Origin of the sequence: Oceanobacillus caeni, assembly GCF_042678465.1 — a bacterium.
In the GTDB taxonomy this organism is placed as follows: Bacteria; Bacillota; Bacilli; order Bacillales; family Amphibacillaceae; genus Oceanobacillus; species Oceanobacillus caeni.
Map to the genome: position 1 here is coordinate 1 of NZ_JBHTKV010000021.1, position 45,732 is coordinate 45,732.

Sequence of the window (45,732 nt, forward strand, 5' to 3'; positions counted from 1 at the left end):
CCACTTGTTACCCACCCGCATAGCAGGTGGTTTTCTGTTTCGCACGCTGCCGCGTACTCAACGGACTAAAGTCATAATAAAGCAAATAGGCCAGATTCAAACTCTGGCCTATTTTGTATATAAATTAGTCGATTTATTACATCACTATTGGATTTCATTTATTAAGTGCCTGATAGCGGAAAAATGGATTCAAAATTTAGACCCTTAAAGATCCACGGAACCCTCTAGCACCATAGTAAGATTCCGCACCGTTATGATACACGAAGACATGGCCATAGCGATAATCACAAAAAAGAGCACCACCTCGTTCTCTGATATCGGACGGTGTTTGTATCCAACTCGATGTTTTCATATCGAAATTATCAAGCCGTTGCAACGCTCGATATTGTTCTTCCGTTAGAAGTTCAATGCCCATAGCAGTTGCCATATCCATAGCGTTGTTTTCCGGTTTATGTTTTTTCCTTGATTCCAGCGCTTCCCGGTCATAACAAACACTTCTACGACCTTTAGGACTTTCTTTTGAACAATCATAAAAAATGTATTCGCCTCTTGCTTCATCGTAACCAACAACGTCCAGTTCACCGCCAGTCCTTTCCATTTCATGGAGTGACCACAGTTTCTCCGTATTTGCATCTAGCTTTGCTTGGATATCAGACCATTCAAGGCCTTCATGGCGGTTCATATTTTTCTCAAAACGAGCTTTCAACACTTGGAGTAATTCTTCACGTTGTTCTAGTGACAACTCTTTTTTATTTTCCTTTGTCATATAAGTTTCTCCCTTACTTTTATTAATTGTAATGATTTAAGTATATATAATTTTTGGATTGAAACAAATTTAAACTAGTTGAAAAACGCCCACCTATCTTCTTTGTTTTCCCCAGAAGCTTGAGATAAGAGTATTACTTCTCGATTAGGTGGGATAAATATTACAAAATATTAAAAACTTATTGAGTAAATCAGTTGTACTAATAACTTTTCTTTGTTATTATAACCCTTTAGTTCATATAACGACGGATAAATAACTATTAGATACACTGTCGTATAATTATATTTTTTAACAAAGGAGAGGCTCTTAATGAACGTATTAGTTATAAAAGCAAATAATCGCCCAGCTTCACAGGGAATTTCTAGTAAAATGTACGAAACTTTCTTAGCTGAATTGGAAGGTAAAGACGTAAACGTAACCATTTACGATGTTTTTGAAGAAGATATGCCTTATTTCGGCCAAGAATTATTCGATGCTTTCGGTAAAGTACAAAACAATAAGGAATTAACAGATTATGAATCACGTCTTTTGGCGGCTAAACAAAAAGCAATGGATGTTCTATCCGCTGCAGACGTTGTAGTATTTGCATTCCCGTTATGGAATTTAACAATCCCTGCTAAGTTACACACTTTCATAGATTATGTTTATTCTTCAGGATTTGCATTTAAATATGATGCGGAAGGTAATATGATTCAACTTATGACAGATAAAAAGGCAATCTTCCTAAACGCCCGTGGAGGTGTTTATTCAACACCAGAAACTGCTACAATGGACATGTCTGTTAACTATATGCGTAATGTATTCAGCGGTATTTTTGGTATGGATATCATCGATGAAGTAATTATTGAAGGCCATAATGCGATGCCGGATAAAGCGCAAGAAATCATTACTACAGGTATGGAAGAAGTAAAAGCTTGCGCACAGCGTTTAGTAGGGTTAACTCAGAAAGTGTAAATAAAATATAAATTTCCTCTGAAAGTTTATATGGAATGATATATTAACGTGCTATAGGTGAATCGCCTGTAGCCTTTTTTATTTTCTTCATTTTTGTGGTTAAAATGTATTAACTCTCGAATAATCTACAGAATGTCATGGTGGCTATTCTGCTGTCATTTACTCAAAAAAATAACCACCCAATGAGCCTGTTAGTAGTTATTTCTCTAATTATCGTGAGTCGCCCCCTTGAAGGGCTTTTGCACTATTTAGACTGGATGGTGTTACAGCACCATTCAGTCCTTATTATTTTATTGCTTTGCTCTTTTTTAAATCCTTATGTGTTTTGTTTTCCTTTTCGATTAATTCTACCCTATCACTTACTCCTAATGCTTAAAAACCGCATCTTGGATTGGTATAATCGTATATTATTCATTTGGCTGAAGGTCTTCAATGGAATTAATATCCATATAGGCTGGAACAACAAGCCCAATCTTTGCACCGTTTAAATTTTCACCTAAGTCATCGATTTCATCCTTATATTTTTCGTAAAAATCATTATGTGTTAATGGTAACCAGGCTGCAAGTGTTGCATCACCATCTCCATTGGCAATCGATTCGAACATGATAGCAACATCAACTGGTGTTACGGTTACATCATAGCCAAGTTGCTCCAATACAGCTTTTACCACTCCGGATGATGCGCGTTCGGAATCCCACGGTGTTGATATCAATTCGATTGATTTACCGTCTACTTCTTTTACACCTTCTTTCCACTTATCCACTTTGTCTTGGTTTTCTTTCACCCATTTTTCGGCAATCGTTTCTATTTCTTCTCCGCTTTCTTGTGCTTCATTCATAATGCTTTCCATATCTTCTACTTCCCAATGAAATTGATCCAGTAGTTTGTAGGCATTCGGCATATCATCTTTAAGACCCTTTCTTGCAAGCGTCTTAATCTTTTCTGTTTCACCATATACACCTTTAGGATCTTCTAAATATTTCAAATCTGGATATTTCGCAAACATCCAATGCGGATTCCACCCGGTAATGATAATTGGTTCTTCATTTTCTATTGCTGTGTCCAGTTCTGAAATTAATCCCGCTGTCGATGAAAACATCACATTCCAGCCTTTTAATGAATCATATTCTTCTAACGCCTTTTCCGTTGATACACTAATTCCAGCACCTGGTTCAATACCTGTGATGGTGTAATCAACTGCTTCACTATAATTCATATCTTCCGTTGCATTTGATTCATTCTTGCTAGTATCTGATCCATCATCACTACTTGTTTCATTTTCTGAACCGCAACCTGCAACTATTAGTAGTGTTAATAATCCGAAAACTAAAAATATCATTTTTCCTTTTATTTTATTCATTTTTTCTCTCCCTTTTGTTTTTTCTTAACTTATATTGATTAGCAAACCTTTTTGCTACGTAATTATAATAAACCTTTAACAAAGACAAACCAAACCGTATAATTACTTAATTCCGTTTAAATTAAGTATACAGTTTATACTGTATAGGGAATGCGCTCTTATACATAGAATTCCTTAAGATTATTTAAAATTACTTCATTTCCTTCCTTTTTCGAAAACAAAAAACGGGAGAGCTATTCCTCGCTATCCCGCTATGATTATATTTCTTTTATTTTTTCATCCATTAATCTAGAAAAGTCTAACAGCAATTTATTATACGTTTTTGTAATTTTTTCATATATTAATCTTGCTTCTTCTTCGTCGTGAATATGTGAGGTTTTATTTCGATCTATCAACATATCAATCCAACTTTCCCCATCCTTTATTAATCCATAGGAGAAAGCTTCACGAATTGCTCCCCTTGGGCTTCTTATATCGCTTATTCCAGTATATTCAAGGAATATCTTCATTAATTTCCAGCTTAATTCAAAGGTGAATTCAAAACGTTGAATAACGCCATCTACAATAATATCATTTTCAGCATCCAAATTCACCGCCTCGTTTAGTCGAGAACTTGCCTTTTCAAAATCCTTAAGCTTTTCGTACAGCCTTTCCTTGCTCATATAAAATCACCCCATCTCGTTTTATATTCTTAATCAATTCTTCTTTTAATAATCGATCCATAAATACAATATCTATTTTTAAAGGAGTAGGTATTTCTTGAATCATATACTCTATCATGTTTTGATCACTGTGTGTGATATCAGTAGTATAAAGGGCTAAATCGATGTCTGAATTAAATTGGAAATCTCCACGGGCCCTTGAGCCAAACAAAAGGACTTTTTCAATTTTGTTATTGTTGGAACAGTAATTTGTTAATTCCGTTAAGAATCGTTCAGGTACATTGATTTGTTCTATGGAGTCCGACATGGTAACACCCCCGCGATTGATTTTAATTGTTATTTCAAAAGGTTATTTGTTCTTTTAATCATCACTTTATCTCAACAGTATTATAACATATCATAATTGAACTACCCATTTTTGCAAAAATAGGATTAAGAAGACTGATTAATTATTAATTGAAAACTTACTTCTCTTCTTCTTCTTCTTTTCTTGCTACTATATAAATTAGTGAAGAGATATCGCGATGGTCTAGATGAGGTTGAGCAAACGTTATTACGATGATAGTTATAAAAAAGGATCAGCTCCCGCCATGCTAAGATTTTAGTATGGTAGGAAATTGATCCCAAATATAGATAGTTGACTATCTTGTTTACAATCGATGTTAGTAGTTATTTTAAAGTTATAAATATCTTACTTCCTAGATAAAGAGAATGAACAATGTCCCCCAGCCTAGGGTAATAAACGCTGCAAAAATCATTGCAATGGAAGAAAATACCTCTTCCTGTTTCCCGTATTCCATTGCTTTATTGGTACCGACACCATGTGCTCCCATTCCTAATGCTAACCCCTTCGCAATCGGTGTTTTGATGGAAAGCCATTTAAGAACAGCTGGACCTACAACTCCACCCATAACACCCGTTATAATAACAAAAACCGTCGTTAACGTCGGTAAGCCACCAATTTCCTTTGATACTTCTATAGCTATAGGAGTGGTAATTGATCTTGGAAGAATCGAAATAAGAAAATCAGAATTCAAATGAATTAATTTTGATAATAAATAAGTTGAAAAAATTGCTACAAGCGTTCCAGTCGTAATGCTAATTAGGATGGTAACCATATATTTTTTTATAGTCGAGAAATGTTTATATATAGGCACAGCAAAAGCAATGGTAGCCGGACCAAGCATATGCGATAACCATTTCGCATCCTCTAAATACTGATTAGCAGATACATGCATGATGGTAATCAACATGATTAATAATATTGGAGCTAGTAATAATGGCTGAAAAATAGGAAATGGTATTTTGCCATAAACCTTTTTAGAAAATAAATAAAGAAAATACGTTAAAATAGTAAATACAATCATCATCAATGCCGTTCACTTCGTTTCCTTGCTAAAATTCTTTCTGCTGTTATGGCAGTCATCCCCATAACAATCATTGTACTAATGGCAATTAAGACGACAATTTCTAAACCTTGTATACTTATAATTTGTTCATAATTGACAATTCCTACTGCAGAAGGGATAAAGAATAGTAACAACTCCGCCATTAGCCACTTGGCACCTTGTTCCACCCACTCTAGTTTAATCACCTTACAGTAGAGAGCTAGAAACAATAAGAACAATCCGAACATAGAAGCAGGGATTGGCAGAGGAAGAATATGTTTCAGTGCCATTCCTAAAAAAAGAAAAACATGTAAAAAACACACTTGTAAAATAATGACTCCTATTTTCAACATGAATGACAGCCTTTCTTTATAAATTCACATTAACTAAGAATCATATTACTCCGATATGTACCATTTGTGAAATACATATCCAGAATACCTTTCATAACTTTTAGTTATAATGGTTCCTTCAAAATAAAATCAATAAACGTTCTTCCAGCATTGGAAATATAGCGACCTTTCTTCGTAATAACAGCCAATCTCCACATGATAGTTGGTCTAAGACTAATGATTTCAATATCCTTGGCATATAGGCGGTTACAGATCGACTGTGGCAAAATAGTCACCCCTAGATTCGCCTCAACCATCTCAGACATTAAATCCCACTGCGTACTCTTAAAGAGAATTTTAGGTTCATAACCTGCCATTATTAAAAAGTGGTTGCGAATAATTTCGTTTAAGGCAAATTCCTCATGATAAAAAATAAATTCTTCATTTCTTAAATCTCTTATATGTACTTCTTCTTTTAATGCAAGCGGATGATCCTTATGGACGACTAGCTTCATTTCCTCTTTCACTATTGGGTAAACATTGAACGCTTGTTCATCTAAGGGCTGTACCGCTACTCCAAGCTCTATTTCCCCTTCTTCAACACTTTTAACTACTCTAGCACCGCCATATTCGGTAATATCTAATTTGATATTAGGATAAGTATGGTGAAATTTGGCCAGCACCTTTGGAAAAAATAAACTTCCGATAAAAGGGGGAAGTCCAATGTTAATCTGTCCTATAGAAAGATTTGTCAAATCACTTATCGACTGGTACATTTCGTCCAATACACTTGTCATTTTCACAGCATATTTTAATAAAACTTCACCAGCATCCGTTAATTCAATGGCTTTATTCGTACGGATAATTAACGGTGTACCTAGCTCATCTTCTAAAGCAATGATAGACTTGCTTAAAGCTGGCTGAGAAATATGCATTTCCTCCGAAGCTTTCGTTATATTCTTATGTTTGGCCACCTCTATGAAATAAACTAATTGCCTTAATTCCAAAATAAATACCTCCCAAAATATTAATACATAGCCACCACACTAACCATGACAGGATTTAGATGGCTTATCATAAGTCTATTTTACAACAAATGATGGTGCCCCTCTATAAATGCTACGAATCCATATGTTGATCAAGAGAGAAAAAGTCTTAGTCAATCCTCCGCTACACTAACACTTTAACACCGTGGGAAACTGACCTTTTTCATAGTGGAAACACTTAGTGCAAAATAAAAGCAATTAAGCAATTAGCATACTATAATAGTATATAGGAAATAATAACTTTCTATTAGAAATTAAAACTGAGTAGAAGTATGTTCAGTGAAATAAAGGGTGATAAACGTGAAAGCAATTGTTATTGACCAGTATGGTGGGAAAGAACAATTAAAGGAAAGAGAAATAGAAAAGCCACAACCTGGAGATAATCAGGTTGTTGTTAAATTACATGCTACATCGATTAATCCAATCGACTGGAAACTTCGAGAAGGGTATTTAAAATCTAGTCTTCCTTTTGACTTTCCCATTATCTTAGGTTGGGATGCCGCAGGAGTGGTAGATGAAGTAGGGAAAAATATTACGGAATTCAAAATAGGTGATAGAGTATTTGCTCGACCTGAAACAACAAATAGAGGAACCTATGCTGAATACACCGTTGTCGATTCACATCTGCTTGCTAGGATTCCCGATAATGTAAGTTTTGAAGAAGCAGCCTGCGTACCACTTGCAGGATTAACTGCATGGCAATGTTTATTCGACTTTGGTCAAGTAAAAAGTGGAGATAAAGTGCTTATTCATGCTGGTGCGGGCGGTGTAGGTTCATTTGCTATTCAATTTGCCAAAAATGTTGGTGCCTATGTTGTGACAACAGCAGGTACATATAATGTTGAATTTTTAAAATCCCTTGGTGCCGATGAAGTAATTGATTACAAAAAAGAAGATTTTGAAACGGTCTTAAGGGACTTTGATTTTGTTCTAGATTCCCTTGGCGGAGAGAATCAAGTGAAAAGTTTTACCGTCCTAAAAAACGGCGGAAAGTTAGCATCCATTGTTTCTGAACCTAATAAGGAAAAGGCAAATCAGAAAAACATTAAATCTGGTCTAGTTTGGCTCAATCCTAATGGAAAACAATTAGCAGAGATTGCTGAACTCTTAAAGCAAGGAAAAGTTAAAGTGATCATAGGACACAAGTTTCCTTTTTCTGAAAAAGGGTTAACTGAAGCACATGCACTAAGTGAAACTCACCATGCTAAAGGAAAAATTGTTATTCAAATTGAAAATGGAGACGAAAATTAAATTAAAGCACCTACAAGCATTGTTATATCAACGTTTGTAGGTGCTTTTTAATTTTCTTGCTTTCACTTTACTTAGAAGATCGCCTTATTCACTTGTTTTACATAGAAGAATCGTACAATTAAGAAATAAAGAATTTGAATAAAAGCAAAACTTCCTAATACGATAGATGCTTCTATCGTTAAATTGTAGTCAAATAAATGAGATAAAGCCGTAAGTGCAACGGCACCGTGAACTAATGCAACAACAATTGGCGAGAAAAATAACAGGGCAATCTGTTTATTCACTACTTTTTTCAACTCTGACTGTGTCAATCCAATTTTTGCAATAGAACGGAACTTCCGCTTTTCTTCATCTATATCTGTAAATAATCGGAAATAAAGAAAGCTTCCTGCAGAGACGAAGAACACAATACCAATAAACAAACCAATGAATAATATCGGTCCATACGCTTTATTAATTTCATAAATCGTGTAATCAGTGGAAAATGCTTTATGAGACAGTTGTTCATCAAATCTTCTTCCCATTTCAACTACTTGATCTGTAGTCATATCCTTCGTTTTCCATACAATACTTAGATTACTATTTACCGGTGTGCCAAGTTGATCATAGACTTTGTCATTTACAACATAATACCCATTTAATTCTGACAATACTTCAGATTTTACGACGGTGCTCGGTTGTATTTCTTTTCCATTATTTAATTCAACCTTAGACTCCTTCAACGCTTCACTTGCTTTAGGACCTTGAGTAAGTAGTGCACCACTCTGTTCCACCACAATTGCTTCCTTTTCGTTTGGATCAAGCGGCTTATCCCCTATTAATGCCGCAAAACGGTTATAATCAGAAGCTTTCGCAATCAATACACCATCATCTCGTGCTGGAGTCTTAAAATAGTTCAACTCTACTTTTTCCATCTTCGCAACAATATTTTCTTCCTTTAGGATCGTATTGACGGTACTAATATCTTTCTCGATAACTTCTTTACTATCATCCGCCCATGGCGAATAGGTAATGTTATACGGATTAACGTCTTTTATTCCTTTGGTAAGGTAGGACTGAAACCCATATAATGAGCCAATTGCACTAAAAGCAACTGTTGATATAATGGCTACCATAAAAAACGTTCTTGCGTTATCCTTCATTCGAAAAGATAAATCTGAGAACAGTAGCATATTTGTTTTCCGCCAAAAGAAAGATTTATTGTGTTTCAATCGACGTATCATATACACACTCAATTGTGTAAATAACAAGTATGTGCCAAGTGTAACAACGATAATAACCGGAACCATTGCAAAAACTACCGAAACACCCTTAACAGTCAGAGCTGTGCCATAACCAACAATAAGTAGTAATGCTGCTATAATGGATAGGATAACAGAAGCTTTCGGTTCTTTTTTAGGCTGTTTATCCCCTTTAATTAAATCGATAAGTTTGTTCGTACGAAGTATAAACGAAACAAAAAGGGATATACAAAAAAATAGAAAAATAAAGCTAATAAACGTCACAACCATGGCAAGTGTAGGAAAATAAAAATTTAGTGACTCACTAATGATTAATACATTTTCGGCAATTAATAAAACAGCTTTTGCAAATACTAAGCCCATCAGGATTCCGCCGATAGTGGCCATTAATCCAATTAAGATATTTTCTAGAAATACCATGAGACGAATTTGCTTATCAGAAGCCCCAAGCATCATTAATAAGCCAAATTCTTTCTTTCTTGATTGCAAGAAAGAACTCATCGAATATAAAACAAAAAAGAAGGAAAATACATAGATAATTCCACCAGCAACAGCCATACCGAATAAAGCATTGTGATTGATGGAACCACTTGAAAACGCCGGGTGGAATGCAAAAATGGCAAATGTGAAAAATACCATCACCGTAAACATGCTACTAAGAAAGTAAGCAATGTACAATCGTTTGTTTCGTAGTACGTTATTAAACGCGAACTGACGAAAAGTCATTGCCATCGCCTCCCATCAACGAGAGCATGTCGATTATCTTTTGGAAGAATGCCTGTCTACTCTCTCCTTGATGAATTTCGGAATGGAGCTTACCATCACGAATAAAAATAACGCGGTCGGAATAACTTGCCGCTTGTGGGTCATGTGTTACCATTAATAAGCTCGTTTTTTCCTTTTTATTGATGGATACAAGCATCTTCATGACATCCTTCGACGCTTTCGAATCTAAGTTACCGGTTGGCTCATCGGCTAACAGTAACCTAGGTTCATGAATCATCGCCCTCGCAACTGCTACCCGTTGTGCTTGACCTCCGGATATTTCGTATGTGCGTTTGTTCATAATGGATGCAATCCCAAGGTATTCAGCAATTTTATGTGCTTTTTCCTTCATTTCCTTCACACGGGTTCCCTCTAATGTAAGGGGTAAAACAATATTTTCTTCGACAGTCAATGTATGGAGTAAATTAAAATCCTGAAAGACAAATCCTAGTTCATTTCTACGGAATTTGGCTAAATCATTTTTCTTTAGCTTATGTGGATTAGTTCCTTCGATTTTAACTTCCCCCGTTGATGGTGCATCGTTTGTGGAAATAATATTTAGTAATGTCGTTTTCCCACTACCGGACGGACCCATAATGGCGACAAATTCACCTTTTTCAATTTCTAAATTGATATCTGTAAGGGCACGATAAGCTACCTTGCCTTCATAAACCTTACTTACATTTGTTAGTTCAAGCATAATCATTCTCCTCTTCTGAAAGCTTCTATATGAAGTATAGCCTAGAAGGTTCACGATAAACTATCGATTATGCTTTCATGAATCTTACATCTATGTAAGGTTTTGTGTATTCGAAAAAACAATCCGAACAGTCGTTCCTTCACCAACTTTGGATTCCAATTCAATAGCGTGCTCTAACCTCCTTGCAACTTCCTTTACCAAATAAAGCCCCATCCCTGTTGATTCCCGATTTTTTCTACCATTTTCCCCAGTATAAAATTTATGGAACACACGCTTCTGATCCACAACCGGGATACCTATGCCAAAATCTTTTACTTCCAGTACTGCTTCCCCCGAACGTTCATAAAGAGATAGGACGATTCGATTTGTTTTTCCAGTAGAATATTTAACAGCATTATGTACTAGTTGCGTCAATAGAAAGAAAAGCCACTTCTCATCAGTTGCCACTGTTATTCCAAGCTTATCTTCCTTCAATTGTGGGTACACTTCATTACGAATGTAAAAGCGTTTGTTTTCTTGATTCACTTCATGTATTAATTTGGATAGGAGGACTGGCTTAATATGAAAGTCTTCCGCAATCGTACGAAGTCTTGCCATATAAAGCACAGTATTCAATCCATTTCGCATTCGCTCCGTTTCCTCCCGAATGCTAGACGATTCTGGCTCATCTAGTGTTTGTGCGGTTAGTTCAATCACAGAAAGGGGTGTCTTCATTTGATGTACCCAACGATCCATAAATAACAAATGCTCATCCTGTCTGTCTTCTGCTTTTTGAAGTGCTTCTTGATATAAACGATACTGAGCGCGAAGTAACTGATCAAGCGCTTCTGATATTGGGGCTTGTTCGGTGGTCTCGAGAGATTCATCCAGTGAATCTATTGAATTCTGTAACCTTTGATAGAATTTTTTTCTACTAATGTATCGATAGATAAAAACTGCTGTTAAGAATACTAAGGATAAAAAAACAGCATAAATACTTACACTTAGCCCTCTGTAACCATCTAACCAAAATAGTATAGGTATTATGAAAACTTGGATAACCAGTATCACAATGAGTAAAAAATGCTCACGAAGAAATAATCTCATGCCTTCTCCTCTTCCCATGTAATACGTAGACGGTATCCTGCTCCTCTAACGGTTTCTACAGCATCGTTCATTCCTAATTCTTGAAACTTTTTCCGAACTCGGGCAATATTAACATTCAGCGTATTTTCATCGACATATGTTTGATCATCCCAAAGTTTCGCCAATAAATCTTGACGACCAGCAACTCGGGGATATCGTTCCAACAGACTTTCAATAATATCGGTTTCGTTCTTTGTTAATGTTGTGACTTCATTTTTAAATTGTAGTTTAAGTCGTTCAGGATATAAGGTTAAGTCTCCTTGAATAAGTACTCTCTCTTTATAGTTTGCCGCATATTCTCCATATGCACGTCGCATTTGACTTCGTATTTTTGCCATGACAATATCAGGATGAAAAGGCTTCGTAATAAAATCGTCCCCACCATTTTCTATTGCCATTACTTGGTCCATCTCCCCTGTACGTGCGGAAATGAAAATTACGGGGCAAATAGACTCTTTACGAATTTGCCTGCACCAATAATATCCGTCAAAACTAGGTAAATTAATATCTAGTAAAAGAAGATTAGGCTGAGCATCACGGAAAGTAGCCATTATATTTTCAAAATCTTTAGCGATGATCACTTCATATCCGTACTTTTCTATGTGCTTGCAAAGGTATTCTGCAATTTTTAAATCATCTTCAACAATCATGATTTTTTCCATGTTTGAATTTCTCCTAGTTCCATTAAATAAGTTAAGTTTAATTTAACATAACCGTTTCACCTAATGCCATTTTTTATTGCAGGGAACCAAGCAACTTTTGATAGCAGGCAGTTGATCTCCCGCCTACCTTTTTTGTTTCCTCAAAAGTTTGGAGTGGGAGTCTTACTGCCGTTTAGGTGGGATAAAATAGTCCACACCTATAATAGATGTGGACTAAAATGTATGTGTATTTGTAACAAGTGATTTTTTATTATGAATGAAACTTCAGCTACCGTATAGTAAGTATCCTATTAGACAAACTCAATTTATCTTGTTGCCCCCTATTCTATATCTATAATTTTATTAGGATTTAAAATGTTATTTGGATCTAGTACCTTTTTAATTTGTTTCATTACTCCGAGTGCTGTTCCATGCTCCAGCTGCTGGTATTGTTTTTTTCCAACGCCTACACCATGCTCTCCAGTACATGTTCCACCACGCTGTAGTGCATAAAGCACAATCTTTTCATTAAATTCTTTCGCTTTTTGTACTTCTTCCGTATTTGCCATATCAATCATAATCAATGAATGAAAGTTGCCATCCCCGACGTGACCTACGAGTCCACCCGGAATTCCTAATTTATCTAACTCCTTCCTGGCAAAAGTTACCGCATTTGCTAACTCGGATATGGGAACGGCAACATCCGTAAGCATCATCTTCTTGCCAACATAATCATGGACATAGGCATAGGCTAGATTATGGCGGGCATGCCATAAATGATTACGTGCTGCAGTATCGGTTTCAAAAATAAATTCCTGACACTTATTATCCTTCATGATTTCCTTAGTGAAATCAACATCCGCTTGTAAACCGGCTTCATTACCATGGAATTCCAAGAAAAGGGTTGGTTCTACTGGATAATCTGTTTCACTAAATTTATTAATTTGAATCATTGAAGCCTCATCCACAAATTCCACTCGTGCAATCGGTACCCCTGCATGGATAATCGAAGTAACAGCATCAATTGCATGAGTGAAACTTGGGAATGTTGCACGAGCAGCAACCATATGTTCTGGAATGCCATATACTTGTAATGTTATCTCCGTGAAACAGCCAAGCGTTCCCTCTGAACCAACAAATAATCCATTTAAATGATAACCCGATGCAGATTTAGCTGCTAAACTCCCTGTATGTATCACACTTCCATCGGCAAGAACCACTTCGATATCACGCACCTGATCGCGCATCACCCCATACTTTACTGTCGTAGTTCCACTAGCATTCGTAGCCGCCATTCCTCCGATAGTTGCATTTGCACCTGGATCGACCGAGAAGAATAACCCATACTTTTTGAGTTCTTTATTCAATTGTTCTCTAGTCACACCAGGCTGAACCGTGACAAGTAAGTCACTTTCCTTTATTTCAATAATTTTATTCATCAAAGAAAAATCAATGGAGATGCCATGTTGATATGGAATAACATGTCCTTCTAAACTGGTCCCAACTCCAAATGGTGTTATTGGAATCTTAAACTCTTGTGCAACCTCCATAATATGGCTTACATCCTTTGTCGATTTTGGATATACCACCACATCTGGAAGACTTGTTTGATGATATGTTTCATCCCTGCTATGTAATTCTCTTACCGTTTGATTCGTCGTAATTTGCTCGTCAGATAGTTTTCTTTTTAAAGCATTTAGTACGGTTTCCATTTTGCTGCCCCTCTCACCTTGTAAGTTTTACACCATTTTTCAATTTATTTAATTTATAATAATATTTATATAAATTGATATTATTCATATTATAATGTTTTTTCGACTAATTCAATAACCCCTGATGCGAATTTAAAGTGAGCTCCCCTTGGTTTCATCATGACCGAAAAAGCAACCGAACAAATAAACCATATTGACATAATCTCCCTTCTAAGGTTATGATAAGTAAGAATTGAACAACTGATCGGAAGAGGTTCATAGCTGAAACCCTCTATAAAAAACTATGGATACAATGACAATTCGCCATGTCCATAATTGGATGTGGCTTTTTTGTTAGAATCATAGTTTGCTATGACCTCTCCGTAGTGTTCGGAAACATTACAGGGAGGTTTTTTTATGTCTGGAAGAAGCGAGAAACAAGGTTTGAAGGATTTAACTCTACTTGGTAATAAGGAAACGAATTACGCAACGGACTATACACCTGAAGTATTAGAATCCGTAAATAACATCCATTCTAATCGGGATTATTTTGTAAAATTCAATTGTCCAGAGTTTACTAGTTTATGTCCGATTACAGGGCAACCTGATTTTGCGACGATGTATATTTCGTACATACCTGATCAAAAGATTGTAGAAAGTAAATCATTGAAATTATATTTATTTAGTTTCAGAAATCATGGAGATTTTCATGAGGATTGTGTGAATATCATTATGAATGATCTAATTGAATTACTTGATCCACGTTATATTGAGGTTTGGGGTAAATTCACTCCTCGTGGCGGTATTTCTATTGACCCTTGGTGTAATTATGGAAAACCAGGGACAAAGTATGAGGAAATGGCTATGCATCGCTTGATGAATCATGATCTTAATCCGGAAAATATAGATAATCGTTAAATAGGTAGAGGTTCTAGCTACCCTCTATAAAAAACTAAGAAAACAACCCATCTTAGTGTTGTTTTTTCTTTTTGAAAAGGAGTTTTTACATGGAAAAGAATAAAGCCATTGTTGTTTTTAGCGGAGGGCAGGACAGTACGACCTGTTTATTCTGGGCAAAAGAACAATTTAAAGAGGTCGAAACAGTTACCTTTGATTATGGCCAACGACATCAATTAGAAATCGAATGCGCCAAAGAAATTGCAGAAGATCTCGGTGTCAAACACCATATTTTAGATATGTCGCTTCTACATCAATTAGCACCCAATGCTTTAACACGGGACGATATGGAGATAGCTGATGGTGATGGAACTAGGCTTCCAAACACTTTTGTACCAGGGAGAAATTTACTTTTTCTATCCTTCGCTGGTGTGTTAGCAAAGCAAGTTGGTGCAAGGCATCTTGTGACAGGAGTTAGTGAAACAGATTTTAGTGGCTATCCAGATTGCCGAGATAGTTTTATCAAATCATTAAATGTGACATTGAATCTAGCAATGGATGAGGGTTTTGTTATCCATACTCCCCTAATGTGGTTGGATAAAAGGGATGTTTGGAGGCTTTCTGATGAGTTAGGTGTAATGGATTTCATCCGGAAAAAAACCTTAACATGTTATAACGGAATAAAGGCTGATGGTTGTGGCGAGTGTCCAGCGTGTAAGCTCCGTAATCATGGTTTAGAGCAATACTTACTGGCCAAGGGAGAGAAATAATATGTTGCGCGTTTTTTTATATTTAATTTCCATTGTCACGGCAAACGTGATAACCGCGGCAATCATGCCCCTCGAGATTGGTATTTTCATCATTCCAATGGGAACATTTTTAATAGGTGCGACCTTTATATTTCGTGACTTGGTGCAAAACAAGTACGGAAGAAAAAAGACCTATTTATTTATCTTGACAGCATTAATCTTATCCGGTGCGGTGTCCTCTTTACTTGGCGATACCCTAATGATTGTCGCAGCCTCCGCACTTTCCTTTATTATTTCTGAAACAGCAGATACAGAGATTTATACTAGATTAAAACTACCAATCGCATGGCGTGTATTTTATAGCGGAATTGTTGGTGGATTACTAGATTCCGTTGTTTTCGTTATCGTTGGATTAAGTCCAATCGGTGCAGGATTTATCCCATGGGAAGCTGTGCCAGCAGCGATTTTAGGGCAGGTTATTGCAAAAACAGTTATCCAGTTAATTGGAGCTCTTGTTCTAAATCAAGTGTATGTGGTGAGAGCAAGACGTATTACGGTGGGATAAATTCAGGTGAAGTTTAAGTAGTATTTTTACAAATAATAAATGAGCTAGATATGCTCCCCTAAAGGTAGACAGATTAAAAAATCCGTTTATATCTTTGGAAGATGATGAGGAAGCATAGGAGTTTTAGCGCGTTGCTTTTATTAGGTCAGATAGCATACCAAATTCAAGGAGATTGGTATGCTTTTTTTATGGGGAGAATCTGTTTTTTTCTCAGCATTCGAAAAACAATTACTATCTCAATGAGTGCCCGAAATTCGGTTCAAACGTAGCAAACGGTCACTTATACGACAAAGAACCTAAAATAGAATGAATAAGTGGTTTTTATTTCTTTTTCTAAGGCTATTTTTTAGGGGTTTTTTCAGTGGTCTTATATCTTTGAAGAGTTCTTTATGGCCAATATATATTTACTTATGATAGCTACGTTACCATAAAAATCATAAATATGATAAAATAGCATAATAAATAATAAAATTAAATTGAATATGAATAATACAAGTACTTAGCTGTATAAAATAATAATTATATATGATGCTAAGATTTTTTATTTTTGCATATAGTAGTGACCCTTTAGAGGTGGTGAAGATGATGGGTAAGCATATAGCTGTAATGATTCTTTTACTTTTTCTCCCCTTTTCTCAGTTATTTTTGATACATGATCACAATCATGCTAATACAGATCAAAACAGTATTATGGAAAACAGCATTTCAGTTGAACATTTATCCATTGATAATGGTGGTACAGATAAAATTGTACACTTCATTACTCTAATATCTATTACTTTAATACACATGGTTCTTAATCAGTCCCTGAACTTTTTAATTATCCCTATAAGGAGAAAAATATTATTTACACCCATATTTTATCAATTAAACTATGTGATCATTCCTTTGAATAAGAAACCTTTATATTTCTAATTCAAAGGAGGATAAAATAATGTGGATGAGATTTATTATGATGGGGTTATTCTCTGTAACAGCTTTAACACTTTTCACGTTTCAGGGAATTGAAATTTCTCAAGCAATCATGAGCATTTTCAAACATGAGTAAAATGGTGTGGATGTTAATGGATTCCAAACACCCTTTTTAATCCTTATAAAAAGCAAATAAGCCATTCAAAAATCGGAGTAGCCTTGATGATAATATGCATCAAGGCTACTTCTATTTTCGAGAAAGTTTATAACATCAAAAAATATACAAGTCATAACCGTCCCCTTTCCTACATAAATATTAATAATTTTCTAAAAACAGAATGATTGGGGCGAGTATAGTGGCAAGTAAAGAAAATAGAGGCTTTTTTGAAGGGGCATTTGGCAGATACATGGTGCCCGGAATCGTCCTACAGTCCACGTTAATAGGAGGTGGATATGCAACTGGACGAGAGGTGGTTCAATATGGGGCTAGATTTGGTGCGTATGGCTGGATTGCGGGAGTAATTATTATAATCGGATTTGCGTTAATGGCATTTTTAATGTTTGAAATCGCACGTAGATTTCGAGCGTATGACTATCGAAGTATGGTAAAACGGCTTTTAGGTCCTTTTTGGTTTTTATTTGATATTATTTATTTGTTACTGGCTGTTTTAATGATTTCTATCGTTATCGCTGCAACCGGATCTATCCTTCACAGCACTCTTGGACTAAATTATTGGATAGGAGTCGCGATTATTGCCATTATCGCTGGACTTTTAAACTTCTACGGTGCAAATATAATTGAACGCTTTAAAACGATTGGTACTATTGCATTATTTAGTGCTTACATTCTTTTTGCCATCCTTGTCATTTCATCGACATCGGGGGAAATCAAAGAAGTCTTTGCATCAGGTGATACAAGCTTTGTTACTAACTTTTCAATGGGATCTGTATTTTGGGCAGGTATTATCTATGTTGGTTACAACCTTGCTGTTTATCCAGCAGCATTATTTACACTCCGTAGGCAAAAAACAATGAAAGATACGTTAATTAGTGCCATCATTGCTGGGACAATGATGACCGTTCCGTGGTTTTTGACTTACGTTGCTCTGATGGGCTATTATCCGAATGAACAAGTATTTAATGCGGAGGTCCCATGGCTGCATATGCTTAATGGATATGGCGTATGGATTGCCATCATATTTGGTGTTGTCGTTGGCTGGACCTTGATTGAAACCGCAACAGGGCTGATTCACGCCTTTATCAACCGGATCAACTCTAATCTTAAAGAAGTTGGAAAGCAGCCAATGACTAGGCGAATGAACGGTATCATTGCAATTATTATCCTTGTCCTTTCCGCCATGCTGTCCAGTGTCGGAATCAATGACCTTGTTGGAACTGGTTATACAATCCTAGGATATGCCATGTTAGTTGTATTTGGACTACCATTGTTAGTAATCGGATTCTACCGTATTATAAAAGGACATAAAGCTCAAACGTCTGAAAATACAATAGATTAAACGAAATAGATCCACTCCTCCATTAGGCTACTATTAATCATCCATTGGTGAGGTAGCCTTTTATTACTTAAATTATATCCCGAAATGCTTTTTCAATAGTTCTTTAAACTTAGCATGATCGATTTCCTCTTTTGTATCTATTCCATCTATCCATTGTGTGAAGGAAGTATCGGTTAAAGTTAAATTCCCCGTAGAAGTCAGTCGAGTGATTAAAGGCTTTTTGTTAAATGGAGATTCTTGGTGCTTGGCGATGATTGTTTGAATTTCATTAAATTCTGATACATCGTTGATAAGCTTCTTAGAATCGAAAGCATATCCAATTTTCCAATTCGTGTCCTTATGTTTTAATTTCATTTCAAGTGCATAATTCCCAAACTCACTATCCCCTTTATTCACTCGAAATTCTCCATTATTGGATGTGACAGGTTCCCCAGTGATAGGAACGGGTTTTAATGGTAAATTTCCTCCAAATCCAGTATCTATTAAGTATGTTTGGTTCTTGTGGGTTACAAGAATTGCAACATGAGTCCTTCCAATGGTTGAATACGTTTCATTGATATTATCGTAAATCACTCCACGTACTAGGGATGCGTCAAATCCATTTTCGATTAAGAAAAAGTAGAAAATCGAATTTAATTCATAACAAAGACCTCCCTCTTTATTGACTAGTATTTTATTAATTAAGTTTTCTTTATTGATATCACTTATTTTATTCTCCATAATACATAAATTCTCAAAAGGGATATTTATTGCCGTTTGTTCAAGAATATAATCCAACTTTTCAAAAGTAATATTCTTGTTTTGGGAAATACCGATTCTTTTACGAAATAAGCTATTCAATTCACACATAAAAATCACTCCAATAAGAACAAAGGCTTAGGCGCCCGTTTTGTGTCTCGGAAGTCGCTGGGCACTGGAGCCGGATAAGAAAATTATTAAAACAACTTTTCTTTACATATAAAGCGTAATTTATATTTTATATTATTGTGTTTCAGAGATGGATTGCCGAAACATATACGATAACATCATTGTAGTGCAGTTTAATTTCCAGTTTTTATTATTTCATAGAAACTATCAATTTTCTTTCTTGATTTCAAAAAATTGGCTTATCGAGATTTGATAAACCAATTCCATGAATAGTATGTTATTTTGATAATGCGATTTTTATATGGGCTAAGTGATGTTCTTCATGCCATGCTAATTTTGCAACTTTTGCTGCAACCGTTATTGGACCATTTTCCTGATGAACAAAAGTTCGATTTAATTGCTCTTCGGTTAAATGGTGACCTAAAGATACGATGCGCTCATTTATGCCTTCCAACATTTTTATAGAACATTCTACGGGAAGTTTTGTGTCCGGTTGAATAGCCCACTTTTCTTCATCAAAAGCTGGTACTGTTGGACTCTCTTCCGTTAAAGCCAGTTTCAAACGTTGATACATGTTCAACTGAGAATCAGCAATATGATGAACTAATTGACGAACTGTCCAGCTACCATCACGATAAGTTTTGCTTAATTCCTCATCACTTAATGAGTCGACTGTTTCTCTTAATCGAATCGTGTATGTTTCGATTTGCTTTAACCATTCTTGAATATTTTCGAAAGTTACTTTTTCGGGAACTTGTAATTTGCCAATTGGTTCTCTTACATCCATTTTCAATCCCCCTTTTCCTATTCTTTATTTTATTATATTTATGTATTGACGTTTAATATACCTAATCTACTTAGTTCTTGTAATCTTCCGCAAAATGTAAAAAACTAGGCAACGAATACATTCTGCTAATTAGCTTAATTTCCTGATAACTTTATACTAACATATTTGTTTCTAAAAAAACTAAATGACTATTTTTTAGTTGGTTTACTAATGAATTAGTGATGCTCTCAAATTATTAACTCCATTTTCTAAATAGCCCTTTAAACAAGATAACACATATACCCAACCTTCTTTTTGTCCTAACATTTTATTCACTATTTCAGGGTCATCTTTTTTTAAGCCTCAAACACCTCATTTGCTGACTTATATATTTTAAATTTCGTAGTTACTTGAGTATCCATATCAAAATCAACTCTCTTTCATACTATTTCATACTTGTACTATTATATCCTACTGTACTCATCGTTTACATTAACGGTACTGTCCTTAGCCCGATCAAAAATGCACCGAACAATATAAGTAATGTGGCGAAAAATAATTTTATTTTAATTCCCCCTCGTTTTTAAAAAGTTCCATTAACTTTTTGAAACGATTATTTCAAATTTTGGTCACAATAGGATAAATCTTTCATGGTATAATTAAACAGTATTTGTATTATTTCATTCACTTTAAACACGATAAAAATAGGGGATATTTATGAAAAACGGACAATTACTATCGGAGACAACAGCGGGGAGCTCTTCTAAATTCCTTAGCTTATTAATTGATATCAAATATTTATTAAAAGGTAAAGTGTTAGTAGCCAATGTACTGCCTGTATTTACAGCCTATTGGTTAGCACTTTATTTTAATGGGGAACAATTTATTGATCATTGGGGCCTTTTTCTATTAACCATGTTTGGCAGTACACTTGTCATTTCTGGAGCGTTAATTCTCAACAATTGGTATGAAGTCGATTTGGATAGAAAAATGGTTCGTACACAAAATAGACCGACAGTTAATGGGAATTTTTCTTTAAAAGCAGTTTTATGGTCGGGAATCATCACATCGATCATTGGACTAGTTTTCATGCTATTTACAACACTTGAAGCAGCTATTTATTCATTTTTAGGCTGGTTTGTCTATGTTGTTCTTTATACATTTTGGACAAAACGAAAATTTACTTTGAATACAATAGTAGGTAGTGTTTCCGGAGCATTTACACCTTTAATTGGTTGGGCAGCAATAGCGCCAGCAAGTCACATCGTTCCAATCGTTTTTTTCTGTATTCTTTTCATTTGGCAAGTTCCACATACATTCGCAATCTCTATAAAAAGGTTGGAAGATTATACACGTGCCGGTGTACCTATGCTACCAGTTGTTTACGGTGTTGATGTCACCATTCGACAAATTATAATTTATGTTATTGCATTGTTACCATTCCCATTCTTTTTAACTACTTCTTTAGGCTGGTTTTTCCTTGTCTTTGCTGTTTTCTTAACCATTGGTTGGATTATTCTTGCGTTGAAAGGACCACGAGCTAAAGATGTGAAGAAATGGGCACAGATGAATTTACGTTATTCTTTAATTTATTTAATTTTATTATCATTCGCAATGATTATTTTGACTTCACCAATCATCGATTAAAAATGATAGGGAAATCCTTCATTAAGGAGGATTTCCCCATTTTATTCTACATCTTGTTAAATAATTTACCTTTAAATGCAAGGAGCACTCGTTTTTTCCTTATTGGAATGGTAAGTATTAAATTATTGTTGCTTGGTTACTTTTTTCGTTAAACTGCCCGTTAATAAATTCACAAAAAGGGCGCTTCTCCGTCTTTTGGAAAAGCACCAATTAGGCTTCTTCACGTATTTTTTGCTTCCATAATTCGATGAGGGTGCGTATAAATGTTTAATCGATTTCCACGTGCAAAACCAATGGTTGTAATACCTAAATCATCTGCTAGTTGTAATGCGAGATCAGTCGGTGCTGATTTAGAAATAAGGATTCCCACTCCCATTTTAGAAACCTTCAGTAATACTTCTGAAGAAATTCTACCACTAAAAACAACTAATTTATCACCAAGCCTAATTTTATTTTGGATAACATGCCCATATAGCTTATCTAACGCATTATGTCTACCAATATCAGAACGGATGGTAATAATTTCATCCTGTGTTGCTAGTGCAGCATTGTGCACTCCGCCCGTTTTAATAAATTGTTTGGATTTTGTTTGAAGTGCATTCATTAATTGGAAACAATGTCTCACTGAGATTATTAGTTGACTCATAATGGTCTTTGCTGTCCTAATATCGTTTTTAAAATAAAATTGTCGACTTTTTCCACAACAAGAACCGATGAACCGTTTGGAGTGATCCAATTGTAAACCGTCTAAATTCTTTATTAATTGAATGTAGGAAAATCCAAGTTTCTCATCAATGGAGATTGATTTTATTTCATCATAGAAACGGATAACCCCTTCTGCCGCAAGAAATCCAACGATGAGATCCTGTAGATCCGTTGGCGTACATACAATAGTCGCAAACTCCTCCCCATTGAGCATAATGGTAAAAGGCTTTTCGATTGCAACCTCTTCTTGCTGGGTGGACTTTGAATCTCCATTAAATCGTATGACCTCCCACCCATTCTCCTTCTTATTATTCATTTTATTTCACCTAACCTAATCCATCTCAAGCTCCTCTACTCTCTTTTCTGCATATTTCGTATCTTTATGTGCAAAATATGTTTCCGCCTTCTCCAAGATAACAGCCGTATTGTATTCCGGTATCCCTGCATATTTTTCGTAGACACCTTTAGGTATCAGTGCATTTCCTTCTGGCCAGTGTACTTCAACATTTCCTGTTTTAATTTCTACAAATTTTGCACGGCCATGAAATGTACCATATTGATTAAAAGCGACAACAGGATCGCCTTCTTTTATACCTAATGCTGCTGCATCTTTTTCATTTAGAAGGAGATCATAGCGGTCTGCATCGTTAAATGGGTCCGTTTCATGATAAATCATAGAATTAAATTGTTTTCCACGTCTTGATGTCACATAAAAGTGTCCTTCTGGCTTACGAAGTTCAGGTATCTCAACGGTAATGAGATTTCCCTTTTTATCTGGTGTTGGACATATTTCACCTTCACATAACCATAAACCACCCCATTGAAAGACATCTCCTCTGCTTTGCATATGCTGAATTCCATCATAATTTGGTGCTGCCTTTGCTATTTCCTCTCGAATCTCAAATGGGTCCTTAAAGTCAATCAAATGTTTTTTATCTGGTTTTACCCTTTTGGCAAGGTCAACGTAAATCTCCCACTCTGCTCTTGCTTCTTCCATACGTGGTCCCTTTATTTCCGGAGAAAAATATACCATCCTTTCTGTAGAAGTAGATGTACCTCCGCCCGGTTGCTCATATCGCGTCATTGCCGGCAATACAATAACTGCTTCCTTTGCATCTACAAGTGTCGACGTATTAAAAATAATATCCTGATGAACACGAATATCTATATTTTCTAAACATTGCTTCACAAAATCAGGATTGGGCATGGTTTCCAGCAAATTACCACCAGATAAATAGTAGAGCTCAAGTTTTCGTTCATGATCGTCTGGAAGAAGGGCATTCTCTAAAGAAACACCAACAATATCGCCTTGCCATTTTGGAATTTCAAACCCCCAAATCGTCTCTACACGGCTTCGATTTGCATCATCTATGCCACCACCAGGGAGGACAAATGGATCTGCCCCCATTTCCCCTGAACCTTGAACGCCAGAGTGTCCACGGATTGGCATTAAACCACAATGCTCTCTTCCTAAGAAACCTCTTAACAAGGCGAGATTGGCTACTTGTGATATATTATCCGTACCAAATCGATGTTGTGTTAATCCCATCGACCAAACAAATACCGCGGATTTTGATTTAGCTAGAAGTTCAGCTAATTCCATCATTCGTTCTTTCGTTAATCCGGATGATTTTTCTAGCTGATCCCATTCATAAGCCATTACTTTTTCTTTCAAACTCTCCAGTCCATTCACATGCTTGGAGACAAATTCATGATCGATTGCAGAGCCATGAACACTTTCCTCCATCGTAAACCAATGCTTCATGATTCCATGCATGAAAGCAATATCTCCACCAATATTTACTTGATAAACATCATCCGCTATTTTCGTTCCAAATAAAGCAGATTCCGCAATCGATGGAACCCAGTAATTGTCCATGGCAGGCTCATGATATGGATTGATGATAATAATTTTCGTACCTTTACGCTTTGCCGCATACATATATTTCGTTGAGACTGGTTGATTATTTGCAGCAACAGAACCCCAAAAGACGAGGACATCTGTACCAATCCAATCTTTATAACTACAAGTGGATGCACCAACACCAATCGAACGAGATAATGCTGTTTTCGATGGGGAATGACAAATACGTGATGCGTTATCCACATTGTTCGTACCAAGAAATCTGGAAACCTTCCCTAGTGTATAATATACTTCATTCGTAATTCCTCTTGACGTTGTATAAAAAGCGAATTTCTTCGGATCTAGCATTTTCATTTTATCCGAAATTTTATCCAACGCATCATCCCAGCTGATTCGACTAAATTTCTTTTCCCCTGGTTTGCGAATAAGTGGATACGGAATTCTCCCCAATTGACGTAATTCCGTACTACTCATTTTGCGTAAATCAGCAACATCCGCATGTACGTATTTTTCCTCCATTGCAGGCATTGTATTTAATCGTAGGACATTTAAGCGGGTGGTACATAAGTGTGGTCCTGTTAACGTTTGATCCTTGAGTCCTGATACTCCAAGGGCACATCCATCACAAACTCCTTGTGTAAGGATTCTCGTTGCAAACCTTAGATTATCTTTATTTTCCCAAACTACTTTCATGGTATCCCGAATATGATGTGGCTTCACCTTCCCAAGACCGAATGGAACTTTACTAACCCAAAGTGATGGATCAGGTTTCCTTGGTAGTTTAACTGGACCAGTGTGTTTTGTTTCCCCCACGTCAATCCCTCCATATTTAATAAAATAGCATTTACTAAATCAACATTCTTTTCTGTTAAAGTCTATACAAATGTCAAGAAGAATTCCTTCTTTATTCTTTTTTTCAAGAAGTATTCTCCTAATCAAGTAAAGATAGTTTCATAAAGTGGTTATTAAATTTAGCTACTAGATATATATATTGATGGTGGGAACAAAATATCTTAAAAACTGTTATTATTTATAACATTTCATGGAACAGATAGGTTTAAACAAAAATTGAACTTAAACGTTTTTAATAACAGTTTATTTAAGGGGGTTTTTTAGTGAGTAACAAAGCAGTTGTGTATGTTAAACCAGGTGAAGTTGAGGTAAGGGATATTGGTTATCCGGATTTAGTACTTCGAGATGGTCCAGGAGTCAATCCACTTAATGTCGGAAGAAAGTGTCATCATGGTGTCATATTAAAGGTGATTTCAACGAACATATGTGGCAGTGATCAACACATGGTTAGAGGACGTACCACAGCGCCAAGTGGATTAGTGTTGGGTCACGAAATTACAGGACAGGTCGTTGAAGTTGGTAGAGATGTTGAATTTATTGAAAAAGGAGATATCGTATCCGTTCCCTTCAACATCGCATGTGGTCGTTGTGTCAATTGTAGGAAACAAGATACACATATTTGTACAAACGTTAATCCCGATCGCCCTGGTTCAGCATATGGATATGTAGATATGGGTGGTTGGGTCGGCGGACAGTCTGAATATGTCATGGTACCATACGCAGACTTCCAATTATTAAAATTCCCTGACAAAGATCAAGCATTGGAAAAATCCTTGATTTAACCATGCTTTCGGATATCTTTCCCACTGGATACCATGGTGCAGTCAGTGCGGGAGTGAAGACTGGGTCAACGGTATATGTTGCTGGAGCCGGTCCAGTCGGTTTAGCTGCTGCACATTCCGCACAACTATTAGGAGCATCGGCTGTTATTGTTGGTGATTTAAATGAGGAACGCCTCGCTCAAGCAAGAAGTTTTGGCTGCGAAACAGTGAATTTACGTGAACATGATAATCTGGGAGAACAAATTGAACAAATATTAGGTACCCCAGAGGTAGATTGTGCAATAGATGCTGTTGGGTTTGAAGCAAGTGGACATGGCAGAAATGCTGGAGAGGCTCCTGCTACAGTATTAAATTCCATTATGGACATAACGAGAGCTGGTGGACGATTAGGAATTCCAGGTTTATACGTAACAGGAGATCCAGGTGCAGTGGACGCAGATGCAAAAGAAGGCACACTTAAAATCCGCTTCGGTCTAGGATTTGCAAAAGCACATACATTTGTAACCGGGCAAACACCGGTAATGAAATATAATCACGATCTAATGAAAGCCATTTTAAGTGGTAGAGCACAAATTGCGAAAGCTGTTAACGCAACGGTTATCTCCATAGACGACGCCCCGAATGGCTATAAACAATTCGATGGTGGCGTATCAAGAAAATTCGTTATTGATCCACATAACCTGATTAAATAAAAGAATTGTATCGCATTCAATCAAGAAGTTTAAAAATCGTTATCTTGTAAAACAGTAGTTCGTTAATCGTATGTAATCATTCGAGACTCGTATACGAGAATCCGTTATTCATATATAATAATCCGATAATTTAGGATCAGGAATCCGTTAATTATACTGACTTTAGATGGGAGGAATTTAATCATGGGTAAATTAAATTTAGAAGTAGCAAAAAAGCTAATTGAAGGTGCGGAGCAGGAAGCAAAAAGACTCGGCATACAAATGGTCATTTCTGTTTTGGATGAAGGTGGAAATTTAATTGCTGTCCATCGCATGGATGATGCTTGGCTTGCAAGTGTTGAAATCGCCCAAAATAAAGCTTGGACCTCTGTTGCACTGAAAATGCCAACAGCTAACTTAGCTGAAGCGACTGTTCCGAATGCAGAACTTTATGGACTAAATACAACAAATAATGGAAGAATTGTACTATTTGGCGGCGGAATCCCACTTACTCAGGATGAAAAAGTTGTCGGGGCTGTAGGTGTTAGTGGAAGTAGTGTAGAACATGATATTCAAGTAGCACAAGCGGCGGTTAATGTTTTTGAAAGTTTGAAGGTTAGTGTAGGTCGATAGTCAAAGGTAAACTAACTTTTTCTTTTAGAATCCTTTGTCCGATCCATATTCATTAAAATGAACAAATCCGAGAAAATCCGTATCACGATAAAAGTGATACGGATTTTCTCGGGAAATCGTTATTTAATACGACGCAAAAGTTTATTTATTTTTGTAAGGAAAAGTAGCTTCAGTAACGACATCCCATTCATGAATCTCGTAATCTCTTGCACCTGTCATAATGTACGGATCATTTTTAGCAATTTCTTCTACCTCAGTTTTAGAATCTGCTAAATAGATTATTAGTCCTCCCCAGCCATCTGTAAAACGGCCATTAGCAAATATTCTACCTTCTTCCCTCTTCTTATCTAAGTACGCTAAATGATCTTCCCTATATAAGTTACTTTTTTCCTCATCCTTCATTGGTAAAAACATGGCAAAATGTTTCAATTTTATTCCTCCTCGAAAATAATTGTCATCTATGTAGCTTATTTTATCTTACTATTTAGTATCTTACTTTGTCACGCTTGTCTATCGGTAAAATACGAGAATGTTATCCCCCTTTTCCAGATTGAACAGCTTGGCAAGCAGTACGAAACCTTTATTCAAGGAAGACTTAACTTGCTCATCCTTCCACCATCAACTGTATAAACCTGCCCTGTGATAAATCCAGCTTCATCTGCTGCAAGAAAAGCCACGAGCGCTGCCACTTCCTCAGGGGAACCCGTGCGGCCCACAGGATGGATACGCCCGATATTGCGACGGAACTCCTCTGAGTCAGGTGTGTTTTCGATGAAATCGAGGTTTAACTCGGTGTCAATCCAACCGGGTGCTACCGCATTGCAGCGGATGCCCTCATGACCGTGATCCACCGCCACTGAACGGGTAAGCCCATGAAGCCCAGCCTTGGTGGCACAGTATGCTGCGTGCCTAGGATTAGCCCCAAGCCCCTCAACAGAACCAGTATTGACAATGTTACCCCGCGTCTTTCGCAGGTAAGGCAGCGCCGCACGGATTAGCAGAAAGGGAGTCGTCAGGTTCACACTAAGGTTGCGTTGCCAATCCTCAAGGCTCATATCTTCAATCGCAGCTTCCTGCATCATGCCCGCGTTGTTGATCAACACGTCAAGCCGCCCTGTGCGAGCAATGACCTCTTCAACAATCCGCTCCGGTGTATGCGGATTGGAGAAATCTGCCGCAATCCAGTCAAATTCCTCGTCCTTGCCACGCTGTGCTGTGATCACGGTAGCTCCTTCGTCGTGCAACCGCCGAGCAATGGCACTGCCAATCCCTGAACGCCCGCCTGTCACAAGTGCCACTTTGTTTTCGAAACGCTTCATTTGTTTTGTCATTACTATATACCTCCTTATTCAATAATCATTCTTGTTTAATTGTATCAGACTACATTATAAATTATCAGACTTTATTTAAAATCATCCCTTCCAGTTGTCTTTTTAAAAATCGAGGAAACTATAAGATTTCTACAGTACGTTTGGTATAAGGAATGGCCTTCATCCTACATATCTAGTGCAACGGTTAAAGACTAATAGAAAGGGGTCAAAATGGACTCTTTTTTCGAGTCTAGTTCAAATATCTTATAGCTAGAGCTGTTTTTCTAACTGGAAAGGGTGATAGTATGGCAATGCAAAGTCGTGACATACAAATGATGGGAACCGTTATCCATTTAGCTATTCAACATGAATATGCAGAATTCGTTTTGGATAAAATTATTCTACGATTGAAAGAGTATGAGAAACGTTTTAGCGCGAATGACCCTACTTCAGAACTAGTGGAAGTTAACCAAAATGCAGGAATTCAACCTGTGAAAATAAATCCAGGTTTATACGAATTAATTAAAATAGGTAAAAAACATAGCACGGCTGAAGATAGTTCATTAAATATTGCCATCGGTCCCCTTGTTCAAGCTTGGCGTATTGGATTTGAAGATGCAAAGGTTCCATCACATCAAGATATTCAATCTTTACTTAGCAAAACAAATGCAAAGGACATTATTCTGGATGATGAAAATCTAACCGTTTTTTTAAAACACACCGGAATGTTTATCGACTTAGGTGCCTTAGCAAAAGGATTTATCGCGGATCTCATTATTCAAGATTTGGAAGCGATGAATGCTACATCCGCTTTAATTAATTTAGGTGGAAATGTCATGACATATGGAATTTCTCCTAATCAGAAGGATGGTTACTGGCGAATTGGAATTCAACACCCCTTCCTACCGCGCGGAAATTATATCGCCGTTTTAAAAGCTTTCAATCAATCTGTTGTTACATCTGGCGTTTACGAAAGAACATTTACAATGAATAACAAAACATACCATCATATTTTGGACTCTACTACTGGATATCCGATTCAAACGAAAATTGCTGGTTTAACTATTGTATCCAATAAATCAGTCGATGGAGAAATATGGACGAGTCGCTTATTTAGGCAGTCCCCTAGCCAAATCATTCATACGTTAAATCAAATACAAGATGTAGCAGGTATTGTCGTTACGAAGGATGGTGAGCTTTATTATTCGGAATCGCTTAGGCCGTATTTAATAGAAACTTATATTTGACTAAAAATTCGAACACTTATCCTCTTCTCTAATATATTATGCATACCCTGTTACAAGAAAAAACCCCTTACCAATGGATAAGGGGAATGTTTGTTTAAATTATGTTGCCGTGTTTCGGTTTTACTTGTGCTATTTGTTTTGGTCACAATTTAATCAATCTGTTTTGCTGATCTTCCATATATCCAATTCCTTCTTAAGTAACTTCATTAACTCAATTGCCGAATTTCTATCTAATTGGATAGATTGACTAATCTTCCCTTGTGTTTTGCCATCAGAAGAACTATACGTGTCGATTTGAAAATACTTATTACCATTTTCATCTATAAAACTAGTATAAGTTGCATCTACTTCCGTATGCACATTGTTTCTGTTTTTTTCTTTTCTTTTTAGATTCTCTGTATTAATTAGTGCCATATTCTCTCTCCTATGCTTTTTATAATAACAATAGATGTATAAAATTCCATCTTATTTTTTCTGATAGAAAGCTTGTTTGCATAATTTTATGTCTCTTTTCACCTGCTTAGTTGCAAGAAGTAGGTCCATTTTAACTTTTTTAAGTATTATAGAAGCTGGATTTATATCCCTATTTGAAATGTTTCTCTCTACCTTTGAAAAATTCACATTTCTATTATAACATCTTGAAAAATCAATAGAAGTAATAACTCTATATTAATTACTAGGGTTATTACTTCTATCATTTTAAAGTTTGAAGTTAGGTATGAAATGGTTCACCGTACCATATTAGAGGGCGCAGCTTTATTAGGATAATAAATGATCAAAAAGGAACAGCACAAGTGGCTGTTCCTTTGATGTGTAACACCTTAAATCTTAATATCAATGTTCGCATTTTTCTTTAACTCATCAACTTGCTGAGCGATTTTTTCCTGTTGCTTTTGCTGCTTGAGAGATTGTTCGATTTGCGGTTTTACTTCTTCAAGCTTTGGAACTTCTTGTCCAGTGCTCTTTCCTTGTTCCGATAATTGTTTGTACGTTTTTTCAATTTCCTTATCGGTTATTTGGCTAGTCGGTACTTCTTTCTCGACGTACTGTTCAAGTTTTATATTGTCAGCTATTTGAGTTTCAAATGTTTTCATATCCATGCCGGACTCTTTAAGAACGTCCTTGAATTCTTTTTCTGTTTCAAACTGTTTTTTCATTTCGTCCAGCTGTTTTTTAATATCTGCTTCTGAAGCTTTATAGCCTTTTTTATCTGCATCTTGTAGAAGAAGAGTTTGTCCGACTAAGCTATCAATTGTTTGGTCTTTTACTTGCTCTAATGCTTCTTTAGAAGTCGGATCTTGTCCCATTTGCAACATTTGTTGTTGTATAGAGGCTAAGGTGCTATTATAGTCACTTCCTAGAATTTCATTATCATTCACGATGGCAACAGTTTTCTTTTCATCTACATGCTGTGCATCTAATTTCTTTTGCATCTCTTCCATTTGCTTTTCCTGTTCCTTCTGCTGTTCCTCTGTTTTGGCTTTATTATCATTCTTATCCTCTTTGCCTTCTTCGTTGCCTCCGCATGCTACTAAAGCAACAGCCATTAGACCAGTTAGTAATGTTAACATTATTTTTTTCATCATCGATCTCCTTCCTTAAGCTAGAAGCATAATTATTTTAAAAAAACATCTGGTACGAATTATATAGTAAATCTTACGAAAATGAAACCTTATGTGGGTTTTCTTAAGATTTGTAACAGAATTGAGACGTTTTATCATACAAAAAGACCATTATCTTTAGATTCTTTTATTCCCTAAATTTTTAATAGATCAATGGATCCATATCTATGAACGACTATTGTTATACCAAGGGTGTGTTCTAACTTAAAAAGGATTTTTCTTAGACGTAAGGAAGAATCTTTTTAGCCAAAATGTTGTGTTGCTAGAAAAGTTTATAACATCATTAGAAATATTTTTGTAATGTTCCATTCAGTCCATTTTGATATTTATACTGAAAAAATACAAGTACCATTTTTGTACTTGTATTTTAACGTTAAAATCTATTATTCAGTAAAAGATTTGGCACCAAGATAATGATTTTGCCAATAATCGATGCTGATATCTGCTACACTTACACCGTCATCTCCAGCGTGAATCATTTGATTATTACCAATGTAGACTCCGCTATGAGACGCTCCTTCTGTATCATAAGTACCTTCAAAAAATACAACATCCCCGATACTAGGATGATCTACATAGTTACCATCGTTCTCCCACATTTCACGATGAGTGCGTGAAATATCATCAATGCCTACTTGATTAAACACATAATTAATAAAACCACTACTATCCATTCCTTCCGTAGTTGTTCCTCCCCATACATAAGGCGTACCTATAACACTTTTCGCTACAGCAACAATATCAGATTTTATATTAGAAACATCCCCAGAGCTAGACTCCGTAACCGTTAAATTATTTTCAGAAGAGTCAATTTCCGTTATCGTTAAGTTATCTTCGGAAGATTCCATTTCTGGTAACGCCATCGTTTCTAAAGTATTTGGACCTACTATACCATCCACTTGTAAATGATGATCTGCTTGATAATCTCTTACTGCTTGTCCCGTTATAGAACCAAAAATACCGTCAATCGTATATGTATAGTAACCTTGTTCTTGAAGTTCTTTCTGTATATCCTCTACTACTGCACCTACATCACCGTGCTGAATTAATGTCCCCTCACTTGATGATGCTACCTCTTGCTCCTGTATATTAGAAAGGTTGCTCTCGCTAATAGTAATATCTCCCTCCGAAGCGCCTGCTCCAGCATTGGCAAACACCTTTCCGCTAAGAACTGGAGTAAAAACCAAAGAACTTACAAATGCTATAGAAAGTACATATTTCCCTACTGTTTGATTGGACTGTGCCATCATTATTCCTCCTTTTTTTACTAGTTAAAGGCGAAAGATTTATTCGCCATATTTTTGACTATCTGTAAATTAACATATGAAAATCTCAATTCGATAACATAGAGTTTAAGAAGGAATAACAAATTATTAAATAAAATGAAACTTTATAAGAATTCCACAAAATCGCTAGATGCCTGGAACGACGCGGTTATTCCTAGCAACGGTTGGACTATTTTATACTCTTACATAAGCATTTTGATTACTAGATTTCATTTAGTGAACGAAATAGACTTTGAGATGATAAGGAGGATACGCTTCGTTTACAAATTAATGACAACTGCTAAAAAAATGTAATCTTATGATACGGTTATAGAGTGGGAGTTATCAACTGTGATTTAGACAGCCATAAACGACAGATATATCAACTCAATGATGATTAAATAACGTATCTTGAGGAGGAATACAATGAATGAACAAGATCGGCAAAAAATGAAAGATGCAAATAAAAGAGCTTCTGAGATGAATCTTTCCCTTTTGGGGGAATTGGAAAATTTGTTGAATGAAAACAAAAAACTAGAGGAGGAAAATAAAAAATGGCGGGAATACTATGAATCTGGTTCAAATCTATATAAAAGAAGCCAAGGTAATCAGGGTCGCGGAACACTGAACACATAGTTTATCACACTGTTTCCAATCCAAGAGCCTTATAATGAAAAACGGACAAATAAAATATATGGATCGTAGCATGTTTGGAAGAATTTTCTTTCAAGGCATGCTATTTTGTTCACCATGATTTTTATAGTTATTTAAACACCTTTAAAGTCCCCTTCATCTAGGTATAATGTTTCTAAGACCGAATCTGTTATAAAAATATACACTGTAAAATCCCCCAACTTTTATAGTTGGGGGTTGTTGAACTTGTCCTAGTAAAACTACGTTATCTATTATCCATTTCTAAAATCATGATACCAATATTGATTTACTCTCCTTGAATAGCTTCAAGAGGGACTCTTACTTGGTAAGCTTTTGCCCTTTCAACAGCTAGTTCTGCATGGATATTCCCCCAAGTGTCATTAAGAGTAGGCTGTGAAGTTTCCTTTAATATAGCTTTCACATCATTTGGACTAAGATTTGGATTTGCTTCTAACATGAGAGCAATGACGCCTGCACAAATTGGCGTTGCCATGGATGTACCAGATAATTGTATATAATTCTCATCTATTATCATTTCTGGTAATTGTGACTCTGTTACAGAATTCGGAGCTAGAGGTGCAATGATATTCGTACCTGGTGCATAAATATCTGGTTTTACAAAATAATCTATGGACGGTCCCCTGCTTGAGTAATCTGCTATCACATCATCCGCACGCTCTAGGGTATTTTGGTCATCCGTAGATCCAACTGTAATGATAAATGGATTGATAGCTGGAGTACTAATGGTGTATGGATAAGGGCCACTATTTCCAGCTGCAGCACAAACCACGATCCCTTCTTTCCATGCTTCTTGGGCAGCCAATGAAAGTGGATCATTTCTAAAAGAATCATATGCTGGTGCCCCTAATGATAGGGAAATAATATGAATTTGGTGTTCATCTCTATGATTGATACACCACTCAATGCCCTCGATAATAGAAGATAATCTACCACTACCATTTTTATCTAATACCTTAACCCCAATAATAGAGGCCTCTGGTGCTGGGCTGATATATTTCCCATTAGATAAGAACCCATTACCAGCTGCATCACCAGCACAATGAGTTCCATGTCCATTATCATCATAAGGTTCTTCATTTCCATTTATAAAATCCTTAAAGGCAATAATTCTGTTAGATGGGTTGGTAAAGTCTTCATGCGGATAAATTCCTGTATCAATTATTGCAATCGTTACTCCTTTTCCAGTGAAATGAAGTTGATTTTGAACATTTACGGCTCCAATTTGTTTGCTTGCAATATCTAAAAAAGCAGTTACTTCTCGGTCATAGAAAATACGATCTACGGCATCATGATCTTTAATTTGTTTTATCATTCCAGGGGTTAATTTTCCTTTTATACCATGAATAATGGGGAGTTCTCGTTCAAGTTTATTGTGGGAATCTACGTTGCAAGTATTATAGAGGTCGTCTTTTAATCCTTTTTCACAACTATTTTTCAAATAAACAATGACAGGGATTTCGTTATCTGTCTCATTCGGATCAACTCTTCGATTAATTCTTAACTGCTCAACCAATCCTAAGTCTAAACTTCTACCCGCAGCTTCATACCAAACTCTTTTTCGTCTTGTCAAATTGTTCTCCTCCTTTAATGAATAAAATACTTATTCCAAGAGAGTCAACAACTACTAAATAATGGAAGGTAATTAGACTTTACCTTCTAATCCCATTATATCAAGGACAATCTATTAAAACTATAAGACAATTTAACTATATTCTTAATATACTTAAAATTCAATATAGTATAATAGATATAAATATGATAGTAACATAAATGTTCTTCCTTTAAATAACTGTCACATGTTAGGTAGTAGCTTTAAAAGTTTTTCATAAAAAACATCTTGTACCCTCCCCTTTATTAAAGCGGTTCCAAAATCTATAATAAAAAAGGCTTATTGTATTGAAAAAGATAATTAACTATGATAAAATTTTAGGACAGGTATATAATAATTACAAAATTCAGAAGGTTCCATCAACTGAAGTTTCAGCATTACAATTTAATAGAGGGGAGGTATCATTGTGAAATTAAGTGATGTAATCGCCTTATTAGCCCTCTTATGTACTTTTGGAACATTCTTAATGGCCATTTTAAACTTCGTACTTAATCTGTTGTAATAGACCTCTATATCTCATTCATTTTTGAAACATTATTAGATTCCCTCTCTTTTTATATTGTTAAGATATTTGTTTTTTGGTCTTCCACTAAAAAATAAATAAAAGGGGGTGATTTTCTTTTCAAACTCGAAAAAGTCTGTATCTTAGAAATTCCTCAGATAAATCTCATCGATGTAATGGAGGAAAATTCATTCGTCTCTTCTTCATTTACCCTTAACGTTTTATACTTCCATTTAACCTAATAGGTCCATTACCTGTTCATGTTAATATCCATGTTCTAATAAAACACGAATCTATTTTATCGTATCAAGTGAAGATCCATGGACTAGATAAGCCTTCTCCCCTCCGATTTTTTTATGCAAATAATAATAGTTGTTAATTAACAAATGATCCATACCTAACCTTCACACGCCACTCCTATATTGCAACCACTCATAAGGCAACAACTCTTGATACTTCCTCTGCAAAAACCGGTCATAAAACCCATTTACAAATGGACAATCTATACTCGTACAAATGGTTTTTTCCTGAAAACAAATTTTATCTTTGGCGGTAATGGTCAGAACCTTTGAGATTCTTACTACATTTATCATCCTATCACCTAAAATTATTCATTAACATTAGTTTATCAGATATTGGATTGGTTTGGACAAATGAAAAGGGGCAGTCCCTCACTTTGGTAAAATGTAGTGAATGGGGGGACTGATCCTGAAATCTGTAGCTTAAAGTCTATAATCAACTTTTGCGCTTTCCCCCTCGGGCGTGTAATACTTTTATCCGACGGGGCAGGCATTTGAATTAATTATGATTAAAATGGATTTGTAGCCAATATGCTAGCTGATTTTATGTAGACTCGTTGGTTTAATTTCAATTGGGAAACGATCAGTTCAGCAATATCTTCTGGCTGCATATATTTTTCGTCGTTTTCAGGAATTAGTTTTAATTCAATTGCCATGTCCGTTGCGACTGTACTCGGAGTTAAAGCCGTTACCCGGATATTATTTCTGCGAACCTCTTGTGCTAATGACTCAGTTAATCCAATGACACCGAATTTTGAAGCACTATACGCACTTGATGTTGCCGCCCCATTCAAGCCGTTGGTGGAGGAAATATTGATTACGTCTCCACTATTTTTTTCAATGAATTGAGGAAGAACGGACCGTGTAACATAATAGGTACCCATTAAATTCACGTCTATGATCCTTTTCCATTCTTCTGGATCCATGTCTAAAAGGGATGCAAACTTACTCGTTCCCGCACTATTAATCAGAATATCGGCTTTGCCTAATTGATTTGTTATCTTCTCAATAGCCTGTTGAACTTGCTCAAAGTTTGAAACATCCACTGCTGTATAAGCAACTTTTACTCCTAGTTCATCCACAACACTTGCTACTTGCTTTAAATTTGATTCAGTTGTTCCAAGTAAACCAAGGTTAACCCCTTCATTCGCAAGTGCGATCGCAGTCGCTTTTCCAATCCCTCTTCCTGCACCTGTTATGAATGCTACCTTCCCTGTTAAAGATTGTACCAAAACAATCAACTCCTTTTTGTATATATAAATTTACCAATCCACTCTATTATATAAGTCTAAATTATATTTCTCCAATATCATTCCTTTATGTAGTCAAAATTTGGTACCTGCTCCCAGTATGTTAAAGTTTTAGCTCACTGTGGGAAATTGGGGTCAGTGAGCTATCCCTATATGAGTATTAACTCCCGCATTGCTAACGCGTTATCTAGAATTAACATATAATCTTAGTTTCCGAAACGAACAAGTTTTTTAAATAGATAAACTGCTAATCCTAAAAATAGAATAGATAATGTCAACGTACTAACAGACACCAGTACGGTAGAACTCCCCCATTCTCCTTCTATTAAAAACTTCGAGGCCTCTGTGCTCAAGTTGCCCGGGTTCCACTCCATATATTTTGGAAACAAGGTAGTTAACAAACTAAGCATCTCTAAAAACAAAATACTCATTCCAGCGATACCGCCACTATTCCGTAACACCGTTCCAAATAATAGAGTAACCGCAGTAAGTAGAACAATCCAAAGACTATAAACTCCTAAGCTTGCAAGCATCAAGGTCCATGGAACATAATTAAATAGGATCGTTGTATAATACCAAGTGAAGAGATAACCAGCCACTAAAGCCACTATTAAAATAAATAGCTGTGCTACGTATTTGCTAGCTATATACTGGAATGCACTTACAGGTCGCACTACTACAAAAACGAGTAATATGTCCCCAACTTTTCTATTTACTAATTCAAAAATAAATATATGCTAACGTATAAATTATGTACTGTAACATCCATTATATTTTTTCATTTATGGATTCCAATGCGTAAAGGACGCTAACAACGAAAAACAAATTGAAAATCAGCAGGAATATGCCTTCGAAATGCCGAATACATACTATAATTATCGCAGACGAACAAATTCTAATTGGATAAAACGATCATGAAGGAATTCATGCCAATTTAGCGGTTATATATAGAAGGGAGTAAAACGAAAATGACGACTACGCTTAGAATACATGACGAGGTACAGAAAGACTTCTCACAACATTTGCTGATGAAAGATATTGCCGGACTTATCAATGTTAGACGATCGACCCTAGCAAATTGGGCGATTGAGTTTAGCATGTTCATCCCTATCGTTAAGCAAGGGCGAAAGGAATACTTTCGCCCCGAAGCCGTCGAGGTTCTGCGGCACATACGTGGCCTAAAAGAAGAAGGCTACAACAAGTTGCAAATATTGGAGTCACTTACCAAAGAATTCCCCATCGATATCGATAAGGTCGGGGAACGAGTGGCAAGGGCTTACAACACCAAAGGAAACAGCAAGCGTAAGGAAGGGAAAGACATCGTATATCTCGCAATACAATCACTCGATGAGGTTAATGAAAGGCTCGATAGATTAACACAACAGGTCGGGGACGCAAACCCAGAGAATAAGCGATTAAGGGAGTTATTACAGTCGCAAGGGCAAACCATCGACCACCAAGGAGAACAAATCCAAGAGTCTGGAAAAACATACGAGGAACAAGCCGCAAAACTAGACAAGTACCATAAACAGACTGACGATAACCTCGAACGAATCGTCACCCAGAGCGAGACCCTCACACAGCAACACCGGGGCGGATTCGTCAATCAACGACAGTCGGTAGAGCAAAGAGATCGAGATTTACTTAAACAGTTACGGAAAACGATCGAAGAAAAAGAGAAATTGATAAAGAGACGTGGCTTTTTTGCTAGACTCCTTAACAGATGAGATGATACGAATTTGCTAAGATGTTTAGATAAAGGAAATATGCTGCCTAATAAGCCATCTATAGACGTTCTTTTATTTTCTTATACAGGGATCTTGAGAAAAAGGGTCAGATCCCTGCCATGCTTGTACTTTAACGCAGTGAGGGACTGACCCTTTTAATGATAAAATTGATTATAACCTAACTTCATTATCTTTTTTTATATAGAACGTCCTTAGGATTTATAACAATTAATATCATTTTACTAACTGATGATTGGGATGTATGTAATTCTTCTGCTGCTCGCTATATATGCTCTAAACGTGCAACAGCTTTGAAATATTCTAATTGTAATAAGTCTATACATGGAATTGCTCACCCTCTAAGCGCACATTGCGGATTACCTCATGAAATAGCGAATGCAACAACACTTCCATATGTAATGGAATTTAATGGAGAAGTTCCTGAAGTTCAAACGAAATTCAAAGATATTGCTAGAATAATGGGATTTGATGTTTAATTTTTTAATTTCACATCCCAACCCTATAATGCAACCACTCATAAGGCAACAACTTCTGATACTTCCTCTGTAAAAACCGGTCATCAACCAATGCGATCACGCCAGTATCGGAATCCGAACGAATGAGTCGTCCGCCAGCTTGCAGTACTTTATTCATTCCAGGGTAAACATAAGCATAGTCAAAGCCATTCTTTCCAACGGATTGGAAATAGTCCTTCATAATATTTCTTTCAAAACCAATCTGTGGCATTCCGACCCCAACTACGATAACACCTTGTAATCGGTCATCTTTTAAGTCCACACCCTCAGAAAAAATCCCACCGAGTACAGCAAAGCCTATCAACCTTTCCGCACGCCCCGAATTAAACTCTGCCAGAAAATCTTCCCTTTCTACCTCCGACATTCCCACATCTTGAATAATCGTAGAGACCTCTGGATAGTTATCGGTAAATTGCTCATATGCATTTCTCATATATGGATAGGACGGGAAGAAGATTAAGAAATTTCCTTCCTGCTTATCTAACAACTCTTTGAAAAAGTGTATCATCGGTTCCATTGTCTTTTCTCTATCCCGATATCTCGTTGATAATGGTTGAATGATAACCTCTGTGTTTTCCCTCGCAAAAGGAGATGGAATGGAGATAACATAATCATCAGATTGACCACCAAGTAGATCTTTATAATAATCTGCAGGTGATAACGTTGCGGAAAAGAACACCCTTGCTTTAAATCCTTTTCCCATTTTCAAAATTTGCTCTGAAGGATCTAGACAAAATAACTTCAGTTTCACTTCACTCTTTTGAACGTCAACATAAGTAACAAATTGGTTATTGTAAACTTCCGCTATTTTCACAAAGGTTTGAGCGGCGAAGTATGTATCTAGCAACAATTCATGATCCATCTTTATTAACTCAACTTCCGCCTCCATGATAAATGTTTTTAGTAACTCTACCAACTCCTTATCTAAGTCTTTCCGTAAATACTCCTCAGACTTCTTCACCTGTAATAAGTGGTCATTGATAGCTTTAGCCGTCGCAGCAAGGGAGGTCTTTTTAAATTCTCGTTTCAGCTGCAAAAAGTTGGATTTATGAATTTCGGCAGAATACATTTCCCTCGCACGATCAACTAGGTTATGCGCCTCATCTACTAGTATGGCCGTTTTCTTTTTCTGTTCTTCCATTAATCGCTTCAACGATACCCTCGGGTCAAAAATATAATTATAATCACAAATGACTGCATCAACTGCATAAGCCAATTCAATCGAAAATTCAAAAGGACAAACCCGATGCTTTCTAGCGTATAGTTCAATGATGCCACGATTCATCATCTTTTCATTTTCCAAAATATCAATAACCGCTTCATTTATTCGGTCATAAAACCCATTTGCAAATGGGCAATCTAAACTCGTACAAATGGTTTCTTCCTGAAAACAAATTTTATCTTTGGCGGTAATGGTCAGAACCTTTATATCTAAACCATGATCAATCAATAGTCGAAATGCTTCTTCTGCGGCTGTTCTTGTGATCGTTTTTGCAGTTAAATAAAATATCTTCTCTAGTTTTCCTTCTCCAATTGCTTTGACAGCAGGAAAAATAGTAGAAATTGTTTTACCAATCCCAGTGGAAGCACTCGCGAATAACGTTTTTTTATCTACAATGGTTTTATATACTGCACCAGCAAGCTTTCGTTGACCTTCCCGGTAAGTTTCAAACGGGAATTCCAGTGCTTTACTTGACTTATTTCTCGCTATTTTATGTTTTATTTTCACTTTTAAAAAATCCGCATATTTCCGGGTAACTTCATAAACGAAGGATTCCATTTCTTGATACGTCATAACACGCCGAAATTGCTTTTGTTCAAGCGATTTTGCTTGTACATAAGTAAGCTGAATCGTCACCTTTGATAAATCATGGTTTCCGGCATAAATATACCCATAAAAAATAGCCTGGGCCCAATGCACTGGATGTGTATTTTCCTGAATCTCATCCAAGGCATGCACAGTGGACTTTATTTCATCAATTGTTATAGAATCTCCATCTTTAAGCAATCCATCACATCGTCCATCCACCCGAACAACGAAGTCTTCAACAGGAATTTCTGTTTCTATAAAAACTTCCTTCTCATCTTGTGCACGATAGCCTTTTTGGATGAATTGATGGATTCTTGTTCCTTCTGTCATCGTTGTTGCAGTACGGAATCCAGACTCAATGCTCCCGCTTCGATACACGTATTCTACTAAATTTCTTACTGAGATTCTTACTACATTTGTCATCCTATCACCTAAAATTATTCATTAACATTAGTTTATCAGATATTGGATTGGTTTGGACAGATTAAACGGATCATAAAATAGAATCAGCCTCCACAGCTTGTAGGGAAAATATCGTTAAATATGATAAAATTAAATCTAGTATTTCAAAACTGGACGGTGCTATCATTGGAAAAAGTGAAAATGAAAGAGATGGATTTGTATGAACCAATTAACAAGTATTTTAAGCGAAAAGGATACGAAGTGTACGGGGAAGTTAAAGATTGTGATATGGCGGTCATTAAAGACGACCTACTCATCCTTGTGGAATTAAAACTAAACTTAAGCGTAGACCTGCTTATTCAAGCAACGAAACGACAACGGGTGTCTGAGCATGTATATGTGGCTATACCGAAACCAAAAAAACACAACCCTCGTTCCAAAAAATGGCGAGACACGTGTCACCTCATACGAAGATTAGAGTTAGGGTTAATTCTCGTTTCATTTACGGAAAAGCAAAAACGAGTGGAAATCATCATAGAGCCAACACCTTTTCACCGTCCGATTAGCATGGGGAAAACCAAATACCTTAGACAAGCAATCATAAAAGAAATAAATGGTCGAAGTGCGGATTATAATATTGGTGGTTCTAGCAGAAAACAGATTATGACTGCTTACCGGGAAAACTGCATCCAAATCGCTAGTTACCTGGAAGAATACGGGGAACTATCCCCTAAGCAGTTATCGCAAATGGGAACAGGCAAGAAAACACAATCGATACTAAGTAAAAACTATTATGGTTGGTTTGTTCGAGTTAAACGGGGAATTTATGTACTGAGTGAAAAGGGAAAAAAGGAATTAAAGCAATACCCTAAGCTGGTGGAGTATTACCGTAAATAGCTGACAGATTGATCGCTTCGATACAATACTAGTGAAATGAGGGACTAAACCTACATACCTTGATAGACTGGCTCATTAAAAAGGGATAAAGTTGCTTTGAAATAAAGTTTAATCAAAAATACCTCACAAGCCCTTATATTACCGTAAAACAGGAAGAATCCATTTGGAAAAAAGATGGATCAAAATGGATTCTTTCTTTGTAAAATATTGTTCAATTTTTTAAAAAAAGTTTGATCATTTTCCACTTTTGATATTTAAGAATCCCGCCGGTTGCGGTATAGTCAACTTTCATTTTATCGCCTTATATTCTTCCGGCACTTTCCCACCATTTACCCATTTTTCAATAATTTGATTAAATATATCTGGTTTTGACAATGGCAGACCATGACCGATTCCGGAAATAATCACACCTGTGCAATTTTTATTACAATTAACGATTTCAGAAGCTGACTTTTTCATAATAGATTTTTCCTTTTCTCCCACAGTCACTAGTATTTTTACCTTCGCTTCGCTAAACCCAACAGGTATTTCAAATGACATATTTTCTTTTAATATCCTAACAAGGGTATTTCGTTCCATCTTGCAACTTTCGTTATAGTATCTTTCAAAGTATTCCTCACCGATAAAGAGTGTTTTCGCTTGAAGTTTTGAAAAGGTCCTATTTTTAATCAATGGGTATGTTAAACGAATTAAAGGGCTAATTACTTTTTCCCCGAGTCTACTTGGCTTCACTAGGGCACTATTTATGATTGCATAATTAATTAAATCCGATCTATAACTTAACATTTGAACAAGAACTTGCGCCCCTAGAGAAAAACCGATAACCGTAACACTTTTCCCGTTTGCTATTTCATTAATCAATTCAAGGATCCTATATGCACTGTGTTCAATTGAGAACTCACCCTTTTGCGCATTTTGTCCCTGTTCAGGTAAATCAACAGTCACGCAATGATAATTAGTTAGGTATTGAACCTGTTTATCCCATATCCAGCTACTTACTCCTCCACCATGTAAAAATACAATAAGTAAAGCTTCTTTATCACCATATTCCTGATAATGCAAATCCAATCCGTTCACCTCTTTTTATCAATGACGTACATTCACACCGATCGCGTAATTATATAAATCAATGCTGGATAAAAATTATATCCCTGACGTTTGATATCCTCTCTAAACAAACTAATATCAATATCTCTCGTAATACTAAAAGAGGTTTGTTGATTAAAATATTCTTTACGCTCCCATTGAGTTTTCTCCCTAAATACGTTATTTATTTCGAGGGGTTATGTATTATTATGTTTAGGAGCTGGCATTTTCGACATTTCTGACAGTAAATGTTTTCGAGTTGTATGATATGACAACTATATCGCCTTTTTCAATATTTTAACACAAAGTTAATACCATAATATGGTCAGTTTGTTGATTAAAAACTTACATGTTAACTAGTCTTCCGAATCGTACTCATAAAACGGATTTATAAACATTGGAATAGATACAATTGCATTATTGTATCCGGACACATCTACTAATGTAAATTGTGTCAGCTTTTTATTATCGATTTAAATCCCCTCCTGATACTCCATAAAATGACCGTTTATGCGGTATGGACGCAATTGCTTATTAAGTAATACTCCTTTTTGTCGTAGTAGTGTAATTTGTAGTCGAGTATTCCCAAATTATATTTTAACTTTGGATTGTAAAATTTAATTTCTGTTTAAATGATAAATTAGTTGAACAACGCCGGAGGAAAAAATTCTTGTATTCATCAAATTTAAATTCAATCTTTGTTTTATATCAATAAATAGCGGTCTTCCTTCTCCTAATACCACAGGGTGAACAGATAATCTGAACTCATCAACGAGCCCTAAATCGATAAAAGTCGTGATGAGGCTTGAACCACCGTATAACCATATATCTTTACCGGGATTATTCTTTAATTTATTTACTTCTTCGAGAATATTTTCATTTACAAATATTGCTTTATTGTCTGACCCTTTTTGCGTTCTGGAAAACACATATTTTGCCTTGCTGTGAACCAATTCCCACATTTCCTTTTCGTCATCAGGAGCCCCGGTTGTTGGAGTATATTGCCCCCATAAATCGTAACTTTTTCTTCCGTACAAAATTGTATCGATTTGATTTAGAAAATTAGTAAACCCCATTTCGGGATCCATTATACACCAATCAACTTCACCATTTTTTCCTTCAATAAATCCGTCTAGAGTAACCGCTAAATCTAAAATTATTTTTCTTGATCCTACTTCATTGGACATTATTTTTCCTCCTTTAATCGTTCAAGAATATGGCCCGTTAATGGAACAATACTTACTTTTATTGTAACCATAACCCCCCCTATGGACAAAGCAGAATCCAAAGGGGTAAAATTTCGCATCTTTATTTATAGGAATATCTTTTCATCATTTAAATAAATAACTATTATTAATCCACCTAAAACCTACATACCTAACACTGGAATTCTCAAAAGGATAAAGAAAGCCGTTGAACTAAAGAATATGAAGTTCATCGGCTTTAATTATAGTTAGGTGCAAACGGCTTACCGGTTTATATTTTCGATGGTTGTTTTTGGTATTAATTTCTCCAATTTATCATATGAATTATAAAACTCGGTATCTTCTATCGTAAAAGCAACATGAGTATATGACTGGTTTATTTCATTACGGGGAATATCTTTCTCTAAATTAAGCGCCAACCACATTCCATTCAAATCAAAATAGGCAGTACTTCTCCCCTTAACCAGCAATTTTGCACCAAAGACATCTTGGTAAAATTTTATGGATTGTTCTAAATCGGAAACAGAAAACAATAAATGATTTAGTCCCTTTACAAACAACTGCATCACCCCAAAACATTTATTAAACTATATGGCTCGATTTCTCAGGAAGGACGCAATGTTTATTCTGTTATTGCGCCGGATTGTTAAGTAGTTGCCACTAAAAATTCCTCTCCATTTGGTAAATGAAGACCATCGGTGCGATTGGTGAAGTAGCGCTCATTAAGATCAGTTGAAGATACATATCGGACTTCTTGTAAACCGGCCTTGCGAGCCATCTCTATAATTTCTGGTGGCGTGAAGAAGCTGATAAAAGGCGTTCCACTTGCTTGTGCACCTTCCTTCGCCGTATCAACTTCAGAATGATATTGTATCTATAAAGTAGACAATTTTAGAAAGTGTCCTATTCATTTGATAATCTTATATATAGAATTAGATAG

The 45,732-nt window shown here is 36.1% G+C and carries 43 protein-coding genes, 2 pseudogenes and 2 riboswitches; of the genes and pseudogenes, 16 read left to right on the top strand and 29 right to left on the bottom strand.

Going from position 1 to position 45,732, the window contains the following annotated elements; all coding sequences use genetic code 11:
- A partial coding sequence (locus tag ACFQ18_RS13675) for a hypothetical protein (RefSeq protein ID WP_379566567.1) occupies positions 1-208 on the top strand: 208 nt, incomplete at its 5' end.
- Here the strand turns inward: ACFQ18_RS13675 and ACFQ18_RS13680 are convergent.
- Positions 197-766 (bottom strand): DUF4256 domain-containing protein, encoded by a 570-nt coding sequence (locus ACFQ18_RS13680; protein ID WP_204798769.1) that lies wholly within the window; start codon positions 764-766, stop codon positions 197-199. The genes ACFQ18_RS13675 and ACFQ18_RS13680 overlap by 12 nt on opposite strands.
- Positions 767-1,075: 309 nt before the next feature.
- Between ACFQ18_RS13680 and ACFQ18_RS13685 the strand changes: the two genes are divergently transcribed.
- On the top strand, positions 1,076-1,720 hold the full coding sequence (locus tag ACFQ18_RS13685) for an FMN-dependent NADH-azoreductase (RefSeq protein ID WP_047185074.1): 645 nt from the start codon (positions 1,076-1,078) through the stop codon (positions 1,718-1,720).
- 407 nt (positions 1,721-2,127) lie between these two features.
- Here the strand turns inward: ACFQ18_RS13685 and ACFQ18_RS13690 are convergent, their stop codons facing one another.
- From ACFQ18_RS13690 to ACFQ18_RS13715, 6 genes are all read right to left on the bottom strand, one after another.
- A complete protein-coding gene (locus ACFQ18_RS13690; RefSeq protein ID WP_204798770.1) occupies positions 2,128-3,081 on the bottom strand; it encodes a glycine betaine ABC transporter substrate-binding protein in 954 nt (317 codons plus the stop codon).
- 257 nt (positions 3,082-3,338) lie between these two features.
- A complete protein-coding gene (locus tag ACFQ18_RS13695) occupies positions 3,339-3,743 on the bottom strand; it encodes a nucleotidyltransferase substrate binding protein (protein WP_047185076.1) in 405 nt (134 codons plus the stop codon).
- Positions 3,712-4,050, bottom strand: coding sequence for a nucleotidyltransferase domain-containing protein (locus ACFQ18_RS13700; RefSeq protein ID WP_047185077.1), 339 nt, complete (start codon positions 4,048-4,050; stop codon positions 3,712-3,714). The genes ACFQ18_RS13695 and ACFQ18_RS13700 overlap by 32 nt, the downstream gene beginning before the upstream one ends.
- A 391-nt stretch (positions 4,051-4,441) precedes the next feature.
- A complete protein-coding gene (locus tag ACFQ18_RS13705; RefSeq protein ID WP_047185078.1) occupies positions 4,442-5,113 on the bottom strand; it encodes an LrgB family protein in 672 nt (223 codons plus the stop codon).
- The gene (locus ACFQ18_RS13710) at positions 5,113-5,484 is read right to left on the bottom strand and encodes a CidA/LrgA family protein (protein WP_052771702.1); all 372 of its coding nucleotides are present in this window, start codon (positions 5,482-5,484) and stop codon (positions 5,113-5,115) included. The genes ACFQ18_RS13705 and ACFQ18_RS13710 overlap by 1 nt, the downstream gene beginning before the upstream one ends.
- 104 nt (positions 5,485-5,588) lie before the next feature.
- Positions 5,589-6,470, bottom strand: a complete 882-nt coding sequence (locus tag ACFQ18_RS13715; RefSeq protein WP_204798771.1) for a LysR family transcriptional regulator — start codon at positions 6,468-6,470, stop codon at positions 5,589-5,591.
- A gap of 339 nt (positions 6,471-6,809) precedes the next feature.
- Here ACFQ18_RS13715 and ACFQ18_RS13720 point away from each other — a divergent pair, with 339 nt between their 5' ends.
- Entirely contained in the window at positions 6,810-7,760 is a 951-nt protein-coding gene (locus tag ACFQ18_RS13720; RefSeq protein WP_204798772.1) for an NADP-dependent oxidoreductase, read from the top strand.
- Between the two features lie 71 nt (positions 7,761-7,831).
- Here ACFQ18_RS13720 and ACFQ18_RS13725 read toward each other — a convergent pair whose 3' ends face one another.
- From ACFQ18_RS13725 to ACFQ18_RS13745, 5 genes are all read right to left on the bottom strand, one after another.
- A complete protein-coding gene (locus ACFQ18_RS13725) occupies positions 7,832-9,727 on the bottom strand; it encodes an ABC transporter permease (RefSeq protein WP_204798773.1) in 1,896 nt (631 codons plus the stop codon).
- Positions 9,702-10,466 (bottom strand): ABC transporter ATP-binding protein, encoded by a 765-nt coding sequence (locus ACFQ18_RS13730; RefSeq protein ID WP_047185082.1) that lies wholly within the window; start codon positions 10,464-10,466, stop codon positions 9,702-9,704. The genes ACFQ18_RS13725 and ACFQ18_RS13730 overlap by 26 nt, the downstream gene beginning before the upstream one ends.
- Before the next feature lie 90 nt (positions 10,467-10,556).
- Complete coding sequence (locus ACFQ18_RS13735) at positions 10,557-11,552, bottom strand: sensor histidine kinase (protein WP_145523632.1); 996 nt, start codon at positions 11,550-11,552, stop codon at positions 10,557-10,559.
- Entirely contained in the window at positions 11,549-12,253 is a 705-nt protein-coding gene (locus ACFQ18_RS13740) for a response regulator transcription factor (protein ID WP_204798775.1), read from the bottom strand. Before ACFQ18_RS13740 ends, ACFQ18_RS13735 begins: the two co-directional genes overlap by 4 nt.
- Before the next feature lie 320 nt (positions 12,254-12,573).
- Positions 12,574-13,944, bottom strand: a complete 1,371-nt coding sequence (locus tag ACFQ18_RS13745) for an FAD-binding oxidoreductase (protein WP_047185085.1) — start codon at positions 13,942-13,944, stop codon at positions 12,574-12,576.
- A 244-nt stretch (positions 13,945-14,188) separates the two neighbouring features.
- Positions 14,189-14,235: riboswitch (PreQ1 riboswitch) on the top strand.
- A 105-nt stretch (positions 14,236-14,340) separates the two neighbouring features.
- On the opposite strand from ACFQ18_RS13745, the gene queF reads away from it, so the two are divergent.
- From queF to ACFQ18_RS13770, 5 genes are all read left to right on the top strand, one after another.
- Positions 14,341-14,841: a preQ(1) synthase gene (gene queF, locus ACFQ18_RS13750; RefSeq protein ID WP_047185086.1), complete on the top strand. Its 501-nt coding sequence runs from the start codon at positions 14,341-14,343 to the stop codon at positions 14,839-14,841.
- A gap of 1 nt (position 14,842) precedes the next feature.
- A riboswitch (PreQ1 riboswitch) is annotated at positions 14,843-14,885 on the top strand.
- 45 nt (positions 14,886-14,930) lie between these two features.
- Complete coding sequence (gene queC, locus ACFQ18_RS13755) at positions 14,931-15,590, top strand: 7-cyano-7-deazaguanine synthase QueC (protein WP_341165911.1); 660 nt, start codon at positions 14,931-14,933, stop codon at positions 15,588-15,590.
- A gap of 4 nt (positions 15,591-15,594) precedes the next feature.
- On the top strand, positions 15,595-16,134 hold the full coding sequence (locus ACFQ18_RS13760) for a VUT family protein (protein ID WP_204798628.1): 540 nt from the start codon (positions 15,595-15,597) through the stop codon (positions 16,132-16,134).
- A 585-nt stretch (positions 16,135-16,719) separates the two neighbouring features.
- Complete coding sequence (locus ACFQ18_RS13765; protein WP_047185088.1) at positions 16,720-17,049, top strand: hypothetical protein; 330 nt, start codon at positions 16,720-16,722, stop codon at positions 17,047-17,049.
- Positions 17,050-17,402: 353 nt separating this feature from the next.
- Positions 17,403-18,563, top strand: coding sequence for a YkvI family membrane protein (locus ACFQ18_RS13770; RefSeq protein WP_204798616.1), 1,161 nt, complete (start codon positions 17,403-17,405; stop codon positions 18,561-18,563).
- Between the two features lie 72 nt (positions 18,564-18,635).
- On the opposite strand, the gene ACFQ18_RS13775 is transcribed toward ACFQ18_RS13770, so the two are convergent.
- Both ACFQ18_RS13775 and ACFQ18_RS13780 read right to left on the bottom strand, forming a co-directional pair.
- Complete coding sequence (locus ACFQ18_RS13775; protein WP_047185090.1) at positions 18,636-19,412, bottom strand: arylamine N-acetyltransferase family protein; 777 nt, start codon at positions 19,410-19,412, stop codon at positions 18,636-18,638.
- 295 nt (positions 19,413-19,707) lie between these two features.
- Positions 19,708-20,217: a YfiT family bacillithiol transferase gene (locus ACFQ18_RS13780; protein ID WP_047185091.1), complete on the bottom strand. Its 510-nt coding sequence runs from the start codon at positions 20,215-20,217 to the stop codon at positions 19,708-19,710.
- Positions 20,218-20,913: 696 nt separating this feature from the next.
- Here ACFQ18_RS13780 and cyoE point away from each other — a divergent pair.
- Positions 20,914-21,843: a heme o synthase gene (gene cyoE, locus ACFQ18_RS13785; protein WP_060668859.1), complete on the top strand. Its 930-nt coding sequence runs from the start codon at positions 20,914-20,916 to the stop codon at positions 21,841-21,843.
- 220 nt (positions 21,844-22,063) lie between these two features.
- Here the strand turns inward: cyoE and fdhD are convergent, their stop codons facing one another.
- On the bottom strand, positions 22,064-22,864 hold the full coding sequence (gene fdhD / locus ACFQ18_RS13790; protein ID WP_060668860.1) for a formate dehydrogenase accessory sulfurtransferase FdhD: 801 nt from the start codon (positions 22,862-22,864) through the stop codon (positions 22,064-22,066).
- A 15-nt stretch (positions 22,865-22,879) separates the two neighbouring features.
- On the bottom strand, positions 22,880-25,225 hold the full coding sequence (locus tag ACFQ18_RS13795) for an FdhF/YdeP family oxidoreductase (RefSeq protein WP_204798617.1): 2,346 nt from the start codon (positions 25,223-25,225) through the stop codon (positions 22,880-22,882).
- A 302-nt stretch (positions 25,226-25,527) separates the two neighbouring features.
- Between ACFQ18_RS13795 and fdhA the strand changes: the two are divergent.
- Together fdhA and ACFQ18_RS13805 are read left to right on the top strand one after the other, a co-directional pair.
- Positions 25,528-26,738: pseudogene (gene fdhA / locus ACFQ18_RS13800) on the top strand (formaldehyde dehydrogenase, glutathione-independent).
- A 183-nt stretch (positions 26,739-26,921) separates the two neighbouring features.
- Positions 26,922-27,350, top strand: coding sequence for a GlcG/HbpS family heme-binding protein (locus ACFQ18_RS13805; RefSeq protein ID WP_204798618.1), 429 nt, complete (start codon positions 26,922-26,924; stop codon positions 27,348-27,350).
- A 141-nt stretch (positions 27,351-27,491) separates the two neighbouring features.
- Here the strand turns inward: ACFQ18_RS13805 and ACFQ18_RS13810 are convergent, their stop codons facing one another.
- Positions 27,492-27,779, bottom strand: coding sequence for a YciI family protein (locus ACFQ18_RS13810; protein WP_204798619.1), 288 nt, complete (start codon positions 27,777-27,779; stop codon positions 27,492-27,494).
- A 155-nt stretch (positions 27,780-27,934) separates the two neighbouring features.
- On the bottom strand, positions 27,935-28,681 hold the full coding sequence (locus ACFQ18_RS13815) for an SDR family NAD(P)-dependent oxidoreductase (RefSeq protein WP_379566577.1): 747 nt from the start codon (positions 28,679-28,681) through the stop codon (positions 27,935-27,937).
- Positions 28,682-28,965: 284 nt separating this feature from the next.
- Here ACFQ18_RS13815 and ACFQ18_RS13820 point away from each other — a divergent pair, with 284 nt between their 5' ends.
- Positions 28,966-29,907 carry an FAD:protein FMN transferase gene (locus tag ACFQ18_RS13820; protein ID WP_204798620.1) on the top strand — a complete coding sequence of 314 codons (942 nt, stop codon included), beginning with the start codon at positions 28,966-28,968 and terminating at the stop codon, positions 29,905-29,907.
- A gap of 153 nt (positions 29,908-30,060) precedes the next feature.
- Here ACFQ18_RS13820 and ACFQ18_RS13825 read toward each other — a convergent pair whose 3' ends face one another.
- From ACFQ18_RS13825 to ACFQ18_RS13835, 3 genes are all read right to left on the bottom strand, one after another.
- Positions 30,061-30,321: a hypothetical protein gene (locus ACFQ18_RS13825; protein WP_047185102.1), complete on the bottom strand. Its 261-nt coding sequence runs from the start codon at positions 30,319-30,321 to the stop codon at positions 30,061-30,063.
- A gap of 407 nt (positions 30,322-30,728) precedes the next feature.
- Positions 30,729-31,490: a SurA N-terminal domain-containing protein gene (locus tag ACFQ18_RS13830; RefSeq protein ID WP_145523644.1), complete on the bottom strand. Its 762-nt coding sequence runs from the start codon at positions 31,488-31,490 to the stop codon at positions 30,729-30,731.
- Between the two features lie 422 nt (positions 31,491-31,912).
- Positions 31,913-32,776: a C40 family peptidase gene (locus ACFQ18_RS13835; protein ID WP_060668866.1), complete on the bottom strand. Its 864-nt coding sequence runs from the start codon at positions 32,774-32,776 to the stop codon at positions 31,913-31,915.
- Positions 32,777-33,220: 444 nt separating this feature from the next.
- Here ACFQ18_RS13835 and ACFQ18_RS13840 point away from each other — a divergent pair, with 444 nt between their 5' ends.
- Positions 33,221-33,430, top strand: a complete 210-nt coding sequence (locus ACFQ18_RS13840) for a hypothetical protein (protein ID WP_060668867.1) — start codon at positions 33,221-33,223, stop codon at positions 33,428-33,430.
- 304 nt (positions 33,431-33,734) lie between these two features.
- On the opposite strand, the gene ACFQ18_RS13845 is transcribed toward ACFQ18_RS13840, so the two are convergent.
- From ACFQ18_RS13845 to ACFQ18_RS13855, 3 genes are all read right to left on the bottom strand, one after another.
- On the bottom strand, positions 33,735-35,039 hold the full coding sequence (locus ACFQ18_RS13845) for a S8 family peptidase (RefSeq protein WP_047185106.1): 1,305 nt from the start codon (positions 35,037-35,039) through the stop codon (positions 33,735-33,737).
- 1,349 nt (positions 35,040-36,388) lie between these two features.
- A complete protein-coding gene (locus ACFQ18_RS13850) occupies positions 36,389-37,111 on the bottom strand; it encodes a 3-ketoacyl-ACP reductase (RefSeq protein WP_204798621.1) in 723 nt (240 codons plus the stop codon).
- Between the two features lie 224 nt (positions 37,112-37,335).
- Positions 37,336-37,728, bottom strand: coding sequence for a hypothetical protein (locus ACFQ18_RS13855; protein WP_204798622.1), 393 nt, complete (start codon positions 37,726-37,728; stop codon positions 37,336-37,338).
- 369 nt (positions 37,729-38,097) lie between these two features.
- Here ACFQ18_RS13855 and ACFQ18_RS13860 point away from each other — a divergent pair, with 369 nt between their 5' ends.
- On the top strand, positions 38,098-38,856 hold the full coding sequence (locus ACFQ18_RS13860; RefSeq protein WP_204798623.1) for a MerR family transcriptional regulator: 759 nt from the start codon (positions 38,098-38,100) through the stop codon (positions 38,854-38,856).
- A 311-nt stretch (positions 38,857-39,167) separates the two neighbouring features.
- Entirely contained in the window at positions 39,168-39,353 is a 186-nt protein-coding gene (locus ACFQ18_RS13865) for an iron-containing alcohol dehydrogenase (protein WP_379566582.1), read from the top strand.
- 10 nt (positions 39,354-39,363) lie between these two features.
- On the opposite strand, the gene ACFQ18_RS13870 is transcribed toward ACFQ18_RS13865, so the two are convergent.
- Positions 39,364-41,625 carry an ATP-dependent DNA helicase gene (locus tag ACFQ18_RS13870; RefSeq protein WP_204798624.1) on the bottom strand — a complete coding sequence of 754 codons (2,262 nt, stop codon included), beginning with the start codon at positions 41,623-41,625 and terminating at the stop codon, positions 39,364-39,366.
- A gap of 174 nt (positions 41,626-41,799) precedes the next feature.
- Here ACFQ18_RS13870 and ACFQ18_RS13875 point away from each other — a divergent pair, with 174 nt between their 5' ends.
- Complete coding sequence (locus tag ACFQ18_RS13875) at positions 41,800-42,501, top strand: DUF2161 domain-containing phosphodiesterase (RefSeq protein ID WP_379566586.1); 702 nt, start codon at positions 41,800-41,802, stop codon at positions 42,499-42,501.
- A gap of 288 nt (positions 42,502-42,789) precedes the next feature.
- Here ACFQ18_RS13875 and ACFQ18_RS13880 read toward each other — a convergent pair whose 3' ends face one another.
- From ACFQ18_RS13880 to ACFQ18_RS13895, 4 genes and pseudogenes are all read right to left on the bottom strand, one after another.
- Positions 42,790-43,569 (bottom strand): alpha/beta fold hydrolase, encoded by a 780-nt coding sequence (locus ACFQ18_RS13880; RefSeq protein ID WP_204798625.1) that lies wholly within the window; start codon positions 43,567-43,569, stop codon positions 42,790-42,792.
- 32 nt (positions 43,570-43,601) lie between these two features.
- Positions 43,602-43,775 carry a CatA-like O-acetyltransferase gene (locus ACFQ18_RS13885; RefSeq protein ID WP_204798632.1) on the bottom strand — a complete coding sequence of 58 codons (174 nt, stop codon included), beginning with the start codon at positions 43,773-43,775 and terminating at the stop codon, positions 43,602-43,604.
- Between the two features lie 429 nt (positions 43,776-44,204).
- Positions 44,205-44,774, bottom strand: coding sequence for a dihydrofolate reductase family protein (locus ACFQ18_RS13890; protein WP_204798626.1), 570 nt, complete (start codon positions 44,772-44,774; stop codon positions 44,205-44,207).
- 317 nt (positions 44,775-45,091) lie between these two features.
- Positions 45,092-45,358: pseudogene (locus ACFQ18_RS13895) on the bottom strand (VOC family protein); the annotation flags it as partial.
- Positions 45,359-45,732: the final 374 nt, after the last annotated feature.

Coding starts and splice junctions, on each gene's coding strand:
- ACFQ18_RS13870 (WP_204798624.1), bottom strand. CDS start 41,625: ATGACAAATGTAGTAAGAATCTCAGTAAGAAATTTAGTAGAATACGTG.
- ACFQ18_RS13685 (WP_047185074.1), top strand. CDS start 1,076: ATGAACGTATTAGTTATAAAAGCAAATAATCGCCCAGCTTCACAGGGA.
- ACFQ18_RS13735 (WP_145523632.1), bottom strand. CDS start 11,552: ATGAGATTATTTCTTCGTGAGCATTTTTTACTCATTGTGATACTGGTT.
- ACFQ18_RS13825 (WP_047185102.1), bottom strand. CDS start 30,321: ATGGCACTAATTAATACAGAGAATCTAAAAAGAAAAGAAAAAAACAGA.
- ACFQ18_RS13730 (WP_047185082.1), bottom strand. CDS start 10,466: ATGCTTGAACTAACAAATGTAAGTAAGGTTTATGAAGGCAAGGTAGCT.
- ACFQ18_RS13690 (WP_204798770.1), bottom strand. CDS start 3,081: ATGAATAAAATAAAAGGAAAAATGATATTTTTAGTTTTCGGATTATTA.
- ACFQ18_RS13780 (WP_047185091.1), bottom strand. CDS start 20,217: ATGGATGTAAGAGAACCAATTGGCAAATTACAAGTTCCCGAAAAAGTA.
- ACFQ18_RS13765 (WP_047185088.1), top strand. CDS start 16,720: ATGGGTAAGCATATAGCTGTAATGATTCTTTTACTTTTTCTCCCCTTT.
- queC (WP_341165911.1), top strand. CDS start 14,931: ATGGAAAAGAATAAAGCCATTGTTGTTTTTAGCGGAGGGCAGGACAGT.
- ACFQ18_RS13745 (WP_047185085.1), bottom strand. CDS start 13,944: ATGGAAACCGTACTAAATGCTTTAAAAAGAAAACTATCTGACGAGCAA.
- ACFQ18_RS13695 (WP_047185076.1), bottom strand. CDS start 3,743: ATGAGCAAGGAAAGGCTGTACGAAAAGCTTAAGGATTTTGAAAAGGCA.
- ACFQ18_RS13820 (WP_204798620.1), top strand. CDS start 28,966: ATGGCAATGCAAAGTCGTGACATACAAATGATGGGAACCGTTATCCAT.
- queF (WP_047185086.1), top strand. CDS start 14,341: ATGTCTGGAAGAAGCGAGAAACAAGGTTTGAAGGATTTAACTCTACTT.
- ACFQ18_RS13700 (WP_047185077.1), bottom strand. CDS start 4,050: ATGTCGGACTCCATAGAACAAATCAATGTACCTGAACGATTCTTAACG.
- ACFQ18_RS13840 (WP_060668867.1), top strand. CDS start 33,221: ATGAATGAACAAGATCGGCAAAAAATGAAAGATGCAAATAAAAGAGCT.
- ACFQ18_RS13805 (WP_204798618.1), top strand. CDS start 26,922: ATGGGTAAATTAAATTTAGAAGTAGCAAAAAAGCTAATTGAAGGTGCG.
- ACFQ18_RS13775 (WP_047185090.1), bottom strand. CDS start 19,412: ATGTGTGAATTGAATAGCTTATTTCGTAAAAGAATCGGTATTTCCCAA.
- ACFQ18_RS13815 (WP_379566577.1), bottom strand. CDS start 28,681: ATGACAAAACAAATGAAGCGTTTCGAAAACAAAGTGGCACTTGTGACA.
- fdhD (WP_060668860.1), bottom strand. CDS start 22,864: ATGAATAATAAGAAGGAGAATGGGTGGGAGGTCATACGATTTAATGGA.
- ACFQ18_RS13890 (WP_204798626.1), bottom strand. CDS start 44,774: ATGTCCAATGAAGTAGGATCAAGAAAAATAATTTTAGATTTAGCGGTT.
- ACFQ18_RS13680 (WP_204798769.1), bottom strand. CDS start 766: ATGACAAAGGAAAATAAAAAAGAGTTGTCACTAGAACAACGTGAAGAA.
- ACFQ18_RS13725 (WP_204798773.1), bottom strand. CDS start 9,727: ATGACTTTTCGTCAGTTCGCGTTTAATAACGTACTACGAAACAAACGA.
- ACFQ18_RS13710 (WP_052771702.1), bottom strand. CDS start 5,484: ATGTTGAAAATAGGAGTCATTATTTTACAAGTGTGTTTTTTACATGTT.
- ACFQ18_RS13835 (WP_060668866.1), bottom strand. CDS start 32,776: ATGGCACAGTCCAATCAAACAGTAGGGAAATATGTACTTTCTATAGCA.
- ACFQ18_RS13705 (WP_047185078.1), bottom strand. CDS start 5,113: ATGATGATTGTATTTACTATTTTAACGTATTTTCTTTATTTATTTTCT.
- ACFQ18_RS13860 (WP_204798623.1), top strand. CDS start 38,098: ATGACGACTACGCTTAGAATACATGACGAGGTACAGAAAGACTTCTCA.
- cyoE (WP_060668859.1), top strand. CDS start 20,914: ATGAAAAACGGACAATTACTATCGGAGACAACAGCGGGGAGCTCTTCT.
- ACFQ18_RS13830 (WP_145523644.1), bottom strand. CDS start 31,490: ATGAAAAAAATAATGTTAACATTACTAACTGGTCTAATGGCTGTTGCT.
- ACFQ18_RS13740 (WP_204798775.1), bottom strand. CDS start 12,253: ATGGAAAAAATCATGATTGTTGAAGATGATTTAAAAATTGCAGAATAC.